The sequence below is a fragment of the Candidatus Omnitrophota bacterium genome (assembly GCA_025453395.1).
Taxonomy (GTDB): Bacteria; Omnitrophota; Gorgyraeia; order Gygaellales; family Profunditerraquicolaceae; genus JAlOQK01.
Genome location: JALOQK010000002.1, coordinates 169482 through 227152, shown reverse-complemented (window position 1 = coordinate 227152; position 57671 = coordinate 169482). Strand labels below are relative to the sequence as shown.

Sequence of the window (57671 nt, the reverse complement as noted above, 5' to 3'; positions counted from 1 at the left end):
TTGATGTATTCGTGCGCCTATATGAAAAAGGGCTTATTTATCGGGGCAGCTACATCATCAACTGGTGTCCGCGCTGTCAAACCGCTCTTGCAGATGAAGAAGCGCCGCACCAAAATATAAATGGGCATCTCTACTACATAAAATATCCTCTTAAGGAAGATAATAAACAGTTTGTAATTGTAGCGACAACCCGCCCTGAAACAATGCTGGGGGATACCGCAGTTGCCGTAAATCCCAAAGATAAACGCTACAAGAAATTAGTCGGAAAAACTTTAATCCTGCCGCTTGTGAATCGGGAAATAAAAGTTATCGCGGATAGCATGGTTGATCCTAAATTCGGTACCGGCGCGGTAAAAGTAACTCCTGCCCATGATCCTAATGATTACGCCACAGGAAAAAAGCACGGTCTTGAATTTATCAATGTTATGCACCCTGATGCCCGAATGAATGAGAACGCCGGAAAATACAGCAATCTCGACCGTTTTCAGGCGCGCAAGATGATAATTGATGACCTGACAAATCTAGAATTAATAGAGAAAATAGATGACTATGAAGTTTCCGCCGGACATTGTTACCGCTGCCATACCATTATTGAACCATATCTTTCCAAACAATGGTTTGTGAAAACAAAGCCCTTGGCAAAGCCGGCGATTGAAGCGGTAAAAAAAGGAAAAATAAAATTTCATCCTCATCGCTGGACAAAAGTTTATTTGAACTGGATGGAAAACATTCAGGACTGGTGTATCTCCAGACAAATATGGTGGGGGCATCGCCTGCCTGTATACTATTGCAAAAATTGTCAGCTATCAGCCGTCAGCTATCAGCCGTCAGCTAAAAACGAAAAGCTGAAAGCTGAAAGCCGAAAGCTGAAAACTGAAAAAGGAATTATTGTATCTAAAATTAAACCTGAAAGATGCCCGGATTGCGCTGGTACAGATATTTATCAAGATGAGGATGTTTTAGACACCTGGTTTTCAAGCTGGCTGTGGCCGTTCGCCACGTTCGGATGGCCGAACCAGCTGAAAGCTGAAAGCCGAAAGCTGAAGACTGATTTAGATTATTTTTATCCTACCTCGGTTTTAGTCACCGCGCCAGAAATAATCTTTTTCTGGGTAGCCAGAATGATCATGGCAGGTTTTGAGTTTATGCAAGATATCCCGTTTAAAGACGTCTATATCCACGGCACAGTAAGGGACATTGAAGGCAAGAAAATGTCCAAATCTCTGGGCAACATCATTGACCCCTTGGAGATAATCGGGGAATACGGCACCGACGCGCTTCGCTTTAGCCTTATTTCTATTACCGCGCAAGGCCAAGACGTATTCTTGTCCAAGGAACGTTTTGAGCAGGGCAGAAATTTTGCCAACAAGATCTGGAATGCCTCGCGTTTTATCCTGATCAATCTTAACGAAGAAAATACCAAACACGACCTCTGCGCATTTTTCAAGAAAGAACACCTGGAACTGATTGACCGCTGGATATTAAGCCGTCTTTACATAACCATTACCGAAACCGAGAAAGCGCTAAATAAATTTAAGTTTAACGAAGCCGCCAATCTTTTATACAGCTTTTTCTGGCATGAATTCTGCGACTGGTATCTGGAAGCAATAAAACCCGAAATCAAAGACCCCCAGCATCAGCTTGTCATGTATAAGGTCTTAGAGAAATTCCTGCGCGCGCTTCATCCTTTTATGCCGTTTATAAGCGAAGAACTCTATAGCATCTTGGGCGAGAAGGAAAGCATTATGAATTCTTCGTATCCGCATATACAAAAAGATATCATTGACCACAAACAAGAAAGAAAAATGCAGCTTGTCTTTGAAATTATTACCCAAATCCGCAACTTAAGAAGCCAGATCAATATCCGGCCGGATCAGAAAGTAAAAGCAGGCGTATTCGCGCATTCACAAAATAACACAAAACTTATCATGGAGAACACAGGATTAATAAAATATTTAAGCCGCTCCGAAGAAATTGAAATATTGGGATCAAAAGAAAAACCCTCCGGCACAATAAGTGCCATTGCCGAAGATGTGGATATATACCTGTATTTTGCCGGGCTTTTAGACGTAGAGAAGGAGAAACTGCGTATCAAAGAAAAGCAGGAGCAGCTTATTAAATCAAAACAAGGAAAAGAATCCCGCCTTGGCAATAAAGACTTCCTTAAGAACGCCCCAGCTGATATAATAGAAAAGGAAACAGAAGGCCTCTCAAAGATCGCAAGCGAACTAGACAGGCTTGACAAAATGTACCGCGACCTCAAATAAAGCTTATGGAATTACAGGATTTCATCACAATCGCCTTAAAAGAGGATATCGGAGAGAAGGATATCACCTCCGAAATATTCTTAAGCGACAGGCAGAATTGCGAGGCAGCAATCATTGCCAAACAGCCTCAAGTTATCTGCGGCATATCAGTGGCCTGTGAAGTCTTCCGCAATTACGACCCGGACATTAACTTTAAAATTATGACTAAAGATTCGCATACTGTAACAAAAGGCGCGGTATTGGCTAAGATACACGGAAAAGCAAGAAACATCTTAGCCGCAGAGCGCGTGGCATTAAATCTATTAAGCCACTTGTCCGGCATAGCCACTAAAACCAGAGAGTTTGTAAAAGCCATAAAACCCTATAAGACGAGGATCATTGACACCCGCAAAACCATTCCGGGGTTACGCATCTTACAAAAATACGCGGTCAGGACCGGCGGCGGCTATAACCACCGCATGCAAATGGATGAGATGATCCTGGTAAAAGATAACCACCTGAAGATAATCGGAGGGTATGATAAATTAAATCTTAAGAATTCCGGGTTAAGGACCAAGGGATATAAGATAGAGATGGAAGTGGAAAGCCTTGAGGACTTCAAAAAAGCGCTAAAGCTTTGGCCTGACATAATCATGCTTGATAATATGAGTATCCCCGATATAAAAAAAGCGGTGCGCTTACGAAAAGGCGATAAGCCTAAATTAGAGGCGTCCGGCGGAATAACTTTAAAGAACGTAAAAGAGTTCGCCGCCACAGGCGTAGATTTCATCTCCATAGGCGAGCTGACCCATTCAGTCAAAGCTACAGATATAAGTTTGGAAATAGTCTGATAAATAACCTTTAGAATAACCAAATACCAAATTTCAATTACCAAATAAATTCCAATAATCAATAACCAATCACCAAAAATATTTGATTATTGGAAAATTGGTCATTGATTATTATTTGGTTATTGAGGACTTGGTTATTGGTAATTAATTATATATAAGAATGTCTAATTTTAAATTAGTTTCTAAATTTAAGCCTGAAGGCGACCAGCCGCGGGCAATAAAACAATTAACCCAGTCCATACTTGCCAAAAATCCGCATCAAACCCTCTTGGGCGTCACCGGCTCAGGAAAAACTTTTACCCTGGCTAATGTAATAGAAAAAATAAAGCTTCCCACGCTTGTTATTTCGCATAATAAAACCCTTGCCGCGCAATTATATTCGGAATTTAAAGAATTTTTCCCGGAAAACGCGGTAGAATACTTCGTAAGTTATTATGATTATTACCAGCCCGAAGCCTATATCCCCTCAACTGATACCTATATAGAAAAGGATTCATCCATAAACGAGCGCTTAGACCGCCTAAGGCTTTCGGCTACTACATCGCTTATGTCGCGAGCTGATGTAATTGTGGTTGCCTCGGTATCCTGCATATACAACTTAGGCTCGCCCAAGCAATACAAAGATTCGCTGGTATTTATTCAAAAAAGCGAGCTTCTTGACCGCGAAGAGCTGCTGAAAAAGCTTATTCATATCCAATATGAAAGAAATGACTACGAGTTCGTGCGCGGCAAGATCCGTGTCAGAGGTGATTGCGTGGAAATATTTCCATCATATAAAGAAACCGCCTTGCGCATCCAGCTTAACGAGAATAAAGTAGAGCTTTTAAGCGAAATAAACCCTGTTTCCGCAGAAACCCTGAACATCTTGGATAAAACCGCTATTTATCCGGCAAAGCATTTCGTGGTTTCTGAAGATGTAATCACCCCGGCATTATCCTCAATCGAAAAAGAGCTGGAAACGCAATTAAATGTTTTACGCAAGAAAAACAAACTGCTTGAAGCACAAAGGCTGGAATCGCGCACCAAATACGATATAGAGATGATAAAAGAGGTCGGCTACTGCCACGGAATTGAAAATTATTCCCGGCATTTCTCAGGAAGAGAAACCGGAGAGAGGCCAGACACTTTGATTGATTATTTTCCAGAAGATTTTCTAACTATTATTGATGAATCCCATGTAACTATCCCACAATTAAACGGCATGTACGAAGCAGACCGCTCAAGGAAAACAACCCTGGTGGAATATGGGTTCCGGCTTCCCTCATGCCTGGACAACCGCCCATTGAAATTCCCGGAATTCAACAAAACCATTAAGCAGGCCATTTATGTGTCTGCCACCCCAGCAGAGTATGAAATCAAGAAAAGCAGCAGCAAAGTCATAGAACAAATCATCCGTCCCACGGGATTATTGGACCCGGTAATAATTATAAAGCCCACCCAGGGACAGGTTGATGACCTGATAAAGCAGGTAAGCTCAAGGGCAAAAAGCAAAGAACGCACCCTGGTTACTACTCTTACCAAACGTATGTCCGAAGATTTAACTAATTATTTACAAGAAGCCGGCTTAAGAGTAAAATACCTACATTCCGATATAGAAACTATTGAACGCTCACAAATCTTAAGGCAGCTGCGGCTGAGGGAATTTGACTGCCTTGTAGGCATTAATCTTTTAAGAGAGGGGCTGGATCTTCCGGAAGTCTCCCTTGTGGCAATTTTAGACGCGGATAAAGAAGGTTTCTTGCGCTCTGCCACGTCTCTTATCCAAACCGCAGGCCGTGCCGCCAGAAACATTAACGGCACGGTGATCATGTACGCGGATACTAAGACCGCCTCCATGAAAAAAGCTATTAGCGAAAGCGACAGGCGGCGCAAGATACAGCTAGAATTTAATCAAAAGAATAAGATCGCGCCGCGTTCAGTAGTAAAAGAAATAAAAGAAGGGATAGACCGGCTTGCCCGATGCGAAGAATTTGTCCGTAACCTAACCGGAGAAGAAAAAGACGCCTACGATATGCGTAAATATATATCCACCCTGGAATACGAAATGGAACTTGCCGCGCGCAACCTTGAATTTGAAAAAGCAGCCGCCATCCGCGATAAAATACGCGAATTTAGGAAAATATGACCAAGGCCCTTGCCATTAATATCGGAAACACTAATACCTCGTTTGGCCTATTTAATGATAAAACACTTATAAAGAATTTCAGCGCCCCAACTTCAGGATACAAAAAAGGCCTAATTGCAGGCCTGTTCAAGAAAAAACCGGATCAGGTAATTATAGCAAGCGTAGTCCCGCGGGCGAAAGCCAAACTGAAAAAGCTTCTAAAAAATCTGTATACGGGAAAAATCTTTATCGTAGGAGAAAACATCTGCGTCCCGATTAAGAATAAATATCAAACCCCTGATAAACTTGGCAGCGACCGCCTAGTAAACGCCTTTGCTGCCTCAAGGCTTTACAAGGCGCCTCTTGTGGTAGTTGATTTCGGTACCGCCATAACCTTTAATGTGGTTTCAAAACAAAAAGAATTCTTAGGTGGAATGATCTTCCCGGGGATTAATGCCTCTTTATCCAGCTTAAAGCAATCTACGGCACTACTTCCACAAATAAAACTATCACACCCAAAGAAGCTTATTGGCAGAAACACAAAAGAATGCATTAAAAGTGGGGTCATTTATGGAATCGCCGGTTTAACCGATAGGCTTATTGAAAAAATAGAGGAAACGCTGAAACAAAAATTAACTGTCATCGCAACCGGAGGGCAAAGCAGACTTATAAAGCCATATTCCAAAAAGGTACAATACCTTGATGCAAACCTTAATCTAAAGGGCTTACGCTTGATCCTAGGAGATAAACTATGAAGAGTTGGCGTTTATTGTTCGCAAGTTTCAGGTTTAAAGTAGCGCTATTTATTATTACATCGCTTTTGCTAGTGACAGCCTTAAGCGATATACTTATCTACAGGTTTGCCATAAACTCCCAATTTCAACAGATCCGCCAGAGGCTAAAGATCATCGCCCAGACTGTATCCCTTCTAATTGATGCTGATGCAGTAACCCAAGTACCTCTCTCAAAAGACGGGATCAATTCACCCGCCTACAAGAGTATCTCGGAAAAATTACAGGCAATTAAGAAAGCAAGCCCTTCCTTGAAATATATATACATAGTCTCCCAAACTGATACGCCAGGAATAGTTCAATTTGTCGTTGACCCAGATATAATCCTTAAAGAAAAGGGCAGGATCACTGCTACTTCTTACCCGGGAGACAAATATGATACATCTGTCTTTCCAGAGATGACCCGCGGTTTCTATGAGCCATCGGCAGATAAAAAATTCGGCAAAGACCAGTGGGGCATCTTCTTATCCGGATACGCACCAATACGAAACAAGGACGGGAAATCTGTCGCTCTCTTAGGAGTTGATATGACAGCGGAAGATATTTATATCACCCAACGCCATATGAAAATGCGGGCGATATTGGTATTTATATTCGGCACGGCAATTTCACTTATTTTCGGGCTTTTTATTACCGGGACAATCGCCAAACGCATTGAAAAGATAGTAACCGGCACAAGGCGCATTGCCAAGAACGATTTCAATTACCGACTAAACACATCCGGAAATGATGAAATCGCGGAATTAGCGCAATCTTTTAATAAGATGAGCGAGGACCTGTCGGAATCGCGCGAAAGAATGCACCATTATTTCTACCGCGTGGTCCAATCGCTGGTAAGGCTTTTGGAGGCGCGCGATCCTTACACTTTGGGGCATTCTGAACGCGTTGCCGGATACGCATACGAGATTGCCGTAACTTTGAAACTACCTAAACCAAAAATCGACCTGGTGCGCAAAGCTGCGGAATTGCATGATATCGGAAAGCTGGCTGTTCCTGAAAGCATATTAAACAAAGTTGGCCCCTTATCTGAAGCCGAGTGGGAAATAATTAAAAAACACCCGTCGCTGGGAGAAGAAATATTAAAACCGGTATTCTTGGAGGATGAATTTATATCTATTATCCGCTCACATCACGAACGTTATGACGGAAAAGGCTACCCCGACAAGCTCAAAAAAGACGACATTAAACTTTTGTCACAAATAATATCGGTTGCCGATGCCTATGACGCAATGACCTCGCAGCGTGCCTATAAGAAAATATTAAGCCAAAAAGAAGCAATATTGGAATTAAAAAAGAACATCGGATCGCAATTTAAGGAAGAAGTGGTTATGGCGCTTGTTAGCTATTTAGAGGAAACAAAATAATTATGGAACAACTGCTTATTAAAGAAATAATGGCAATAAACCCGGTTACTATTAATATAAACCGACATTTTAGCGAAGTAGAGCAAATATTAAGAAACCACCATATCCGCCATTTGCCGGTAGTGGACGATAACAATATCCTGCGCGGGATTATTACTCAAAGAGACCTTTACAAACTCTGCGCGCCCCGTAAGACGATTGACGCAGATTTAGTCTATGACAAGCAAGAGCTGGATAAATTCATTTTAAGATACGTAATGACTCCAAACCCCCTGACATTAACTGCCCAGGATACAATAGAAAAGGCCATCGATTTGATGGTCTCTACTAAATACGGCTGTATCCCGATAGTAGACGAACAAAGAAAGATAATAGGGATACTTACTCAAATTGATATCCTGCGCGCGGTGCATAAGTATTGGGTAAAGGATATCCGCGAAAACAATTGACAACTCAAGGAAAAACAGTATAATTATAGTTTAGTGTAACAAGATATGGTAGGTATATATGGCAAAAGACGGCAATAAAGTCCTGCTGGGCGTTTTAATTCTGGTTGTTCTGGCAAGTATCTTCTTCTGGAAGGATTACCTCGGGTTGAAAACTGCCCTTATCAGCACGCAAAAAGAATTAGCTCAAGAAAAACAGGAAAAAGAAGCCCTCAAGACAACTCTTAACTCGGAAATAGATAAGTTAAGCAAAGACCTTGATGCTAACCGCGTTCAAGTAGATCAGTTGACCGCTAAATTAGGCGATCTTGAATCCCGTCACAAAGAATCAGTCAAGGCGCGCAAACAAATTGAAGATCAATACGCCCAGCTTCAGAATCAAAAGCAGATATTAGAGGCAAGGCTGGGATCATTATCGGAATTGAAAAAGGCGTTCCGGGAAGTAAAACAAGATATGCGCCAGAAAGAAATACAGCAGTATCTGGCAAGGAAACAGAAACAAAAAGAATTAGACCAAAAGCTTCTAGCAAACGGAAACCGTGGTTTTGTTATTCGCGACGGGAAATCTTCGTATAATCCCAAAGTTTACATTGATGTAAAACCCGGGAATTAATAAATTTTCTTGACAAGCTTTTTTTTTGCTTTATAATTAGCACTCTATTGGAAAGAGTGCTAAAGATAAAAATAACAAACCAAAAGGGAGGTGTAGGAAATGGACATAAAACCATTAGGTGACCGCGTAGTCATCAAGCCTTTAGAGGCAGAAGCCAAATCCAAGGGAGGCATCCTTTTGCCGGATACTGCCAAGGAAAAACCCCAAGAGGGCAAAGTCGTTGCTGTAGGCAAAGGAAAGACCATGGATAACGGCAACATCGCCAGCCTTGAGGTCAAGGTCGGAGATAAAGTGTTATACGGAAAATATTCCGGCAACGAAATCACCACCAAAGAAGGCGAAGAGCTTTTGATCATGAGAGAAGAAGACATCTTAGCCATAATCAAATAAGGAGGAAACTAATGGCAAAACAATTATTATACAGCGACGATGCCCGCCGCAAGATCTTAAGCGGTGTTGAGCAGTTGGCAAAAGCTGTAAAGGTAACCCTGGGGCCAAAGGGAAGAAATGTGGTCATTGACAAGAAGTTCGGCTCACCAACCATAACCAAGGACGGTGTAACCGTAGCTAAGGAAATAGACCTGGAAGACGCTTTTGAGAATATGGGCGCGCAGATGGTTAAGGAAGTAGCGGAAAAAACCTCTGATATCGCTGGGGACGGCACTACTACCGCAACAGTGCTTGCTGAATCAATCTACCGCGAAGGCTTAAAGAATGTTACTGCCGGATCAAATCCCATGGCGTTAAAACGCGGGATTGAGAAAGCGGTAGAGAAAATCGTGGAAGAATTAAGCAAGCTTTCCACCCCGATCAAAGACAAGAAAGAAATAGCACAGGTAGCTTCTATTGCCGCTAACTCCGATGCGGCTATTGGCGAATTGATTGCCGAAGCTATGGATAAAGTAGGAAAAGACGGCGTTATCACTGTTGAAGAAGCCAAATCCACTGCCACAACCTTAGAGGTAGTGGAAGGCATGCAGTTTGACCAAGGTTATCTTTCGCCTTATTTTGTTACTGACGCGGAAAGAATGGAAGTGCTTTTAGATGATCCTTATATTTTAATCTATGAGAAGAAAATTTCTTCGATTAAGGATATCCTGCCGCTATTGGAAAAAATCGCGCGCACCGGCAAGCCGCTTTTGATCCTCGCCGAAGAAGTTGAAGGCGAAGCATTAGCGACGCTGGTAGTAAATAAGATCCGCGGGACATTTGTGGCCTGCGCGGTCAAAGCCCCCGGCTATGGCGACAGAAGAAAAGCCATGCTTGAGGATATCGCGGTATTAACCGGCGGAAAAGCCTTAACCGAAGATCTAGGTATCAAACTTGAAAATGTGGACGTGGATGATTTAGGCCGCGCCAAAAAAATCAAGGTTGATAAAGAAAACACTACCATCGTTGAGGGCGCTGGAAAATCTGCCGCCATTAACGCGCGCGTAGCCCAGATCAAAAGACAAATTGACGAAACCGACTCTGACTATGATAAAGAGAAACTTCAGGAAAGATTAGCTAAGCTTTCCGGAGGGGTCGCAGTTATCAATGTCGGGGCAGCAACTGAAACTGAAATGAAAGAAAAGAAAGCCCGTGTGGAAGACGCATTACACGCCACTCGCGCTGCGGCACAAGAAGGTATTGTCCCTGGCGGCGGAGTGGCATTGATCCGCACCATCAATTCTTTGGATAAGATCAAGACCTCGGATGAAGATGAGAAGATCGGTATCAACATCGTCAAAAGAGCCATTGAAGAGCCTTTAAGACAAATTGCTCAAAACGCAGGGCTTGAAGGATCAGTAGTTGTCCAAAGGATCAAACAGGAAAAAACCAACATCGGTTATGACGTGCATCAAGATGAGTATGTGGATATGATCGAAGCCGGGGTCATTGACCCAACCAAAGTTACTCGTTCAGCATTACAGAATGCTTCAAGTATTGCTGCGCTTCTTTTGACCACAGAAACATTGATCGCCGACAAACCGGAAAAGGAAGATAAGATGCCAGCTATGCCACCGGGAGGAATGGGCGGCATGGGTGGAATGGGAGGGTATTAAAAGCGAAAAGCTTAAAGCGAAAAACTAAAAGCTAAAAGCTTAAGAAACCAACAAAAAGGCGTGGGGAGAGAAATCTTCCCGCGCTTTTTTGTTTTTAAAAAAGCATTGACAACGACGGGGTTTTGTTATACAATCACCACATCCATATTTTTTCCTAAACCCGCAATAAATTATGTAACCTATTGAAATACAATAAGTTACAAAAGGAGATTTAATCATGGCAGAATGGATAGGTATTGGAAGGCGCGCCCGCAGATGTTATGGTTTTGACGAAATTGCCCTTGCGCCAGGCAATTTAACCATTAACCCTAATGAAGTAGACACTTCTTTTTATATTGACGGCAAGAAATTCTCGGTTCCCATCATGGCCGCGGCCATGGACGGAGTAGTGGACGTAAAATTCGCCTTGGCCATGTCTAAATTAGGCGGCATCGCGGTCCTGAATTTAGACGGAGTGCAAACGCGTTATGAAAATCCGGCAGAAGTACTGGAAGAAATCTCTAAGGCCTCGCCCGAAGAAGCAACGGGGCTGACCCAAACTGTTTACACAACTCCCATCAAAGAAAAATTAGTTGCCAAGCGCATCAGAGAAATTAAAGCTAAAAAAGGAACAGCAGTAGTAAGCTGTATTCCCGCGCATGCCGAGAAATTCGCAAAAATCGCAGAGACAGCAGGTGTGGATATTTTTGTGCTGCAATCTACGGTTACTTCCACCAAACACGTGGCCAAAGAATATAAGAGCCTTGACCTGTATAAATTCTGCAGTAAAGTAAAAGTCCCGGTTATTATCGGCAATTGCGTTACCTATGGGACAACCTTGGAATTAATGCACACCGGAGCAAAAGGCCTGTTAATAGGAGTCGGCCCCGGAGCCGCCTGCACCACAAGAGGAGTTTTAGGAATTGGCGTGCCGCAGGTTACGGCCACAGTTGACGCGTCAGCCGCGCGCGATTTCTATTACAAGAAAACCGGCAGATACGTGCCTATTATCACCGACGGCGGGATGAACCGCGGAGGAGATATCTGCAAGGCGTTCGCTTCAGGAGCTGACGCGGTAATGATCGGCTCAAGTTTTGCCAGGGCCCTTGAAGCTCCTGGCAGAGGCTATCATTGGGGCATGGCAACATCTCACGTTAATTTACCAAGAGGCACACGCATCCGCGTAGGCACAACCGGCACATTAAAAGAAATTTTGTTTGGCCCGGCGCGCGTGGACGACGGTTCACAAAATTTAATGGGAGCGCTAAAGACTTCCATGGGCTCATTAGGAGCAGCTAACCTAAAAGAAATGCACGATGTGGAAATCATTATCGCGCCTTCCATCCAAACAGAAGGCAAGATCTTCCAAGTCGGACAAAGAGTAGGAATGGGAAAATAATTATGACCAGACAGACTATCTTAATCCTTGATTTTGGCTCTCAATACACCCAGCTTATCGCCCGGCGCGTAAGAGAGAATAAAGTTTTTTCAAAAATTATTCCCTACAACACCCCGGCCAAAGAAATCGCTCTTATGGCGCCTAAGGGCTTAATTTTATCCGGAGGCCCGGCATCAGTAACTAAACTAAAAAGCCCGTATCCTGACAAAGGCATATTTAAATTAGGGGTTCCTGTATTGGGAATCTGTTACGGCATGCAGGTCATTGCTGAAATGTTAGGCGGCAAAGTAAAGCCCGGAAGGCACCGTGAATTCGGCAAAACAGAACTTTTTATTGATGACAACCGCACCATATTCTCACAGCTTCCCGGAAACTTAACCTGCTGGGCAAGCCATGGGGATTTAGTCAGCAAACTTCCTTCGGGTTTTAGCATTAGTGCCCACACTATTAATTCGCCTATCGCAGGGATCTCTCATAACAGCCGCAAGATTTACGGCGTGCAGTTCCATCCAGAAGTAACCCACACCGACAAAGGAAATAAAATCATCGCTAATTTCTTATTCAAATCCTGCGGATGCCTAAGCCGCTGGACCATCCAGGCGTTTATTAAGGAAAGCACAGAAAACATCAAGAAAACCGTAGGTAAAAAAGACAGGGTAATCCTTGGATTAAGCGGAGGAGTAGATTCGTCGGTGGCGGCGGTTCTTATACATAAGGCTATCAACAAGAATTTGCGCTGTATCTATATAGACAATGGCCTGATGAGAAAAGGGGAATCCCAGCAGATTAAAAGCGTATTCCGTGATATGTATCACTTAAACTTAAGCTATCTTGACCGCGGCAAGCGTTTCCTGGAGCGGCTTAAGGGCGTTACTGACCCCGAAGAAAAACGAAAAATTATCGGAGATGAATTTATAAAGGTGTTTGAAGATGAGGCGCGCAAGACCAAAGGAGTAAAATTCCTTGCCCAGGGCACTTTATACCCGGATGTAATTGAATCTGTATCGGCGACCGGATCGCCTACAAGCAAGATCAAAAGCCATCACAATGTAGGGGGTCTGCCTATAAACATGAAACTAAAACTGCTTGAACCCCTGAGAGAACTTTTTAAAGATGAAGTGCGCCAAATCGGCTTGAATTTAGGTATGCCGGAGAATATTATCCATCGCCAGCCGTTCCCGGGCCCGGGCTTAGCCATACGCATCATCGGTGAAATTACGCAGGAAAGGCTTGACTTGCTGCGCGAAGCCGATGAAAGAGTCACTGAAGAAATCCATAAATCCGGCCTCTACCAACAGATCTGGCAGTCTTTTGCGGTGTTATTACCGGTAAAAAGCGTAGGGGTTATGGGAGATGAACGCACCTATGAAAACACAATAGCGGTCCGCTGCGTGACAAGCCTTGACGGCATGACCGCGGACTGGGCAAAGATCCCCTATGAAGTGCTGGACAGAATCTCCAATCGTATCATCAACGAAGTAAAAGGCATAAACCGCGTGGTTTATGACATAAGCTCTAAGCCGCCGGCAACGATTGAATGGGAATAAGAAATTAAAAAATAAAAATGCAAAATTAAAAATTAACCACAAAAACCTAAAATGAATAAGCTAAAGAATAAAAATAGAAGCAAATAGCAGAGAAAAAATACTACCGTACTATAGTTTTAGTTCTATCTTATATTTGATTTACATAATTTATTATTTTCTTAATATTTCTGCATTTAAGTTTTTTTGGGATTTTTAATTGTAATTTTTACTGCCTTGGATTTTGAATTATAATTTTGCATTTTTAATTTTAAATTTTTAATCCTTACCATGCCTCATTCCGAGTTTATTCATTTACACTTACATACCCAATACTCGCTTCTGGACGGTGCCTGCAGAATTCATGATCTTTTGCAAACCGCCAAACTTTATAAAATGGATTCTCTGGCTATTACCGACCACGGTAATATGTTCGGGGCGATTGACTTTTATATTGAAGCGCAAAAAGCAGGAATAAAACCGATCATCGGATGTGAAGTGTATGTGGCCCCCAAAAGCCGCTTTGATAAAACCGCAACCAGCCAGGAAGAGACAAACAACCACCTGATACTTTTGGCCAGAGACGAAAAAGGATACCAAAACCTGATGAAACTTGTTTCATTGGGTTACCTGGAAGGTTTTTATTACCGCCCAAGAATTGATAAAGAATCCCTAAGCCGCCACTCTGAAGGCCTCATAGCTTTAAGCGCCTGCTTAAAAGGAGAAATCCCGTCTTTGATCCTGCAGAGGCGTTTAAATGATGCCATAAAAGCCGCTGATGATTTAAGCTGCATCTTAGGAAAAAATAATTTTTACATAGAGCTGCAGGAAAACATGATCCCCGACCAGAAAAAAGCCAATGAAGGCCTTTTAAAAATCGCTAAAGAACTAAACCTGCCGTTAATCGCCACAAACGATGTGCATTATATCAACAAAGAGCATGCCAAAAGCCACGAGGCCCTTTTATGCATCCAGACCCAGACCACCCTTGATGACCAAAACCGCATGCGCATGCAAACTAATGAGTTTTATTTTAAATCTCCCCAAGAGATGAAAAAACTCTTTAACGATTACCCCGAAGCAATCACTAATAGCCTTGAAATCGCCTCAAGATGCAACTTAGAATTAGATTTTAACCAACTTCATCTACCCAGATACGAACCTCCGGAAAATCAAACTAAAGAAAATTACCTTGAGAAATTGTGCCTTGAGGGGATCAAAAAAAGATTCGAACAAATTACTCCAGAAATAAAAGAACGCCTTGAATATGAATCCCGAATCATAAAAAATATGGGATTCACCAGTTATTTCCTTATCGTCTGGGACTTCATACGCTATGCCAAAGAAAAGAATATCCCGGTAGGCCCCGGAAGAGGAAGCGCCGCCGGCAGCTTAGTCAGCTATCTTTTAGGCATTACTGATATTAATCCTCTTGCCTACGGCTTGATATTTGAAAGATTCTTAAACCCTGACCGCATGAGTATGCCTGATATTGACATTGACTTCTGTTATGAAGGCAGGCAACAGGTTATTGATTACGTCACAGAAAAATACGGCCGGGAAAATGTCGCGCAGATAATCACCTTCGGGACTATGCAGGCCAAAGCGGTTGTGCGTGACGTAGGAAGAGTAATGGGCATGCCTTACGCGGATGTGGATAAAATCGCCAAGATGATCCCTACTGAATTAGGAACGACCTTAAAAGACGCGCTTTCCTCTGAGCCGGAATTAAATAATCTGTATAAAAACGACCCTCAAATCAAAGAACTTATCACCACGGCCCTTGACCTTGAAGGCCTAAACCGCCACGCTTCAGTGCACGCCGCAGGCGTAGTCCTGGCTGATAAGCCGCTCAATAATTACAGCCCGCTTTTTAAGACTAACGACGACCAGGTCACAACCGGATACAGCATGTCCGCCCTTGAGAAAATCGGTTTACTAAAAATGGATTTCCTGGGCCTTCGCACGCTTACGGTAATAGACCAGACTTTGCGCATAATAGAACAGACCAAAGGCAAGAAAGTGGATATTGAAACTCTCCCGCTTAACGACCCGAATACTTATAAATTGTTATGCGACGCGCACACCGTGGGAGTTTTTCAGGTTGAAAGTTCCGGCATGCGCGACCTTTTAAAAAAGCTTGAACCGCAGCGTTTTGAAGACTTAATCGCGCTTCTGGCATTATACCGGCCCGGCCCCATAGGCTCAGGCATGCTTGATGATTTTATTAAACGCAAACACAATATCATCCCCATAAAATACGAGCACCCGAAACTTGAGCCGATACTTAAAGAAACCTACGGGATCATGGTCTATCAGGAACAGATCATGCAAATTGCATCTAGCTTAGCTGGTTTTAGCTTAGCCCAAGCAGATGTCTTGCGCAAGGCCATGGGCAAGAAGATCCCGGAGGTAATGGAAAAACAACGCATTGGCTTTATTCAGGGTTGCATTAAAAATAATATCCGGGAATCTTTGGCCAGCAAAATATTTGACCTGATTGAGTATTTTTCCGGTTACGGTTTCAATAAATCTCATTCTACCGCCTACGCGCTTATTTCCTATCGCACGGCATACTTAAAAGCAAACTACCCGGTTGAATTCATGACCGCGCTTTTAACCTCAGAACGCAACAATACCGATAAGCTGGTGGAATATGTAACCGAAGCAAACCGCATGGGAATAACCATTCTTCCCCCTGACATAAATGAAAGCGACCTGTTGTTCAAGGTAATAGACGATAAAACTATCCGTTACGGTTTGATCGCGGTAAAAAACGTAGGAGAAGGGGCGATTGAGTCCATTATAGCTTCCAGAAATAATAACGGCAGCTTTACTTCGCTGCAGCAATTAACATCATCAGTTGATATGCGCCTGGTAAATAAAAAGGTTTTGGAAAGCCTGATAAAATGCGGAGCGATGAATTCCTTTGGCATGCCCAGGGCTCAAATGGCGGCCAACCTGGAAAAAATACTGGATGCCTCATCCAAGGCGCAAAAAGACCGCTCAAGCGGACAGATGTCATTTTTTGGTTTTGATGCCGGAAACGTCCAGATCACAGAGGTAAAAGAATGGCCGCAGCCGCAGGTTTTGGCCTTTGAAAAAGAAATGCTGGGATTTTACGTCAGCGGCCACCCCTTAGCGCGTTACGCCAATCAGTTAAAACGTTTTGCTTCTACTTCCATAAACCTTTTGCACCAGCACAAAGACGAGGAAGAGGTAAAATTCGTGGGATTGATCGCAAAAATAAAACAAACTGTGACCAGGGCCAAACAGGAAAAAATGGCGATCCTTAAATTAGAAGACCTGCAGGCGCAGGTAGAGGCGCTTGTTTTCCCGCGCTCATTTCAAAAAGTATCGCGTTATCTTATCCCCGGAACAGTAGTCTTAGTCAAAGGCACGCTTAACCTGAAAGAAGAAAACCCCAAAGTCCTGGTCAACGACCTTGTGCCTATGGAAACAGCATATAAGCTAATCTCTTCGATAAATATAAACCTTGCCGGTATGCCGGACAGCCTGTTTTCCTCTTTAAAACTGCTTCTTGCCGCTAACCGCGGCAGCATTCCGGTTTACCTTAATATACATACTCCTGCCAAGACCCGGGTTCAAATGCTTGTAGGAGAAGACCTTTTCGTTTCCCCAAGCGAAAAACTTATTGAAGACACAATTAGCCTGGTGGGGGAAGACAGATTGTCGCTTGTGCTTTAAAAAGCCCTTGACAACGTAAGTTTTTGCTTATATTATAGTTACAAATATTTAAGCCTTAAAAAAGGGGGCTTTTCATGACAAAAAAAGATATTATTTTAAAAGTTTCCGATCAAACTGAATTAAAGCAAATAGACGTCAAGCGCGTAGTGCAAAAAACATTCGAATGCATTACCGAAGCCTTAATTCGCGGAGAAAAGATTGAATTAAGGAATTTTGGCGTGTTTAAAATAAAACAAAGAAAAAGCCGTACCGGACGGAATCCCCGCACGGGAGAAGTAGTTCCTGTCCCGCCCCGCAAAGTGGTAGTCTTCAAGCCCGGCTTAGAAATGAAGCAAGATATAAAATAACCGTATTTAAAGCTCACCTTTCTTTAGAAAAACATGTTTAAAAAAGTTTCAGGCACAAAGGACATCCTGCCAGGTGAATCTTGTTATTGGCAAAGAATAGAAGAAATAAGCCGCGATATTTTCCGCTTATACAATTTTAAGGAAATCCGCACTCCCATAATTGAAGATTTAGCGCTTTTTAACCGCTGTTTAGGGGAATTTACCGAGATCGTCCAGAAACAGATGTTTGTAATAAATAATAAGGATGAATCTTACGTCCTGCGCCCCGAGGGCACCGCTTCAATCGCCCGGGCGTACATTGAGAATAACCTTGATAAGACAGACGGCCTGGCTAAACTCTTTTACATCGGCCCCATGTTTCGCTTGGAGCGGCCGCAAAAAGGAAGACTGCGTCAATTTCACCATATCGGCACAGAAATTATCGGCTGCTCAAGTTACGAAGCTGATGTTGAAACCATCGCGCTTGCCAATCGCCTGCTTAAGGCATACGGCATAGAGGGATATGAAATAATAATTAATAATCTGGGCTGCTCTTCTGACAAACAAAAGTTAATCGCCAACCTTAAAGACAAGCTTCAGGAAAAATTAAACCAGCTTTGCCCGGAATGCAACATTCGCTTTAATTCCAACGCGCTAAGGATCCTTGACTGCAAAGAGGAAAACTGCCAGAAAATCATCCGAAGCATAGACATCGCTAATAAGCACCTCTGTGCTGAATGCGACGGATTTTTCAAGAAAGTCATCGCCGGATTAGAAAATGCCGGGGTTAATTTCAAGATTTCACCGTATTTAGTGCGCGGGCTTGATTATTACACCCGCACCGTCTTTGAAATCAAGCATTCCGGCCTTGGCGCGCAGGATGCTATAGGAGCAGGAGGAAGATACGATAACCTGATCAAGCAACTCGGGGGGCCGGATAAGAACTCGGTAGGTTTTGCCTTTGGAGTAGAAAGGTTAATGCTTGCAGCGCAAAAAACGCCGCCTAAGCTTGCGGAGGATTTAGTTTATGCTATCGGCATGGGAGAAAAGGCGCGATTAGCGCTTCTAAAAATTACTGAAAATTTAAGGGACAACGCCATACCAGTAGTTTCTAATCTGGAAGACAGGTCTCTAAAAGCTGCCATGCGCCAAGCCAATGACCAGGCCGCTAAATATGTTTTGATCTTAGGCGACAATGAATTAGAAAAGAATGTCATTACGGTAAAAAACATGTCGGATAGCACTCAAAAAGAAATCAGCATAAAAGAAATCGCCACATATTTATCAATGTAAAATTAAAAGCGTAGAGCGTAAAACCAGAATTCAAAATTAAAAATTCTAAGTTTTAAATTATAGTTTTACCTTTTTCGATTTGCGTTTTACGCTTAAACGGAGCTTTCAAATGTTAAGAACACATACTTGCGGACAATTAAACGCCTCGCTGGCAGGACAAACTGTTACCGTCTGCGGCTGGGTGCAAACCCGGCGCGACCACGGAAAACTTATTTTTATTGACTTGCGCGACCGTTACGGCTTAACTCAAGTCACATTCCTGCCTAAAGACGCCGGAGAATCTTATAAGAAAGCAGAAAGCATAAGAAGCGAATTTGTTTTAAAGGTAACCGGGTTAGTCAATAAGCGGCCGGCAAACAACATCAATCCGAATCTCGCTACCGGTCAGATAGAGCTTATCGCCAAAGACATGGAAATATTGAATTCAAGCCTTACTCCGCCGTTTGAGATTGATGACAACCTTGAAGTTACCGAAGAGATGCGGCTTAAATACCGGTATCTGGACCTAAGAAGGCCGAAGGCATTTAATAATTTCTATCTGCGCCATAAAGTTTACCAGGTCATAAGGAAGGCCTTGTGCGAAGAAAATTTCATTGAGTCGGAAACCCCGATCCTTACTAAATCCACTCCCGAAGGAGCAAGAGACTATCTGGTGCCTTCAAGGCTTAATCCGGCAGAATTCTACGCGCTTCCGCAATCACCGCAATTATTCAAACAGATACTGATGGTTTCCGGCATTGACCGCTATTTCCAGGTCGCCAAGTGTTTCCGCGATGAGGATTTAAGGGCTGACCGCCAGCCGGAATTCACCCAGCTTGACATGGAGATGTCTTTTGTCGATGAAGAAGACATCTATAATGTCATAGAAAAACTGATGTATCTTATTTTTAAAGAAACAAAAAACATTGAACTGCAGATCCCCTTTAAAAGAATAACCTATCAAGAAGCTCAAAGCAAATATCAGTCTGACAAGCCGGACTTAAGAAAAGAATTTAATGCTGAATACGCTTTTTGCTGGATCACGGATTTTCCGCTTTTTAAATATAATGATGAAGAAAAACGCTGGGAAAGTGAGCATCATCCTTTCACCTGCCCCGATACAAGCGAGCTTGAAGCGCTAAGCAAAAACCCCGATAAAATCAAATCCCGCTGTTATGACCTGGTGCTTAACGGCATAGAACTTGGTTCAGGCTCAATCAGGATTCATGACCCGAAAATGCAAGCAAAAATATTTGAAATCATCGGCATAAATAAAGAGGAGGCCCAAAAACGTTTTGGATTCCTTCTGGAGGCGTTTGAATATGGAGCGCCGCCTCACGGAGGGTTTGCCTTTGGGATTGACCGGCTTTTGGCAATATTAGCTGGCCAGTCAAGCATCCGGGAAGTAATTGCCTTCCCTAAGACCCAAAAGGCATTTTGTCCGTTAACCAGCGCCCCATCCACAGTAGACGATAAACAACTAAAAGAGCTGCATCTATTAACAATAAACCAAGGGAGGAACAAATGAAAAAAGAAAAATTGTTTTTATCTTTTGTAATCGCCGCGGCATTTCTGGCCTCTGGATGCGTGGTAAGAACTTATAAAAACACCCGAGACAGAGTAGACCAGAATCTATCCATGGGTAACCGCGGATATTTAAAAGGAAATGCTCCGGCACCAACTGCGGGCCGCGCAACTACCCGCGACACAAGAGTAGTAGAAGTAGAGCTGCACCCGCTTTTCCGTTTAGAAACCAAGCCTAAGATTCAGGAAAACGCGCCAGAGCCCGTAATCAACATTCCGGAACCTGAAGATGTAACCTACGGCAACAGGGGCTATGTTAATACCAATATTGCCCCGGTAATAACAGAGCCGGTTGTAAAAGAAGAACAATTCCGTACCTATAAAGTTGAAAAAGGTGACACATTGCAGAAAATCTCCGAAAAATTATACGGCACAACCAAAAACTGGTATAAAATATATAAGGCCAATCAGGATGTGCTAAAGTCACCAGACAAGATCCGTCCCGGACAGACCATAAAGATCCCGGACCTACCGGCTGAGAAAGTTAAAAAAGAGCCGGCGATGAAAAAAATCAAGTAATGGAAAAGTCTTTTAAATTGCGTGATCAGGCGCAGGCCCAAGCAATATTTGGGCCCTGCGACCAAAATATCCGAGCCTTAGAAAAAGAATTAAAAATAAAAACCATCCTGCAGGACGGAACCTTAAAAATAAAAGGCACGGCCAAAAGCCTTAAGAAAGCCCAGGAAATAATCGGCTATCTTTTAGAACAAACTGGTGACCATAAAACCCAGGTAGACTCTACACAGATACATCGTTTATTAAGAAACAGCCACCCGGATAAAACAGCTTTAAGCTTTCTTCCTGAAGCCAACATCTTGCGCAACACAAACAGAAAAAACCGGGTCATCGGCCCAAAGACCCAAGGGCAGCGTGAATACTTTGAGGCGATTAAACAGCACGATATCGTATTTGGCTTAGGCCCTGCCGGCACAGGCAAAACTTACCTTGCCATGGCAGCAGCGGTAGAGGCGCTTGACAAACAAGAGGTAAGAAGAATAATCCTGACCCGCCCGGCAATTGAAGCTGGAGAATCATTGGGATTTCTTCCTGGGGATATGTACGAAAAGATTTCTCCATACCTGCGGCCGCTCTACGACGCCATTTACGACATGATGGACGCGGAACGCATTGAAAAATATCTGGAAACCGGCATTGTGGAGGTAGCGCCCTTAGCCTATATGCGCGGGAGGACCTTAAACGACGCGTTTATCGTGCTTGATGAAGCGCAGAACTGCACTATAGAACAAATGAAGATGTTTTTAACCCGCCTTGGCTTTGATTCCAAGGCGGTTATTACCGGAGATATTACCCAAAGCGACCTTCCTAACGGCAAGCCCATGGGGCTGTTGCAGGCAAGAGAAATACTGCAGGGAATAGAAGGGATTAAATTTATAGAACTAAGCGGGTCGGATGTAGTAAGGCATGCTTTAGTGCAAAAGATAATTGAAGCCTACGATAAAACAAAACACATATGATAAACAAGCATACTTCCATATTCATTAAATTCATATCTGCTTCCGGGATACTTTTTGCGCTTAGCTACATCTTAGGGGTAAACAATCTAATTGCGCTTCTGCTTCTTGCGCTAGTATTATACGCGCGCATATATTTTCCTAACCTTAAAAACGAAAATTTCCGGATTTTAAACTTATCGCTTCTTTTTACCCTGTTTTTTTATTTGTCCTATACGATCACCAAGCAGGGATGGCCGGCGTTATTTATCCCTTTTTCTGGCATAGGCATATTATCCATGCTTATCTTTGATAATCTGGTAATTGCGCTATTGCTGGTGGTGGCATCATCCATGGCTATAGCGGCAATAAATGGCAACAACCTATCTTTTGGATTGTTGTCATTGGTAAGCGGATTGCTGGCGGTGCTGCTTGTAAAAGGAGCAAGAAGAAGAGGAGTGATCATCCGCAGCGGAGTGATCTTAGGGCTCTTGCAGGCGCTGATGCTCTTTTTAATTAAAGGCCCGGGATATTACCAGGCCAAGGATTACATATTTATAGCATTAAACCCCGTAGTTTACAGCTTCTTGATATTAGGGACCTTGCCGGTATTTGAATACTTATTTAACGCCTTTACCAACATAAGCCTCCTGGAATTGGCGGACTTTAATCATCCGCTTCTTCAAAGAATGATCATGGAAGCCCCCGGCACTTACCACCACAGCCTTGTGGTGGGAAACTTAGCAGAAACCGCCGCCAAGGCAGTGGGAGCGCACACGCTTCTAGCGCGCATCGGAGCCTATTACCATGACATCGGAAAACTCTCCAAGCCGGATTATTTTAGCGAAAATCAAGCTTTAACCGTGAACAAACACGATGATCTTGCCCCCTCCATAAGCAAGCTGGTGATCATGAACCATGTGAAGGAAGGGGTAGAATTGGCCCAAAAGTATCATCTCAACCCGCGGATAATTGATTTTATCCAACAGCACCACGGCTCCAGCTTAGTATATTATTTCTACCGCAGGGCCATTGAAAATCAGGAGGAAGAAAAAAATATAGAAGAAGACGGATTCCGTTACCCCGGGCCCAAACCCGGCTCCAAGGAAACCGCGATAGTAATGTTGGCGGATTCAGTAGAAGCAGCCAGCCGCTGTCTCAAAGAACCCACCCCCGCAAAAATAGAAGAACTGGTGCACAAGATCATTAATAATAAATTCATCGACGGACAACTTGACGAATGCGAACTTACTCTCAAGGAAATCGAAGTAATCGCTAAAGTATTCGTGCGTATCTTATCCGGAATATACCACGGAAGAGTGAATTACCCAAAAGCTTAAAAAAGCCACGTGCAAAAACCAGAAATAAACATCCTTAACCTACAAAAAAATATCCGTTTAGGCGCCAAAGAAATAAAAAACATCAAGAAGATAGTGTTACTGGCGCTTAAAAGTCAATCTGATGCCTTATTGCGAAAGATAAATATCTGTTTGATGGATAATCAAAAGATAAAAAAGCTTAACAAAAAACACCTGAAGGCTGACCATCCCACTGATGTCTTGGCATTTAACATTGAAGAAACAGGGGAAATCGCCATATCCGCCCAACAGGCAAAAATAAACGCCAAAGCTTACAAAACAGAAGATTTAGATGAGCTGTACCTATACGTGGCCCACGGATGCTTACATCTTTTAGGCTATGATGACAATACCGCAATGAAGCGGGAACTCATGCAAAACAAAGCTTCAAAAATACTACAAAACCTCTAAAATGGCCATACTCAAGAACGAAGCAATCGTATTAAGGAAATTTGATTTTCGCGAGACATCGCTAATCGCGCATTTCTACACCCGCGAATTTGGCAAAGTGCACGGGCTGTTAAAAGGCATCCGCAAGGACCCTAAGAAATTCGCCAGCACGGTGGAGATATTCTCCCTAAACGAGATCATCTTCTATCAAAGCCGGCATTCCACTTTGCATCTTGTGTCACACTGCGACTTAAAGGATAACTTTACCAATATCCGCTCCAACCTTTCTAAGATCTCCATGGCCAGCTCCATAGTAGAGCTTCTGGATGCCCTGACGCAGGAAGAAGATAAAAACGAATCGCTTTTTGATCTGGCGTTTATTTGCTTAAAAGAATTGGAAACCTATCCTAATCCGGAAAAGATCCTGACCATCTTTAAAATAAAGTCGCTTGCCCTGTCAGGATTTAAGCCTAATTTTGACTCCTGCGTTTCCTGCAACAACAAGATCTTTGACCAGTCAAAATTCTCCCTTGTTATGGGCGGGCTTTTATGCGAAAGGTGTTTTAAAAAAGACTTAAAGGCGCGCAGTATATTCCGCGGCACAACTGCGTCGATTGTGCATATTCAGAAAAATGATTTTCGCGCGAATTTAACTTTAGGCATGAACCCGGAAATAAAGAAGGAGCTGGAATCGATATTAAACGCCTTCTTGACTTTTCATCTGGACAAACAGCTTAAGGCGCAGAAAATAACGGAAAAAATAACTGAAGATCCGCAATTAACTGCTCTTGTGGAGGAGGTTTAAAATGAAAATCACTATTGTGGGCGCTGGTGCAATAGGATGCCTCTTGGGTGGGTTACTGGCCAAATCAAAACAGGAAGTTTTCTTCTTAGATAAAAACAGCTCACGCGCTGCCGCTTTAAACAAAGAGGGGATAAATGTTGAGGGGATTTCTGGAAAGTGGCAGGTTAAAGCCCAAGTAAATGAATCGGCCAAAGAAATCGGCGCGTCAGACTTGGTGATAATCTGTGTAAAATCCTATGACACTAAAAGCGCGATTGAAAAAATAGCCCCGTTAGTGGGGGAACGCACAAAAATCTTGACCTTACAGAATGGTTTGGGAAATGTTGAGATAATTTCCGAAGCCTTTGGCGAAGAAAAAGTTATTGCCGGGTCAACCAGTTTAGGGGCAACTTGGCTTAAGCCGGGCTACATCCGCCATGCCGGGCTTGGTGAAACAACTATCGGCCTGATGGACGGCTCAATGCCAGTTGAAATGCGCCATATCCGCGAAGCGTTTAATAAAGCAGGTATAGAAACTAAACTTTGCCGGGACATTAAAGGTCTTCTCTGGTCTAAACTTATCATTAATGTCGGGATCAATCCTTTGGCGGCAATTACTCGTTTACCGAATGGAAAATTAGTGCAGCTTGAGAATACCAAAAGAATAATGCGCGCGGCAGTTATTGAAGCGGTAAAGGTAGCCAAGAGAAAAAGAATTAAGCTTATTTATGATGATCCGCTTGCCAAAGTAGAGGCGGTCTGCGAAACCACAGCTTGCAATATCTGCTCCATGCTTCAAGATATCTTACGTCACAAAAAAACCGAAATTGATTTTATAAATGGCACTATTGTACGCTTAGGACAGGAATTAGGTATACCAGTTCCAGTAAATAGTCTTCTTGTAGATTTGGTCAAAGCTATTGAAGCAAGTTAAAATAAGGGGGACGGTTCTAAATATAAGTGAGCATTGGTGGCTTAAGGGTTTTTGCTGGAGGCGCATTAAGAAATTAAAAAATAGTTTCAGAACTCGAAACTAAGCTGAATTTGACAGTTTTCGAGCGAATGGAAATTTTAGGCAAAGCAGCTCGAGTATTTTTGAGAATCCCAAGGCCGCGACCGACCGGGCGCGGCAATTTGGGACGGCGATGCTGTCCGAGGAGCATTTGCTAGAGCAAATGCGACGAGTTCAGCAGCCGCCAAAAATACGAGAGACCTTTGCCGGCCACGCCGAAGGCGGGGCAAAATCGACCTGAGCGAGAAAATTGGCAAATTCAGCTTATCCTAATAACATGTTAAATTCAGAAATTGCCGAGATATTTCAGCAGATTGCGGAATTATTGGAGATAAAGGGTGAGAATTTTTTTAAGATTCGCGCCTATCAACGCGCCAGCCGCACAGTAGAAAACTTAGAAGAAGAAATTGAAGAAGTCGCAAACAAAGGCGCCTTGCGTGAATTGCCCGGCATTGGAGCGGATCTCTCCGAGAAAATCAAAGAATATATCGCAACCGGAACCATCAAAACCTACGAAGAACTAAGAAAATCTCTTCCTCCGGGAATCTTAGAATTAACCTCTGTGCCGTCCATTGGCCCCAAAACCGCGCAAACCTTATACCAAAAATTAAATATCACAAGTATTTCTTCTTTAGAAGAAGCGCTCAAGCAAAATAAGCTTTCCGAAGTTGCCGGCTTCAAAGAAAAAACTATTCTTAATATAAAAGAGGGAATTCTTTTAGCCAAAGAAAAACAGGCCTTTGATAAACTCACCCTTAAGCAATTAACCGAACTCTACAGCATAAATTATAAGCCTCAAGGCAACTTTCCCAACCTGATCAAGCTTGAAGATATAAAAGGCGACTTGCACATGCATTCTACATTCTCCGACGGAGCAGGCTCCATAGAAGAAATGGCGCTTGCCGCCAAAGAGAGAGGATATAGTTATATTGCCATTACCGACCATTCGCAGGGTTTAAGAATTGCCAATGGCCTTGATGAGGAAGCACTTAAAAAGAAACGCGCGGAAATAGATAAAGTAAACGCAAAGCTTAAAGGCATTCAGGTTCTTTTTGGAACTGAAACCGATATTAAGGGCGATGGAAGCCTTGACTATAGCGATGCGATACTCTCCCAGTTTGATATTGTCATTGCCGCCATACACAGCGGATTTAAGCAGGAACAAGAGAAAATAACCAAGCGCGTTATCTTGGCTTGCAAAAATAAATATGTGCATATTATCGCGCACCCCACCGGAAGATTAGCGGGATCGCGTAATCCTTCGGACATTAATATGAAGGAATTATTAAAAACAGCTAAGGACACCAACACTACCTTAGAACTAAATTCTTTTCCCAACCGTCTTGACTTAAATCCCGAACACTGCCGTCTGGCAAAAGAAAATGGCGTGCGCGTATCAATAGACACTGATTCACACGGCATAGAACATTTAAAATTTATGGAACTTGGTATTGGGGTTGCGCGCAAAGGATGCCTTGAAACAAGCGACGTTCTAAATACGCTACCACTAGAGAAATTACTAAAAACAATCAGAAAATAACCAAAGATCAAATAATGACCGATAATCAAACACCGATAACCAAACATAAAACACCAAATAACCAAACTAAAAAATGGTTTGGAAGATTGGATATTGGGATTTGGAATTTATTTGGGATTTGGATATTGGGATTTGGAATTTTGATGCAGTGCTGTTATGGAGAACCTTTTCATAAAGATACTCAACTACTGATGGGCACCTTCGCGGAAGTAACTTCTGATGATCCGCGCGCTGCAAAGATTGTCTTTGATGAAATAAAGCGCATAGAAAAACTGATGAGTAAATACGACGAACAAAGTGAAATCTACGCGCTTAATAAAAACTCTCAAGCCAAAGTTTCCCAGGAAACATTTGACCTTCTTAAAAAATCAGTCTGGTTTTCTAAAATAACCCGCGGCGCGTTTGATATTACCGTGGGGCCAATCGTTAAGCTTTGGGGTTTTAGCGACAAAAAATACCGCAAGCCCAAAAACGAAGAAATCAAGCAAGCCCTGAAACTTGTGGGCAGCAAAAAATTAATCTTTAACCTTAAGGATAATGTGGTAAAATTAACTGTTCCCGGAGCAAGCGTTGACTTAGGAGGAATCGCCAAAGGATACGCTATAGATTGCGCGGTAGAGAAATTAAAAGAAGCCGGCATAAAAAGCTGCCTAATAAATTTAGGCGGGCAGGTCTATGGCTTAGGGGATAAAGCTGGTATCCCATGGGAAGTAGCCATACAAAAACCGCGCTCAAAGAAATACATCAAGAGGCTGCAATTAAAAGACCGGGGAATTTCTACCTCCGGAGATTACGAGCAGTTTTTTATCTTAGACGGTGTGCGTTATACGCACATATTTGATCCCCGGACAGGACGCCCGGCGCAAAACAATATTTTATCAGTAAGCGTAGTTTCTGAAAACGCCCTTGAGGCAGACGCGCTTTCTACAGCGATTTTTGTTTTAGGAAAAAAACCCGCGGCAGAGCTTTTAAAAGAATTCCCAAACGCGCAGGTTAATATCATCGAGGAAAAAGATGTTCACCATATTGGAAAATAAACCCTTAAATAGCGCGGTAAACAAGCTTATTATTAAGGCAGAGCAAATCGCATCAAGCGCCAAGGCCGGTCAATTCGTAGTTATACTTATAGACGATAAAGGTGAACGCATTCCGCTGACTCTTTCAGACTGGGATAAACAGCAAGGGACAATTACGCTTATTGCCCAAATAGCCGGCGCAACTACCAAAAAACTTTCACAACTTAAAGCAGGCGATTCTATTGCGCATATCTTGGGGCCTTTGGGGCACCCCACCGAAACAGAAAAAATAGGGACTGTTGTTTGCGTAGCTGGAGGAGTAGGAATAGCCGAAATCTACCCTGTGGCAAAGGCTTTTAAAGAAGCGGGAAACCGCGTATTATCTATAATCGGAGCGCGCACCCAGGAACTACTTATTCTCCAGGAAGAAGTAAAAAGATTCTCAGACGAATTATTCATTACTACCGACGATGGGTCTTTAGGGAGAAAATCCCTTGTTACCGAGCCATTAAAAGAATTGTTTTCATCAATAGAAAAATCCACCCACACCAAATACCCGGATTTAGTTTATGTGATCGGGCCGGTAGTGATGATGAAGGCGGTTTCTGATCTGACCAAAGAATACTCCATTAAAACTATCGCCAGCCTTAATCCGATCATGGTAGATGCCACCGGCATGTGCGGCTCTTGCCGTTGCAGTGTGGACGGAAAAACTAAATATGCCTGCGTGGATGGGCCGGATTTTGACGCGCACAAAGTTGATTTTAACGAATTGTCGCAAAGATTAAGATTATTTAACACCCAGGAAAAAACTGTTTTGTAAAAATGAGAAAAAATCCTGCTACTTTAGAAATGCAAAAACGGCTTTCTTCTTTTAGCGAGGTTTCCTTGGGGCTTACCAAAGAACAGGCCAAAGAAGAGGCCGGCCGCTGTTTGCAATGCAAAAACTCACCTTGTATAAGTGGCTGTCCAGTCAACATTCAGATCCCGGATTTCATAAAAATGATTAAAGAAGACAGGCCTGAAGAGGCATTAAAGAAGATTCTGGAAAAAAATAACCTTCCGGCAGTCTGCGGAAGGGTCTGCCCGCAGGAAAATCAATGCGAAAAAGCTTGTGTTTTGCAGAAAAAGAATATGCCGATTAATATCGGGGCCCTTGAGCGCTATGTCTCAGATTATGCAAGCCAGGAACAGGGTATAATCGAAAACAAAGCCAAAAAAGATAAGGTTGCCGTCGTGGGAAGCGGCCCGGCAGGATTAACCTGCGCCGCGGACCTGGCGAAATCCGGATACGCGGTTGTTATCTTTGAATCACTGCATCAAGCTGGCGGAGTATTGCGTTACGGCATACCGGAATTCCGTTTACCGAAAAAAATATTAGACCGGGAATTGGAATACATAAAAAGTTTGGGCGTAAATATAAAACTTAACGCGCTTATCGGCCGCACCCAGACAATAGAGGGCTTGTTTAAAGAAGGCTTTCGGGCTGTGTTTATCGCAACCGGGGCAGGCCTGCCGCAAACATTGGGCATTCCGGGAGAAAATGCTAATTTAGTTTATTCGGCAAATGAATTCTTAACCCGCGTAAACCTGATGAAGGCCTATCAATTCCCTGAATACGCAACTCCGATAAACATAGGAGAAAATGTCGTGGTGGTGGGAGCAGGCAATGTCGCAATTGACTGCGCCCGTATCGCCAAGCGCCTGAATAAAAATGTAACTTTGGTTTACCGAAGAAGCGAAAATGAAATGCCGGCGCGCGCCGAAGAAGTCACTCATGCCAAAGAAGAGCAAATAAATCTTAAACTTCTTACCCAGCCGGTAAAAATAATTACCGATGAAAAAAACTTTATCAAAGAAATAGCTTGTATTAAAATGGAACTAGGCGATGCTGACGCAAGCGGAAGAAAAAGGCCTGTCCCGGTTAAAGGCTCAGAATTTAATATAAAGGCTGACACCTTAATTGTAGCAATAGGGCAAAATCCTAACCCGCTTATACCAGCCTTGACCAAAGACCTAGCCATAAATAAAAATGGAACAATTGTTGTAGATGAAAATTGCATGACTTCTATTAAAGGCGTTTTTGCCGGGGGGGATATCACTACCGGAGCTGACACAGTTATCTCGGCAATGGGCGCGGGAAAGAAAGCCGCAGAGGAAATCGATAAATATATAAAACATAACCTCTGATCTTTTTAGATCCACTTTTGACTTTTTACTTGAACTTTTGACTTTTTACTTTTAACTTTTTACTTATTTATATGAAACTCACTATCCAAGATATTCTTAATCTAAAACACTCTCGCAAAATCACAATGTTGACTGCCTATGATTACCCTACATCCGCGCTTGTAGATAAAGCCGGAATAGATATGATCCTGGTTGGTGATTCCTTGGCCAATGTAGTTTTAGGGCTTGACTCTACGACAAAAGTAGGCATGACAGAAATGCTCTACCACTCTAAAGCAGTAACGCGGGCAGTCAAACACGCGCTTGTGGTGGGGGACATGCCTTTTGATTCTTACCAATTGGACTACCTTAAGGCAAAAGACAATGCCAGGCGTTTTATAGATGAAGCTAATTGCGACGCGGTAAAACTAGAATGGTTTGATAAATGCCTTCAGGCAACCGAAGAAATCGTGAAAGCGAAAATACCGGTTATCGGCCATATTGGGCTGACCCCCCAAACCGTGGATAAAATCGGCGGCTTTAAAGTCCAAGGCAAAGATGCCCAAGCTGCGGAAAACCTGATTAAGCAAGCCGAACAGCTTGAACAGTTAGGCTGTTTCGCGTTAGTTCTTGAATGTGTGCCGGAACAAATCGCCAAAATCATCACCGACAAATTAAAAATCCCGGTAATCGGCATTGGCGCCGGGGTTAATTGCGACGGACAGGTCCTGGTCATCCACGACCTTTTAGGCCTATGCGACAGGTTCAAGCCGAAATTTGTCAAACAATACGTAAATCTCTCCGCGCAAATACAAAAAGCCGTAGAGCTTTATAAAGATGAAGTCATCCAGCAAAAATTCCCCGGAAAAGAGCACACTTTCACCATAAAAGAAGAGGAACTGAAAAAATTACAATCATGAGAATAAAACCTCTTAAAATATTTTCCACACTTATCTTTATCGGCTTGAGCGGCTGGTTTATTGCTATATTCGCCGGGCCAAAGCTATTGCAGATGTATGTGCGCGCCGGCCTTGGCAACGGCAAAGATCAACCGGTTTTTTCTATGTCCATAGAAGGCAAGATCCAAGCGCCAGTCCCCAACCAAAGCTATATAGACCAGCTTAAGCAATTTCAGGTCGAAAATGTAAAAATAAGCGTGCCCAAAGAATTTACCGTAGTAAAGCAAACTTCCACTAAACGCTATTATAAGAAATGGCACAAGCCTGAAAACAAAGCCATCATCTACGTCGTGCATCAACCTAAAGATTTCTTTATCCGGCTTTATCCGGAAGTAAAGAAAGACGCGGTAGTAAACGACTACCAGTTTATCAGGCGCACTATGCAGGCAAAAATAAGCGAGGTTAAAAACCTGCATGACGCCTTTTTTCTGATCATTAAAACAATATTCACCCCTGACGTAGGAGAACAGGAAAACTTGAAGATAATGGAGTTTGCTTCTGCAGGCAAAAAGGGCTTTGTTACCTATAATTTGAGCAAAAAAGGCGGATACTTTAATTTTAATTTTATAGGAGAAAAGGCAGACTATTTCGGTGTTTATATCAAGGACATCCCGCCCACTTTAGACCTGAATAAAGCATTGGATATCATATCCACAATTGAATCAACAAACTAGCATTTGGATGCCTTAAGGTATTTTGAAAAGACTTGACTTTTAAGCTGTTTCGCGCTAAAAATAGAGTTCTATGGATAACAGCGTGATGGACAAGATTGCGTCACTTTGCAAGCGCCGCGGGTTTATTTTTCAGTCTTCTGAAGTATACGGGGGCTTAAGCAATACCTGGGATTACGGGCCGTTTGGGGTAGAATTAAAGAACAACCTGAAGCAAAACTGGTGGAAGACAAACGTCCACCAAAGATACGATATTTACGGGATGGACGCTGCTATTCTGATGAACCCTAAGGTCTGGCAGGCATCAGGCCACGTAGATAATTTCTTTGACCTTAAAAGCGAATGTAAATCCTGCAAGAAACGTTTTAAGACCGAGGACCTGAAAGATAAAAATAAGTGCCCGGAATGCGGCTCGCAATTAACCGATGCCAGGGCGTTTAACTTGATGTTTAAGACCCATCAGGGCCCGGTAGAAGACGACTCTAATCTTATCTATCTTCGCCCGGAAACAGCCCAGGGAATCTTTGTCAATTTTATCAATGTGATGGACTCCAAGCATCCGAAACTGCCTTTTGGCATAGCGCAAATCGGCAAATCTTTCCGCAATGAAATCACTCCGGGAAATTTTACCTTCCGCACCCGTGAATTTGAGCAGATGGAAATTGAGTATTTCGTGCGCCCGGAAGAAGCCGAAAACTCTTACCAAGCATGGGTAGAAGAACGCTTTAATTGGTATCTTGGATTAGGCATCAAACCGGAAAACTTGCGCAAAAGAGAGCACGCCAAGGACGAACTAGCCCACTACGCTAAAGGCTGCACGGATATTGAATACAACTTCCCGTTTGGCTGGTCTGAGCTGGAAGGCATCGCCAATAGAAGTGATTTTGACCTGCGCCAGCACGCGCAGGCAAGCGGCAAGGATTTTTCTTATTTTAACGAAGCTTCTAAGGAAAGGTTTTTGCCTTATATTATCGAACCCTCTGGCGGGGTGGACAGGGCGACCCTGGCTTTTATGGTTGATGCCTACGCTGAAGAAAAAGTAAAAGACGATACCCGCGTAGTCATGAAATTAAACAAGGCGCTCTCTGCGGTAAAGGTAGCGGTTTTGCCGCTTTTAAAAAACCGGCCCGCGATAGTAGAACTGGCCAAAAAGATCTCCGGAGATTTGAAAAAAAGTTTTACTGCCGTTTATGATGATACCGCGGCCATCGGCAAGCTCTACCGCAGGCAGGACGAAGTAGGCACTCTTTATTGCGTAACTATTGATGTGCAATCTTTGGAAGACAACCGAGTTACTGTGCGCGACCGCGACACAATGTTACAGGAAAGAATTCAGGTGGATAGATTAAAACAATACCTAATAGAAAAGTTAAATGACGTTACATGAGGTTGCAAAAAAAGATTTTAAGCAACCTCATTTAACATCATGTAACATTATTTAACCTTATTTAACCTTAACCAGAAAGGCAGGGTTTTAAAGACAATGGCAACAAAAAAGAACGTGTATTCTTTCGGTGGCGGCAAGGCAGACGGCAATGAAAGCATGAAAAATCTCCTGGGCGGCAAAGGAGCCAACTTGGCAGAGATGGCAGGCCACAAAGATCTAAAACTTCCTGTGCCTCCGGGATTCACTATTACAACTGACGTTTGTGTTTATTATTATAAAGCCAAGAAAACCTATCCCAAGGGCCTGCGCCAAGAAGTGGAAAAGGCGCTGGAAAAGGTAGAAAAACTCATGGGCAGGAAATTTGGAGACGCCAACAATCCGCTTCTTGTATCTGTGCGCTCTGGAGCCAGAAAATCCATGCCCGGGATGATGGAAACCGTGCTTAATGTAGGGTTAACCGAGAAGACGATCCCCGGATTAATCAAGCAAAGCGGCGGCAACGCGCGTTTTGTCTATGATGCCTACAGAAGGCTGATTATGATGTACTCCGACGTAGTCATGGAAAAGGCAGCTGGTGTTGAGCCCAAGGATGAAGAAGGCATCCGTAAACAGCTTGAAAAGATCATGGCCCAGATGAAAAAAGAAAAAGGCTGCAATTCCGATACTGACCTTACCCATGAAGACTTAAAACAGCTGTGCATTTTATTCAAAGGAAAGATCAAGGAAGTTTTAAATAAAGAATTCCCTGATGATCCCATTGAGCAGCTTTGGGGCGGGATAAGCGCGGTATTTTCTTCATGGAACGGAAAACGCGCGATAAGCTACCGCAGGATCGAAAGCATTCCAGATGAATGGGGCACAGCGGTAAACGTGCAAACCATGGTCTTTGGGAATATGGGCAATGATTCGGCAACCGGAGTTGCCTTTAGCAGAAATCCCGGAAACGGAGAAAATAATTTCTACGGCGAATTCCTCATCAACGCCCAAGGCGAAGACGTGGTCGCTGGCATCAGGACCCCCGCGCCGATAAATGAATACTCCAAATCCGAACACAACAAGGCATTGTTGACTCTTGAAAAAGCAATGCCCAAACTTTACAAAGAATTAGCTGAATACCGCGCCAGATTAGAAAAACACTACCGCGATATGCAGGATATTGAATTTACTATTGAAAAGGGAAGGCTGTTTATGCTGCAGTGCCGCGTCGGGAAACGTAACGGCCCGGCAGCAGTGCGCATGGCAGTTGACATGACCAAAGAAAAACTTATCACCAAAGAAACAGCGGTGATGCGCGTAACCCCCAGCCAGTTAGACGAATTACTGCATCCGATCATCAACCCCAAAGTAGAGCTTGCCAGCAAACCTTTAGCCAAAGGCCTTCCCGCTGGTCCGGGCGGAGCAACAGGGCAAATCGTCTTTAGCGCCCAAGAAGCTGTGGCATGGGCAAAACTGAATAAAAAAGTCATCCTGGTGCGCGAAGAAACCAATCCCGAAGACGTTGAGGGCATGCGCGCGGCACAGGCGATTTTAACCGCAAGAGGAGGCATGACCTCGCACGCGGCATTAGTTGCCCGCGGTTGGGGAAAATGCTGCATTGTAGGATGTTCTTCTATACACATAGACTACCATAAAAAAGAGCTGCATATTGACAACAAGATCTTAAGGGAAGGCGAATGGATTACCTTAAATGGCACCAAAGGCAATGTCTATGAAGGCGAACTTCCCATGATGGATTCTTCTGAAGAAAACATGCTCTTAACTGAATTCCTGAAAATGTGCAAGGAATCCAAAAAATTAGGCATCCGCACCAACGCTGACACCCCAGAAGATTCCAAGAGGGCGCGTCAGTTTGGCGCTGAAGGTTTAGGGCTTTTCCGCACCGAACATATGTTCTATGGAAAAGGCTCTGACCAGCCGCTATTTTTACTTAGGAAAATGATTGTTTCTAAAACTCTGGATGAGCGCAAAAAAGCCCTGGGAGAGTTGTTCCCGTTTGTGAAAAAAGATATTAAGGCAACCCTTGATGCCATGGACGCGCTCCCAGTTGTCTTTCGCTTATTGGATCCGCCATTGCATGAATTTGTCCCGCGCGAACAAGCTAAACTGGAATCGCTTGCCAAGGAACTTAATATCAGCATGGAAGAACTAACCAGCCGCGCCGAGGCGCTTCATGAGTCAAACCCGATGATGGGCCACCGCGGAGTGCGTTTAGGAGTGACCTATCCGGAAGTAAGCATGATGCAGATCCAGGCGATCTTTGAGGCATCCGCGGAATTGCTCAAAGAAGGCAAAAAGCCTTACCCGGAGATCATGATCCCGGTTGTCTGCGATGTCAAAGAATTAGACGACCAATTGGCGCTTGCCAAAAAGGTTTACGAGGATGTTTTAAAGAAATTCAATCTCTCCAAAATCAAACATATGTTCGGAACCATGATTGAGATTCCGCGCGCGGCATTCGTATCTGGCAAAATTGCGCAGGTCGCGCAATTCTTCTCATTCGGAACCAATGACTTAACCCAAATGGGTTTTGGTTTCTCAAGAGATGATATCGGGGGGTTCCTGCCGGATTACATCAAAAAGGGAATCTTGCCCGAAGACCCGTTCCAGACCATTGACCAGGAAGGCATTGGAGAATTAATTAAAATCAGCATTGAGCGCGGCCGCAAGACACGCAAAGACCTTGAAGTAGGCATCTGCGGCGAGCATGGGGGAGACCCTAGGACCGTAGAGTTCTGCCATAAGGTAGGCATGAACTATGTCAGCTGTTCGCCATTCAGGGTCCCGATAGCAACCTTAGCAGCAGCGCAGGCAGCGTTAAAGGAAAAGAAAGCAAAGAAAAAATAAAACTATGGAATCCCTAAAGGTTTACCTAAAAGAGATCCGCGGCATAGCCTTATTGACCGCGCAGGAAGAAATCCAGCTAAGCAATCGCATCCACGCTGGAGATGAACAGGCGCGCAAGAACATGATCCGCGCCAACCTGCGGTTAGTAATTAACATTGCCAAGAAATATATGTACTTAGGCATTCCCTTTATGGATTTAATTGAAGAGGGGAATTTGGGCCTGATGCGGGCGGTTGATAAATTCAATCCCCGCAAAGGGTACCGTTTCTCCACCTATGCCGCATGGTGGATAAGGCAGAATATTACCCGCTCCATCATTGAGCAGGGCAAACTGATCCGCATTCCGGTGTATATGAATGAACTGATCACTAAATGGAAAAAGGCCAAAGAACAGCTTGCTCACAAATTAAAACGCCAGCCCACAGACCAGGAAATAACCAAGAAACTTCGCCTGACCAAAGCAAAAGCTGAACAGATAAATTTCTGGCTTGCCACAACCACATCATCATTGGAAGCGCCCGTCGGAGAAGAAGGAGAAGGGCAAATTCATGATCTTTTGGAAGATACCGCGTCCGCCAGCCCCGACGCCGGCATAAGGAAACTTTTGGATAAAGAGCGTGTTTCAAATCTAATGGAAAATATGCCCGAACGGGAACGCACAGTTGTAGGGATGCGTTTTGGCCTCACTGACGGCAAAACCTACACCTTAGCAGAAGTTGCCAAGAAACTGAAAGTTTCCCGGGAAAGAGTAAGGCAAATTGAGGAAGACGCGCTTAAGAAAATCCGCAAATATATAATTCAACAGGAGAAAAAGGAGCTTCTCTAAATGAAAAAGTCTAAAATGGACCTTAAGAAATTTATCCGTGATATTCCTGACTTTCCTAAGCCTGGAATCTTATTCCGCGACATTACCACCCTTCTTAACGATAAAAAAACCTTCAGGCAGGCAGTCAACAGCTTGGCGGAAAAGATCAAAGGCAAGAAAATTGATAAAATAATCGCGGTGGAAGCGCGCGGATTTATGTTTGGAGCGGCCTTAGCCTATAAAATAGGAGCTGGCTTTGTGCCGGTCAGAAAAAAAGGGAAGCTGCCCTGGAAGACCGCTTCAGTAACCTATGACCTGGAATACGGCACCGATACCCTTTTTATGCACGAAGATGCTATCTTGCCTAAAGAGCGGGTCCTTATTGTGGACGACCTTCTTGCTACAGGAGGCACAGCCCAGGCAGTTACTAAATTAGTCACCAATGCCCAAGGCACAATTGTAGGCATATTATTTTTAGTAGAATTATTAGGCCTTAACGGCAAAGAAAAACTAAAAGGCTACCCTGTATTTTCAATAATAAAATATTAGGAATGAGCAGTGGGGATGAATAATCCACCCCCACCCCAGACCCACTACCCACAACCCAAAACTCACTCTTATGCTAAATTGCCCCTGTAGCTCATAAGGATAGAGCAACAGTTTCCTAAACTGTGTGCGGCAGGTTCGATTCCTGCCAGGGGCACTTATTAATTCAAAAGTTAAAGCGAAAAATTCAAAACTACAATTCAAAATTCAAAACTAAAGAAATTAAAAATTCCATGGTTAATCTACATTCGCACTCACTTTTAAGCGACGGATGCCTCTTGCCGTCGGAATTAGCCATCCGGCATCAAGCCAAAGGCTATAAACTCTTGGCCATTACCGACCATGTTGACACAAGCAATATTGATTTTGTGGTTGGCTCAATCCTTAAATTTAGCAATAAATGGCCTCATAGTGGAGGGATAACCGTACTTCCGGGCGTAGAATTAACCCATATCCCACCAAGCCAATTTAAACCTTTGGTAAAATACGCGCGCAAAGCCGGCATAAAGGTAATTATTGGACACGGAGAAACTCCCAATGAGCCAGTAGTGAAGGGCACTAACCGCGCGGCAATTGAAGCTGGGGTAGATATCTTAGCACATCCCGGCCTAATCACCGATGAGGATATTCTTTTGGCCATAAAAAGAGGGGTACTTCTTGAGATCACTTCCAGAAGAGGTCATAATCAAGCCAACCCCCATGTCGCAGAACGCGGCCTGGCCCTGGGCGCAAAGTTTGCGCTTAACATGGACTGCCATCATCCGGATGACATCTTGGCCCCAGAAGAACTAAATCAAATTGGATTGAATCTAAAAATCGTAGACGCTTTAGCTAACCCAATCCAGCATAAATAATTACAAAACAAATATGGGTAGTGTAGCACCTCGCGCTTATCTGAATTGCGCCGGTGTGCCCCTAGAGTCTAACACCCTGGCCTATCGGAAGGCCAGGTGTACCTTTTTCTAGGTAAATAACTCTTGACAACAAAGAGGTTATGTGATAAAAATGGATAAAATAGGCTATACCATTGGTAATGGTTTTAATCCCAGACGGGAAAGGGGGTGAAGAAAAAAGCAGCCTGAAGCCATACAAATACCAGTGATATACATATAGATGGAAATCTCTAGGTACATATTTTTTAAAAAAACCTAGTATAATAGAACACAACATTAAGTTTTGCATACTCGAATATTCTCATAAGGAGGATTTAAAAAAATGAATAAACGCTTAATAGTAATTCTGGCGCTGGTGTTTGCCGTAGGATTTTGCTTCGCGGCATACGCAGAAGTACAGAATGTTAAAGTTAGCGGCGACCTTGCAGTTACTGCAATGGCCCGTAATAACTTTAATTTAAATGAAAATGCAAAGGTTTCTGAATCTATGTTTCTTTCCCAGACCCGCGTAAAAGTGGATGCTGATCTAACTGATATGGTATCTGCTACCGTCAGGTTAATTAACGAAAGAAACTGGGACGCAGAAACAGCAAACACCACTGACATCAACCTTGACTTAGCTTCTGTTACCTTAAAGGAGTTTTTATATTCTCCTTTAACCGTCAAAGTCGGACGTCAGGAAATCGCATTTGGCAATAAACTGATTATCGGCGCATCAAACACATATACAAATGGATCCGGCAGCACATTATTGAATGGCGTGCCTTCAGACCTGTCTTTAAGGAAAGCCTTTGATGCTATCCGCGCAACTTTGAATTATGACCCATTGGTAATTGACGCAGTTTATTCCAAGATTGACGAAACTGTTTTAGGAACTAAAAATAACCAAGATACTAATCTTTATGGTATCAACGCTAGCTATGCCTTAGACAAAACCACCAATGTTCAAGGTTATATCTGGGACAGCAAGGCTCACACTTTTACTGCGAATAAACCTACCAACATCTACACCTTAGGCGGCCTTGTAAGTACTTCAAAAATTGAAAATTTACTTGCTTCTTTGGAATATGCCTATCAATTCGGAAATGCGAATGCTGCACAGCATAAAATAAGCGCATGGGCATTACAGGCTATGGCCAATTATGCAATGCCAAAGGTAAAAATGACACCCATGATCGGACTTGCTTATACTTACCTTTCGGGTGACAAGAATTCTGGCGACAACAAATACAAAACATGGACATATATGTATGAAGACCAGAATTCTACAAATATCGCTAACGCGATATTACCTCCTACGGATTGTCAGGTATTCTCGCTCAATGGCGCAATTAAGCCTATGGCTGATTTGAAATTATCAGCTGTTTATGCTTATTATCGTTTAGCGCAAAGAGTTGGTTCATTAACAAGCCAGAAGCTTGATACTAACGGAGATGTATATTTGAGCGCTGTTTCAATGAACATGGAAAGTAAAGATCTGGGTAATGGTTTAGACTTGACTGCAGCTTATGATTACACTGAAGATGTGCAGTTAGGGCTTACCTATGGTTTCTTCAAACCCGGCAAGGCATTTTCTGATGGTTATCGCGAAAACGCCAATCAATTGGTTGGTTCAATGAAAGTAACATTCTAATTACGGAAAATGTAATAAAAAACCCTCGGGGAAGCCACTCCTCGAGGGTTTTTTATTAACCTTAAGGATCCCCCTAATGTTATATCTGGCTTTTATCTTCCACATGCACCAGCCCTATTACAAGGACCTGTTGACACAGGAAACCAACATGCCCTGGGTGCGCTTGCATGGGGTAAAAGACTACGCGGACATGATCCTGATGCTGGAGAAATTCCCGCGCATCCACCAAACCTTTAATTTTGTCCCGTCTTTATTAGAGCAAATTGATGATTATACCAATAGAACCATTAAAGATAAATTCTTAGAACTTTCTTATAAGGCTGTGCCTGAACTAACAAGGGAAGAACGCGATTTTATCCGCGACAACTTCTTTATGATTAACCCGGAGAAGGTGATCTTCTGTTTCCCGCGCTATTACGAGCTTTTCTACAAGCGCAAGCAAGGGCATCAATTCAACGATCAAGAGACCCTAGACCTGCAGGTCTGGTTTAATCTGGCCTGGATTGACCCCTATTACCGGCAAAACCTGCCGCAATTAAGCAGGCTTGTGGCCAAGGCCCGCGATTTTACAGAAGAAGATAAGCACATCTGTCTGGACACTCAAACCCATATCTTAGAAGAGATCATCCCGGTCTGCCGCAAGTTTCAAGCAACCGGCCAAATTGAAATTACTGCCAATCCCTATTATCACCCCATACTGCCATTATTATACAATACCAATGTTGCCAAGGAAGCTAACATCAAAACTATTCTTCCTAAGCCGGCATTCGCCTATCCCCAAGACGCCCAAACCCAAATAGACAGCGCAGTAGCTTTATATAAAAATAAATTTGGCGCTTCTCCGGTTGGCATGTGGCCTTCGGAAGAAGCAGTCAGCGAACATATCTTGCCCTTTATCATGAACGCGGGCATAAAATGGATCGTTACCGACGAGTCTATGCTCTTTAGATCGTTGCGCGCCAAAAAAAGAGACACTAAATTGCTTTATCAGCCGCATCTAATTAAAAGAGAGGCAGGGGAGTTAGCAGTAGTATTTCGCGACCGAAACCTCTCGGACATGATCGGCTTTTCTTACCACCACTGGAACACCAAAGACGCGGTAGAGGATTTTATGAAGCACCTGGAAAATACCGCCGCCGCTTTTAAAAATACAGATATCCTGGTAACTATCGCCATGGACGGAGAAAACGCCTGGGAATATTATAAAAATGACGGCCATGATTTCTTGGAGCTTCTTTACACAAAGCTTTCTGAAAGCGATAATATACAAACCACAACCGTAAAAGAATACCTGAATAAATTCCCGGCTAAAAAACAGATCAAACGGCTTGCCGCAGGAAGCTGGATCTATTCGGAATTTGGCAAATGGATCGGAAACGCTGCCAAGGCGCGCGCCTGGGAATACCTGGCAATAGCCAGAAAAGAATTACAGGACATGCAAGATAGAGGCGAGAAAATTCCAGATTTGGCCTGGAAGCAAATGTACATTGCCGAAGGAAGCGACTGGTTTTGGTGGTACGGAGAGGGCCCGGAGGCCTTTGATGAGCTTTTTAGAAGGCATTTATCTAACTTCTATAAACTCATCGGGAAACAACCCCCCGATTACCTAAAAACACCTATTACCTGTTGACAGGCAGTGACTTTTGTGTTATAAATCCTTGAAATGGAAAAAAAGGATATTTACGAACACCTCGCCAAAATCTACCTTGACGCGTCGCTGAAGAAAAACAAGAAGAAAAAGAATTATTCGTTCTTAAAGAATATATTTTTCTTTAGCATAGCGATAATATTGATTGTGGGGGTGTTTTTCACTTTTGGAAGCCGCAAGGCCAAAAACAACACTCAAATTGCCTTGGTCCTTCAAGAGGGAAGCGCCAAAATAAATTTCCATTTTGACCCGGCGGAAAAAGAAACTTATACTATAAATCTTAACCGGCTTAATGTTACAAAATATAAAAGTATCGCTTTTGCCTTGAAGAAAAACGAATACACCGACACCGTGAACATGAAAGTAGAGATGTCTAATTCTTTCAAGGAGAATTCTTTGGTTTATTTAAAGGACATCCCGCGCAAATGGCAGGAATACAACGTCAACCTTTCGGAATTCAAAAATATAAGCGACTGGACAGAAATGAGCAAATTGAATTTTACCGTGGAAGCATGGAACACAAAATCTAAAACAGGCGTAGTCTTAGTGGATAACGTAAGGTTTATCAAATAAAAAGGGGGAGAGCTTTATGCGCATAATTGCGGTGGCGAATCAAAAAGGAGGATGCGGAAAGACAACTACGGCGATCAACTTGGCGGCAAACCTGGCAGTAAACGGCAAAAAAGTCCTTTTAATAGATCTTGATCCGCAGGCGCACGCGACTTTTGGGTTAAACATAGATACCCAATATAATATTTATAATGTCCTCTCCAAATTAACTAATAAAAAAGTACGCATTGACGATATCATAAGAAGCGTTTCCGCCAATTTTGACATTGCTCCGTCGGGAATTATCCTAAGCACACTGGAACAGGAATTAGCCGGCGAAATAAGCCGCGAATCGCGCCTTTGGGAAGTCCTGAATAATTTTAAATCCAACTATGATTATATGTTAATAGACTGCCCTCCGAATTTAGGTATTTTGACCATTAACGCGCTTCGCGCCAGCCATGAGGTGATTATACCGGTGGAGGCAAGCCGCTTTTCATTAGTAGGCTTAGGGCAGTTAATGGACATTGTAGAGCTTATCCGCGACCGTTTAGGGCATAAGATAACCCATAAAATACTGGTCACCAATTTTGATTCAAGGCTTAGGCATTCCTTTAGGATACTTGAAAAGATAAAAACCGACTTTAAGGGCGGGCTTTTTGACACCATTATCCATGTCAACGTCAAACTTAAGGAAGCCCAATCCCAGGGTATGCACGTGGTTGCCTTTGACAAATACTGCCGCGGCACAAAAGACTATTACAGCTTATCGCGCGAACTTTTATCAGGCGCGACAACTACTAAAGATTCCGCAAAAGAAACCAAGATGGAAAAAATCGCAACTCGCATGCAAAAAACCATTAAAGAAACGCTTCCCAAAATGGCTGAATTTGTATTTGAATTAAGCGCTCCGCAGGCAAAAGAGGTCTATGTGGTCGGGGATTTCAACAATTGGGAATTAAACGACACAAGCATTATGCAGCGCGAAAACGGTGTCTGGCAGAAAAAATTAAACCTTTCTCCGGGAAGATATAATTACCGCTTTGTCATTGACGGCACCTGGACAGACGACCCGGCTAATCCGGAAAAAGCAGAAAATCCTTTTGGCCAAACTAATTCATTGCTTCAGATTAAATAATGCCTCAAGACGAAATTCAGGAAGCTAAAATTCTGGCAATGGCAGGGTATTTACCGTTCTTGTGCATCCTGCCCTTGATCCTGAAAAAAGAAAATAAATTCGCTGTGTTCCACGGCAAACAAGGCCTGGTGCTTCTCATTCTCCTTGTTTCCGGGTTGATCATTAATATTATCCCGCTTTTAGGCTGGATAGTATCAAGGATAGTTGTATTCTTGTATTTGCTGTTCGTCTTTTGGGGCTGTACGCAGGCTTTGCTTGGAAAATACACCCGTATACCGGTAGTTGCCGAAATCGCAGATAAAATAATCCTTTAAAAGGAGGTTTCTTATGCCTCTTAAGAAAAAAAAGAAAACAACCCGCCTCAAGAAAAAACCGGCAAAGAAAATAGCCCAAAAAAAGCCGGCAAAAAAAGCAATCAAGAAAAAGTCTGCCGCCAAAAAGAAAATCGTAAAGAAAAAGCAAGAAGGCACTATCGTGGGGATTGTCACGCATTATTTCCCCAAAGTAAGCGCAGCCGTAATAAAGGTAAAACTGCCGTTATCAACCGGAGATTCAGTGCGCTTTAAAGGGCACACAACCGACTTTACCCAAAACATAAATTCCATGCAGATGGACCATGCGCCTATATCAACCGCTAAAAAGAATCAGGAAATAGGCCTAGAGGTCATCTCGCGGGTAAGGCAGCACGATCTAGTGTATAAAAATAAATAATATGACCCTTGCCATAAGCATTATCGCCGATGACGGGATCGCCTTAGCCGCTGACAGCCGGGTTACAAGCGGCGACCCGCGCGGCCCCACAACCGTAAACGACACGGTAAAAAAAGTCTTTGAGCTGGGCGATTACTGCGGCCTCACCCTTGCCGGTGACGGCGGATTAGGGGCAAGCATTATTGACCTTATATATTATCAACTGCACAAAAACCCCGGCTACCGCAATTTAAGCATAGATGAAATGCTTTCTGTCTGCCGGGAAAGCGCGATACATAAATACAACGAGTGGTTCGGCAAGATGACTTTTGATGAACGGCCAACGCTGCATTTTATCATAAGCGGCTACCGCAAGGATATAAACGGCGCGAATATTATTAACTGCCCGGAAATATTCACTCTTTACAGCGAACGCAATTTCGCGCCGCACCGCTGGACGCTTCTTGGATTTATGTCCATAGGAATTACGCCTTTTGCAACCTATCTATTAAATACCTTATACACCAAGGAAATTACCTTAAAACATGCCTTAGAACTAGCTACTTACGCCATACTTGAAACTGCTTCACAGGACGGAAAGGTAGGAAAAGATATTCAACTGGCTTCCTGCTCGTTAAACCAGAAATTCAAGCTCTACAGCCAAGACGAAACCTACGAATACATCTATCAAGCGCAAAGGCACAAGGATAAATTGAAAAAAGCGTTTTATAGCCCGGAGTAATCAATCGTCAGCTATCAGCTATCAGCCTTCAGCTATCAGCAAAAACAAAAAAAGGGGGGAGAAATGAGATTGACCGAAGTAGAAAAAAAGGCAAAGCAACTGGGATTAAAAGACACCTGGAAACATTCTAAAAAAGATTTGATCAAACAAATACAGGCCAAAGAGGGTTTTTCATCCTGTTTCGGCACAGCCAACCATTCATGCGCTCAGATGAGCTGCTGCTGGAGAGAGGACTGCATCAAATAAGATGAAATACAAATGCCAGATCTGCAACCGTGAAATAGACGATTACGTAAGCATTGCCCATATCAAAGCTGAAGAATATATTTTAGAACTTATTAAGAAGGATCACCCCAAGTGGAAAGTAGATAAAGGGGCTTGCCAGGAATGCATTGATTATTACCGCAAATTGGTCAAAGACGCGGAAATCTAATAAACCATTTATTACCAATAATTTACAGCAATAAAATACCAGAGTCAGTCGCGCGTTTGGGCATCAATAATGAGTAAGTACTCATTATAACCGGCAGGTTAAACTTAGGTAAAAATAGGTAACACTTTAGTTAAGAAATTTCCTTAAAACTTATTTAATATTATTATGGAACCCCGCGGACGCCCTAAAAAATACCGAATAGTAAGATTAGACCCCAAGATCAACCAATTCAGCCCCAGGGGCAGGCCCGGAAGGCCGGATGAAGCAGATTTAAGCATGGATGAGTTTGAGGCCATTAGATTATCAGACTTTATAGGAGAAGGCCAGAAACAAGCTGCCAGGTCTATGCATATATCCCAGCAGACCTTTAGCCGGATACTTAAGAAAGCGCGCAAAAGAATAGCAGATTGTTTAGTAAACGGAAAGACAATCAAGATCCAAGGCGGAGTCTACGTATTAAGCTCAAAGTAAGGAAAACCCGCCCAAAACCCCAAAAAACCAAGGATTAAAACCCACTCAAACAGCGTCGGCCAGGCCTATTTGCCCTATACCTGTACTTCCTATAATATATCTTATGTTAACTACATAATACACGTAATACTGCCTCTAAGACCTTATACTTAAAGCAGTTACAAAAGATATGTTTTTAGGGGATTTTCTATGATTTCAGACTTACTGGGAGTTACTTGGATTAGTTAAACTTAACAGGGATTGCCAGACTAACACAGGTCTATGCCATTAGGACCTACTTTTGGCTTTCTGGCTTGGGTTGGCCATCATAAAGGTCAAAATACTCGCAGTATTTCTGGTCAGCCCTTTGTAAGGCAAATTCAGGCTTCATAATCGGTTTATCATAAGGCGGGATAACAAAAGTTACCGCGTCAAAGGCGCCTGTGACAATCCTGCAAACTGCCAAAACGCAGCCCTGCATAGCCCCTAAAGTCACGCCCAAAACCGGGTTTTTTTCGCTGCCGACTTTAAAGCATTCCGCGGGAATTTCTACCCAAGAAGTGCTTATATTAATAAGCCCGCGGTACATTTTATTAAACGGGGTCTTGTACACATTTCCGGCATCCGGATCAATAGCTTTTTTGGAGTATTCAACCTTAGTTTGCACTTCGGGGTATTCTTTCTGGAATTCATAAGCCATAACTGCTAAAGGAAAAGTTAAAATTGCCGCAAAAATTAAAACGGGCTTTATTTTCATTGTATCCCCTCCTCTTTCTTAAAATGCACTATAACACAAGCGGGTTATTTTGTCAACTTAGAGCCCTTGCGATGCAGGCTAAAAATAATAAATATAATTACATATCCTATAAAAGCGAAAATTAAGGAAATAACAATATAGCCTAAAATCAAAGGCATAATTTTACTAATTATAATGGAATCCAATAAATATCTAAAGTGAAAATCTTTGAGCAAAACTTTTACTTCTCCGTATAGGCTATGCCAATCAAGGCCGAAAATCCAAGATCCTATCTTTAAGGATAAAATAAAAGTAATAAATGTTACCCAAGTATTGGAAATAAGACTGCCCAAAATAGCGCTTATGCGGTTGATTCTTAGAAACGAGGCAATAAACCAAGCTGCCAAAGGCCCCACTGCTGGCATAACCCCGATAAAAATACCTAAAGCAAATCCCAGGGCCACCCTGTGCGGATTATCGCGTATTCTCCGGGATTTTAAATACACAAACTTAAGAAGCCTTAAGGCGCTTAATCTGTTAAGCTTCATATTTTTCTTCCACATGCGCTCCGGCTAAACTTTCTAAGCCATTATCATCCTGTGTCCAGCCATTACCAAGCCCGGCATTGTGCATCATTTCTCGCGCTGCGGTATATTCTTCTAATGTAATTCTTCGCGCGATACCGGGATCCCGCAAAGCCTTGTGATACGGATAATACTGGCTCATTAAACTAATATAAGTATCCGGTCCTATTTCTTTGGCAATAAAACGCATGATTTTTTCTGTGCCGGATAATCCTTGCGGCAAAACCAAATGCCGGATAATAAGCCCGCGGCTTATAAATCCCTTTTTATCAAATTTAGCAATGCCTACCTGCTCATGCATGATTTTTACTGCTTTCTGATTATACAAAGGATAATCTGCGGCATCAGAATATTTAACCGACGCATCTTTATCCGCGTAGCGCATGTCAGGCAGATACACATCAATAATCCCATCTAATAGTTTAATGATCTGCGGCAATTCATAGCCATTGGTATTGTAAACTAACGGTATCTTTAGGCCTTCGGGAATAGCAATCAGTAAACCTTGTAAAATCTGGGGCAGAACATGGGTGGGCGTGACAAAATTTATATTGTGGCAACCCAGTTTCTGCAAGCCCAGCATTATATTAGCCAATTGCCGGAAAGTTATTTCATTTCCTCTATCTAACTGACTGAACTGATAATTCTGGCAGTAGGCACAAGACATATTACAACTTGAAAAAAATATCACCCCTGAACCTTTTACCCCGGAAACAGGCGGCTCTTCGCCATGGTGAGACAAATAACTATACATCTTAGGCAGGATGCCTGTGCGGCAATACCCCCTCTCCCCTTCCAGGCGGTTTACCTGGCAGCGGCGCGGGCAAATTGCGCAGGATTTAAGGCTATTTAGCAGATTATCAGCTATCTTTTTTAAGCTGCCGCTGCTATAGGCTTCTATATAATTACTCTTCTTTAATCTCATTTTCTATGCCTTTTATTCTTGCGTCTGTGGGAGGATGCGACCTTAAGAATTCGGGGTAATTATTTTTTCCGTTAGCCTTAGCTTCTTTCTCAAGTTTCGCAAACATAGTCACCATCCCATAGGGGCTATATCCGGCCCTGCGGGAGTATTTTACCGATAACTTATCCGCGGCAAGCTCGTCTTTGCGGCTATAACCTAAGCTTGATATACTAAAAACCGCGTCCATCGCCTGCATCATATAATCTTTGGCATCAAAGCCAGCAGCAATGCCAACTATTACCTGATAGCCTAAAGCCGCCTGCATTTTTTTGGCGGGGTGTCTTGCTGCCAAATGTCCAAGCTCATGGGCAATAACACAAGCCAACTCATCATCATTGGCGGCATCCATCAAACCGCTATTCACATAAATATATCCGCCGGGAATGGTAAAAGCGTTGAGCTGTTTATCATCAATAACGCGGAAACGGTAAGTTATGTCTTTTCTATCAGAAACGCCAGCTACAGCGTTGCCGATTTTCTCAAGGCGGCTGACCATTAGGGGATTATTGGACAGCTTCATCTCTTTCTTGATTTGCTTATCCATATTTTCCCCAAAGGATACTTCAAGGGGGGTGTCAATAAACATGGCCTCGTTTTTCCCTGTGGCAGGGTTATAAACGGTGACACAGCCGCCCAATAAAACAGAAAGCAGTAATAAGCTACAGATCTTTGATCTTAAGCACATACAATTTTCTCATTTCAAGAAATAGATCAATATACTTTTGGGTGCGGTAATCAGGATATGTCCAGGGCAAATGCTGATAGGTTTTCCCTTTGAACAATAAAGTTACTTCAGCAAAAATTCCCTTATTAAGATAAACCCGATGGGCAAAATCCTTGGTAGTAGCCAAAACCACCTTAGCCAAATCAAGCATGCCGGGGTCAATATTGACCTTTCTTTTGCCTAAAGATGAAAACTTGTCCTCTAATCTATTGGAGAATATTTTGATTTTATAAAGCTTGGCGGGATCGATTAAGTCCTGACAGCTTACAAACCTTCTTTTTAAGTTAAGCCCGAATTCCGGCTGATAGTAATCAGTGTAATCAAAGCCAAACTCTACGCTTTGATAGTCAAATCTGCCAAAATCTCGGTTAATGATTTTTATTGCCTGGGAGTAAAAAGACGCGTCTTGATAGATGAAACCGAAAAATAATTTTGCAGGATAAGGTTTCTTTATTTGCCCCATCAAGCTTTCTTTGAAGAAACTACGGGAGGATTTATGAACTGCCCCACATAACGCGAAAGTGACTTTTTCTGGGCCTGGTTGATACGGTTAAAAAATATGGCGATGTTAAAACCCCCCTTGGCATCGTCCTGGGAACGCACGATTACCCCGTTACATTCCAATTTGGAAGATTTAACTCCCTTTTTGGTGGCGATAGGAAGATTAAGCTTTACCGATATGCGCGTAAAAGGCGGAACGTACTTGCCGATATTGCAATAAGCGCCAAGGCAACTGACATTCTCAGTAGTAGTGGCAAAATCATAGCCGTTTGCCGCTATCTTAAGGGGCAAAGCATGCTCAATACGCGGATGAAGCCGGCGTTCTTGCGCTTTACTAGGCATTATTCTTTCTCTTCCTTCTTGGAGGTTACGGCCTTTTTCCAGCATTTCTTAGTGCAATAATACATCCCGTTACGGTAATAACGGCGTATCTTCTTTATCGGCTTATTGCATGCCGGGCAATTAGTCTGCTTTTCCTGTTTCTTTACTTCATCTGCCATGATTGTTTTTCCTTTCGTGTCTTAAATTTTAGAATTTACCGCCTTGCATATCCACGTAATCGCTTAGATAGCGTTTCTGGGAGGGATCAACTTCTACAAATTGCACTCCGTAGCGGAAACGATCTGAAAACGGGACGTTATTAACCCAGCAAACCCTGCCGATAGGGCTTATCATGCGGGATAAAACATTAATCTGAAACATAAGAAGCGTATCAAGACTGATGAATTTATCGTTGGTAAAAGACAGTCCTGCGCAGCTTAGATCATCAGTAACCGCGCTATCGAAGCTCTGATTACCCCTTATCTGATAGCGTACTGCCTGATGCGCCTTGATACGGTTCAAACACCTCTTGTTGCTTGGATTAAGGTATTTTTCCAGCATATATTTGCCCCTAATATAACATAGAAGATATTTCCTGTCAAGCGGTGAGTCTTCACTTTACAATAATATTTTTTTTGTTATAATATGTTTTATGAGCGGCAGCCAAAACAAAAAAGTAAGCCCATACCTTATTTATATCTCAGCGGCCATCATCACGGTGATTCTGGCTAATTTCGTGTTTAATTTCTTTTCCAATTACGTGCGCAAACAAAAAAACGATCCTGCCCCAATAACAAAACCTGTCTGCCGGAAAACTACAATAAAAACTCCTGCTCCAAAAAAACCTCTGCCCGCGCAAACTGAAAACACCCCAAAACCGCCTGCGGCGCAACAAACACCAGCGCCTGCGCCTATTCCAACACCCGCTGCAGCCCCGGAACCGATAATACCCCCCACTTTTATTTTATCCGGCATATTTATCGCCGATAATGACGCCTATGCAATCATAGATAATAAAGTAGTGCGCAAATTAGATAAAGTGCATGAGGCGACAGTGCAGAAGATTTCTCTTGAAGGGGTAGAATTAGATTACAAAGGCGTGCTGGTCAAAATACGTAAACCTAAATAGAAGCTAACACTTGCTTTACCAAATCCAGAGGGATCTCTTCCTTTACCAAAGGCCTGCCAATCCCCTGAATAAGCACAAAGCGGTTTTTCTTTCCGGAAAATTTCTTGTCTTTATAATAGGCATTGATTATTTTATCTAAGGAAATTCCTTTAATCCTGCGGGGAAGGCCGATATTCTTGATCAGTTTCTCTGCTCTTAAAACAACTTTACCGTCCAGAAATCCCAATCTCTGGCTTATCCGGCAGGCGCAAATCATGCCCAATGCCACTGCCTGCCCGTGGCTGTAAGAAAAATCCGAAGCTGCCTCTATCGCATGCCCAATGGTATGGCCGAAATTAAGTATAATCCGGATGCCTTTTTTGTCAGCTTCGTCTTTTTCTACTATTTTAGATTTTATGCGGCTTGTGACAAAAACCACATGCTCCAAACAAGCGGGGTCTTTATTGATGAGGCGCTTGTAATTTTTCTCCAAATAGGAAAAAAGCATGGAATCGGAAATTAAAGCATATTTAACGATTTCCGCCATCGCGTTTACCATCTGCTTCTTATGCAAAGATTTTAAGAACAAGGGGTCACTTAAAACTAGCCTGGGCTGATAAATCGCCCCGGCTAAATTCTTTGCCCTTGAGACATCTATGCCGGTTTTCCCCCCGATAGAAGAGTCAACTTGCGCCAATAAAGTCGTGGGAACCTGCAGATAAGCGATCCCGCGTTTGTAAACCGAAGCAACAAACCCCGCCAGATCCCCGATAACCCCTCCACCCAAAGCAACAACAAACACTTTCCTGTTTTTATCATAACACGCTAAGTCTTCAAGCAGGCCCTGGAAATAAGAAAACGATTTGCTTCTCTCCCCCTCTGGGATAAGCTTAAAATAAGTATCTATCTTTTTTGCTTTAAGAGTTTTTACTAACAGCGGAGCAAATTTACGTTTAATAACAGGATTGGTCACTATGTAGGCGCTATCACCCAGCTTAAGGCTTTTAACCTTCTGCCCCAATAAACCAACCGCGCCTTTTCCGACAATAATAGAATAAGACCTCTTCCCCAAATTTACTTTTATGGATTTCATATTGATACTCCGCCTAACATAAAATTAAGGATTAATCTTACCAACGGCCAGACAAAATAGTCTGTAATATTAAATAAAATAAGCACTATAAGCAGGATAAATCCATAACGCTCTAAAGAAGAGTATATTATGGCAAGCCTTTGAGGAAGCAACGATATCAATATTCCCGAACCATCCAGAGGCGGTATCGGCAATAGATTAAACACCCCTAAGATAACGTTGATATTAATTAGAGATACCAAGAAATAATTGGACGCCCCGGGAAGATGCAAAAAGCGCACTAAGAGGCTTAGAAGAAAGGCGAATGTTATATTCGACAGCGGCCCAGCCAAAGAAACAAAACCGATGTCCCTCTTGGGGTGCCCTAAAGCCATGGTATTAACCGGCACCGGCTTGGCATAGCCAAAAACAAACCTTCCGCCGGTTGTGAAATACAGAAGAATGGGTAAGATTATTGTGCCAAAGGGATCAATATGAGCTAAAGGATTAAGGCTTAGCCGGCCGGAATATTTAGCGGTATTGTCTCCCAATTTATAGGCAACAAACCCATGGGAAAATTCATGCACAGTTATGGCGATAATAAGAAACCCAAAAGACAGAATCAGATCGCCGATGCTGGTCATCTCTTATTTCTTCTCGGCTGCCTTAGTTGCTGCCGGCTTACCAGCGGCCTTAGCTGCTGGCGCGGCTGCTGCTGCGGTGGCGGCCCCGGGAGCTGCTGCTGCGACTTCAGTTCCGGCGGCAGGCGCGGCTGCGGCTTTTTCTTTTTTGATCTTTAGGGCCACGGTCTTAATCTTGGGAAGGCCGAAGATATCATCGCCCTGTTTCCATGTACCATGATCTATCATGTGCTTAAGCCGTTCAGTGCGCTTTAACACAGACCTTTGTTTTTTGCCTTTATCAGACATGCGTAAAGACGGATGTATAGCCATTTTTATAACCTCCTTATGAAACTGTCATTGTAAACTTTTATTAATTTTGAAAGCACTGCCCGTGCCTTTTCTTCACTCTTGAAATTGCCCACGCATAAAACAAACTTACCCGAAGACGACCAAAGGCTTGCCGGATATCCTTTGCGGGAAAGAAAATCCGCCTCTTTCTTGGCAAAGGTTTTATCCTTGAAAGAAGCTACTTGTATAATGTAAACGCCTGAGGATGCCTGATCAGTTGATGATCTTGCGGCAAGGCTTGCCTGAGTGATGCCTTCTTCAAGCGGTATTCTTTTTTTGCCCTGCTCAATGCCAAAAGAAAAACAAACCACCCCTGTGACTATCAAAGAAATAATAAACACAATGGCCTTTTCATATCCGGCAGCAAAACTTAAGAAACGCATCGCCATTGTGCCGGAATTATCCTGCGGGGGAGAACTTTGAGAAAATAATTCTAATTGCTGGTTGCTTTCTTTCATAGCAAAAGGGCTTTATTATATAACTATTTGGGGATAGATTTCAAGTAATTTTTTGTGTTTATTTTCTTTATGGTCTTAAGGAAGGCATCTACTACTTTAGGATCAAACTGTTGGCCGCTTTTTTTCTTAATCTCCTTGATTGCCGACTGGGTATCCATTCTTTCGCGATAAGGCCTTCCGTAAACCATAGCCTCAAAGGCATCAGCCACCGCCATAATCCTTGCCCCTTGGGGGATCTGCTTCTTCTTAAGCCTTGAGGGATACCCCGTACCGTCGTATCTTTCATGGTGGTGCATAATCATCGGTATTACCGGGCGCAAAATCTGCAGATGCTTTAAGATCTGCGCTCCCTTCATGGGATGGTTCTTGATGATCTTATATTCTTCGGGGGTAAGCTTTGAAGTCTTAGTCAAGATCTCGGGAGGAATATCCACTTTGCCTGTATCATGAAGAAGGCTGGCGTATTTTAAGCTCTGGATCTGCCTTTCATCAAGGTGCATCTGATGGCCTATGGCAGTAACAAGGCGGCTAAAATACGGTGAATGCGTGTATTCCTGCGGCACGCGGATATCCAAAAGCTCCACAAGCGATTTAATGCTTCCAAAGACTATCTTTTGCTGTTCTTCATAAAGCTGAAAGTTCCTTATGCCGATAATCGCCTGTTCCGCCAGGGTAGTAAGAAGCTCATAATCAAATTTATCAAATCCGCCTACCTGCTTATTTCTTCTGATCACGATTAAACCGATAATATCCTCACAGACTAAAGGCATCCCGATGGCGCTATCAGACCTTACCGAAGAAAGGGTCTTAATGATCCTCTTCTCCATCCTGCCGACAATGCGCAGCTTTTTATTATATTTTATCCTCCTGCCATGAGACACTTCGCTTTTAAAGGTTGAATACTTCTTGGAGGGATCCAAAAGTATGATCTGGCAGTAATCAGCGCTGAAAATCTGGCAAAGAAGTTTAGTCAGCCGGCAGATAAGCTCGGTAAGCTCAAAAGTAGAATTAAAAAGCCTGTACACGCTGTGTATCGCGGATACTAAGGTTTTATACCTTTTCGTAGGGGTCAAATAATTTTTTGTATTCATCTAAAGCGTACCTGTCCGTCATCCCGGCGATATAATCGCATATGACTCTTTTTTCCCCTTGGGCTTTTATTTTTGCCTGCAGAGCAGACGGCAATGCCTGGGGATATGCTAAATAAAAATTAAATAATTCCCTAATAAATCTTTTGGCCTTAATGCTCATGCGCGCCACGCGGTAATGCTTATACAACTTAAGCATTAATAGCGCGCGAAGCGGCTTTCTCAAAGAAAGCATCTGAGGGCTCAAAGACACAACTTTTTCTTTTAGCTTTTTTGCCTCCATGGAAGACTTGATCTTCAAATCAGCAAGGCGTTTTTGAGTATAATTGATCAGGTCTGTTACTTCCATGTCAATCAAAGAACGCACCAGCAGGTGTTTACGCAAATCTGATTTTATATTGGGATGCTCTTTGCTGATTTTACTGCAAAGGTTATCCCAGATAGCCACACCCTCAAGGTCACTATCTTTTAAAAGCCCCGAAGTGATACCGTCATCAATATCATGGTTATCATAGGCAATCTCATCGGCGATATCCACTACCTGAGCTTCCAAAGTCGGTGATTCATTAATAGCCAAATCCTTAATCGCGCCGGCCTTATCAAAACAAGAAGAATGCTTGGCAATGCCCTCTCTAACCTCCCAGCTTAAATTAAGCCCCGGGAAATCCGGGTATCTTTCTTCCAAGAAATCGACTACCCTTAGGCCATGGATGTTGTGATTAAACCCTCCCTCTCTTCGCATCAGCTCATCGAGTATTTCCTCTCCGGCATGCCCAAAAGGCGTGTGCCCCAGATCATGGGCCAAAGCAATTGCCTCGGTTAAATCCATGTTCAAACGCAAAGAATACGCTATGGTGCGGGCAATCTGAGCTACCTCTATAGTATGAGTCAGCCGCGTGCGGTAATAATCGCCTTCAATATTGACAAAGACCTGTGTTTTATATTCCAGCCTTCGAAAGGCAGCCGAATGCACGATCCTGTCCCGGTCGCGCTGATAACTAGACCGATACAGATGCTCTTTCTCTTTATGCATCCTGCCACGAGTATTATAACTTTTCATCGCGTAACAGGCAAGAAGATTATCTTCGCAGTCTTTAAATTTTTTTTGCGTAAGCATGTTTAAGCTTTCTGTGTAATTCCCGCAGGGATTGGGAAATAACTTTTGTCTGTCCGGTCACAGGCATAAAATTTGTGTCGCCCGGCCAACGAGGCACAATATGAATATGCAAATGCCCCACAACGCCGGCTCCGGCAACGCGGGAAATGTTTATCCCTATATTATAACCATGCGGCTTTAATATTTTATCCAATAGCGACTTGGCCTTATTCAAAGAGGAAAACAGGTCCAATATTTCTTTCTGCGTTAAACTGGCCATATCTTTGGTATGGCGCAATGGAGAAACCATCAAATGCCCGTTGTTATAAGGAAATATATTAAGCATGCACAAACTGCTTTTTGTTTTAAATACCACATAATCTTTGGTATTTCTTTTGGAGGCTTTACAAAAAATACAACCTTTATGCTTGCCTGCGCAAGACACATATTTACCTCTCCATGGTGCCCAAAGCCTATCCATATTTAAACCTTTATTATACGCGCCGATATGTTTTTATCATCTAATTCTATGATACCATAAGAATTATACGGAGAAAAGATCTGATCAGTGGCGCTTCCGGGATTAAAATAAATCGTCTTTCCTATCTTTTCGTTAAACGGAATATGCGAATGGCCAAAAACCACCACATCCACTTCGCCCGGCTTAAATTGGCTTGAAATATATTTTATCATCTGATTCGGATGCCCCGCGCCATGCAATAAGCCGATAGAATATTTACCGGCCTTAATAACCTCTTTGGCCTTAAGCTGTTCTTGAAGCTTAGCGGAATCCATATTCCCGGCGACCGCGTAAACCTGTTTACAAACAGACCTTAACTGCACCAAGACCTGCTCTTCAACAATATCCCCGGCGTGAATGACCATATCCGCATTTTTGAAATCTTCCATGATTTTAGCGGGAATCTCTTTTGCCCTGTCCGGTATATGCGTATCCGCGATTACTCCTATTTTAATCATATTTTCTCCGAATATAAAGGCACGATCCTGGGCTTATAGAATAAATCAAAGATCTGATTAAGACTGTTTAGATCCCAGGTAATGATCTTCTCCTCCATTGCCCTAAGCCGAGCATTAGTATCAACCTCGTTAAGGCTTACAATTACTTTTTTCTGCGCCTTATGATGGTATCTGCGGCATTCCTTGGCAAATTCAGCGACAAATTCTTCGCTGACCTGGTCTTGTTTTAAAGCCATGATCCATAAGGCGTCGCTTGAGCGGCCTAAAAGCCCATGTTTTAAGTTTCTATTGTTAAATTCAAGCGGCTTGATCTCCCTAAAGGCTGCCAAGCGCAGGCGCTTGCTTGATACCTGTATAATATCATCGCCAAAAAGCTTAAGTATTTCCTGCATCCTCTCGGAAAGCGGGCGGTTATTAATAAGCGTAAACTCATCAAGCATCCCTTCGACATAAGCGCGAAATAAGTTTTTCTGGTTTCTGGCGTCAAAGGTAAAGGAATTCAGTTTCTCCTGATAAACAAATTTCAGCCAAAACCCGAAAACACGGTCATTGATCCTTACAAAATCGCCGTTCTTAGACACCGCGTCCATTTCCATTAAGGTATTCACGCGTGCATTAATTACATTGGCCGGCTTATGCATAAGATGCGCGATATCTTTAACGCGGTTATGTCCGTTGCAGATATGGTACATTATGGTAACAAAATCCTGGCTTGCCGAAGAATCGGTGAACCTCTTTAAATAATTAGAAAACCTCTGGTTAAGCATCCCGGAGGATTCAAATAAAAGTTCCTCTAAAGCGTCTACCACGTTTAAATCCGCGCGCGCGTTTAGGGCCTCGGAGATTACATCCAGATAAAAAGGATACCCTCCGGTAAAATGCACCAAAAAGCTAAGCGCTCCCGAAGAAGCCTGCGGTAAATACTTCTTAAGATAAAAGGCGCTTAAGCGGGTATCAAACGGCTCGATTTCCAAGACTTCAAAATTCCCGAAAAGCAAAGACAAGTCTTTAGCCAATATCTGTTTTGCCCTGAACTTGAAGGAACTGGTGATAATAAACATTGTGCTCTTCTGGGACATCAACGCCTTGGACCACTGAGGATATATTTTATTAACCCCCAGCGATTCAAGGTTATGAAACTCATCAAAAATAACCAAACAGTACTTGCCTGTTTCTTTATGCAGATGCTCGCATAAAGCAATCAATTCGCCGAAAAGATTAATCTTTTTCCTTTTCTGGATAGAGAGGAGAAGTTCGCGGATTTTAACTGTTGTGGCGGGGGCGTACCCGGAAGACTTATTAATCAAGAAATCCAAGTCTTCCTTAAGATTAAGATTCCCGCAGGAAAGAAAATTATATAAAAGCGCTCCGATAAATCTCCGGGCGAAGACGGAAAAGCTCTCGGGCCTTACCTGCATATAAACAGGTATTATATTATTGTCATAATAGCTGGAGAGAAGCCTGCATATAAGCGAAGTCTTGCCTAAAAGCTCATCGCCGATAATTGCCATGTTATGGCGATACCCATTCTTAAGGTCACTTACCCTTTTATGCAAATTAAGCAGGTAACTTTCACGTCCAAAGAATTTAGCGTCTAACATATATTTTATTGTAAATAAACAAACGGGTCTTCGGCGGTGTAACCTTTTCTTATCTGAAAATGCAACAGCTTGCCGCTTTTAGCGATCAAGTCCCCCGCTTTAACTTCGTC

61 protein-coding genes and 1 tRNA gene (2 of these 62 cut by a window edge) are annotated in these 57671 nt (G+C 43.0%); 43 read left to right on the top strand and 19 right to left on the bottom strand.

The window, feature by feature from the left end; all coding sequences use genetic code 11:
* The 43 genes from MUF05_02395 to MUF05_02185 all read left to right on the top strand — a co-directional run.
* Nucleotides 1–2267, top strand: partial view of a valine--tRNA ligase gene (locus MUF05_02395; GenBank protein MCU0665930.1) — the 3' portion only. Its footprint begins 469 nt before the window's first position; only the last 2267 of its 2736 coding nucleotides appear in the window; its start codon lies beyond the left edge, outside the window; it ends in the stop codon at nucleotides 2265–2267.
* Between the two features lie 5 nt (nucleotides 2268–2272).
* A complete protein-coding gene (gene nadC / locus MUF05_02390; protein MCU0665929.1) occupies nucleotides 2273–3097 on the top strand; it encodes a carboxylating nicotinate-nucleotide diphosphorylase in 825 nt (274 codons plus the stop codon).
* 160 nt (nucleotides 3098–3257) lie between these two features.
* Nucleotides 3258–5222, top strand: coding sequence for an excinuclease ABC subunit UvrB (gene uvrB, locus MUF05_02385; GenBank protein ID MCU0665928.1), 1965 nt, complete (start codon nucleotides 3258–3260; stop codon nucleotides 5220–5222).
* Nucleotides 5219–5956, top strand: coding sequence for a type III pantothenate kinase (locus MUF05_02380; protein MCU0665927.1), 738 nt, complete (start codon nucleotides 5219–5221; stop codon nucleotides 5954–5956). Before uvrB ends, MUF05_02380 begins: the two co-directional genes overlap by 4 nt.
* Nucleotides 5953–7356: an HD domain-containing protein gene (locus MUF05_02375; GenBank protein ID MCU0665926.1), complete on the top strand. Its 1404-nt coding sequence runs from the start codon at nucleotides 5953–5955 to the stop codon at nucleotides 7354–7356. Before MUF05_02380 ends, MUF05_02375 begins: the two co-directional genes overlap by 4 nt.
* A 2-nt stretch (nucleotides 7357–7358) precedes the next feature.
* Nucleotides 7359–7805: a CBS domain-containing protein gene (locus MUF05_02370; protein MCU0665925.1), complete on the top strand. Its 447-nt coding sequence runs from the start codon at nucleotides 7359–7361 to the stop codon at nucleotides 7803–7805.
* Between the two features lie 58 nt (nucleotides 7806–7863).
* Nucleotides 7864–8415 (top strand): hypothetical protein, encoded by a 552-nt coding sequence (locus MUF05_02365; protein MCU0665924.1) that lies wholly within the window; start codon nucleotides 7864–7866, stop codon nucleotides 8413–8415.
* A gap of 99 nt (nucleotides 8416–8514) precedes the next feature.
* Entirely contained in the window at nucleotides 8515–8805 is a 291-nt protein-coding gene (groES, locus tag MUF05_02360; protein ID MCU0665923.1) for a co-chaperone GroES, read from the top strand.
* A gap of 11 nt (nucleotides 8806–8816) precedes the next feature.
* Entirely contained in the window at nucleotides 8817–10460 is a 1644-nt protein-coding gene (gene groL, locus MUF05_02355) for a chaperonin GroEL (protein ID MCU0665922.1), read from the top strand.
* A gap of 217 nt (nucleotides 10461–10677) precedes the next feature.
* On the top strand, nucleotides 10678–11838 hold the full coding sequence (locus tag MUF05_02350) for a GuaB3 family IMP dehydrogenase-related protein (protein MCU0665921.1): 1161 nt from the start codon (nucleotides 10678–10680) through the stop codon (nucleotides 11836–11838).
* A gap of 2 nt (nucleotides 11839–11840) precedes the next feature.
* Nucleotides 11841–13385: a glutamine-hydrolyzing GMP synthase gene (gene guaA / locus MUF05_02345; GenBank protein ID MCU0665920.1), complete on the top strand. Its 1545-nt coding sequence runs from the start codon at nucleotides 11841–11843 to the stop codon at nucleotides 13383–13385.
* 267 nt (nucleotides 13386–13652) lie between these two features.
* Nucleotides 13653–17069 (top strand): DNA polymerase III subunit alpha, encoded by a 3417-nt coding sequence (locus MUF05_02340; GenBank protein MCU0665919.1) that lies wholly within the window; start codon nucleotides 13653–13655, stop codon nucleotides 17067–17069.
* 74 nt (nucleotides 17070–17143) lie between these two features.
* Entirely contained in the window at nucleotides 17144–17416 is a 273-nt protein-coding gene (locus MUF05_02335) for an integration host factor subunit beta (GenBank protein ID MCU0665918.1), read from the top strand.
* A gap of 33 nt (nucleotides 17417–17449) precedes the next feature.
* Nucleotides 17450–18688 (top strand): histidine--tRNA ligase, encoded by a 1239-nt coding sequence (hisS, locus tag MUF05_02330; GenBank protein ID MCU0665917.1) that lies wholly within the window; start codon nucleotides 17450–17452, stop codon nucleotides 18686–18688.
* A 109-nt stretch (nucleotides 18689–18797) separates the two neighbouring features.
* The gene (gene aspS / locus MUF05_02325; protein MCU0665916.1) at nucleotides 18798–20195 is read left to right on the top strand and encodes an aspartate--tRNA ligase; all 1398 of its coding nucleotides are present in this window, start codon (nucleotides 18798–18800) and stop codon (nucleotides 20193–20195) included.
* Nucleotides 20192–20770: a LysM peptidoglycan-binding domain-containing protein gene (locus MUF05_02320; GenBank protein MCU0665915.1), complete on the top strand. Its 579-nt coding sequence runs from the start codon at nucleotides 20192–20194 to the stop codon at nucleotides 20768–20770. The genes aspS and MUF05_02320 overlap by 4 nt, the downstream gene beginning before the upstream one ends.
* On the top strand, nucleotides 20770–21726 hold the full coding sequence (locus MUF05_02315; GenBank protein ID MCU0665914.1) for a PhoH family protein: 957 nt from the start codon (nucleotides 20770–20772) through the stop codon (nucleotides 21724–21726). Before MUF05_02320 ends, MUF05_02315 begins: the two co-directional genes overlap by 1 nt.
* A complete protein-coding gene (locus tag MUF05_02310; GenBank protein ID MCU0665913.1) occupies nucleotides 21723–23042 on the top strand; it encodes an HDIG domain-containing protein in 1320 nt (439 codons plus the stop codon). Before MUF05_02315 ends, MUF05_02310 begins: the two co-directional genes overlap by 4 nt.
* Nucleotides 23043–23051: 9 nt before the next feature.
* Entirely contained in the window at nucleotides 23052–23471 is a 420-nt protein-coding gene (gene ybeY, locus MUF05_02305; protein ID MCU0665912.1) for an rRNA maturation RNase YbeY, read from the top strand.
* Between the two features lies 1 nt (nucleotide 23472).
* Complete coding sequence (recO, locus tag MUF05_02300; GenBank protein ID MCU0665911.1) at nucleotides 23473–24255, top strand: DNA repair protein RecO; 783 nt, start codon at nucleotides 23473–23475, stop codon at nucleotides 24253–24255.
* Between the two features lies 1 nt (nucleotide 24256).
* The gene (locus tag MUF05_02295) at nucleotides 24257–25168 is read left to right on the top strand and encodes a 2-dehydropantoate 2-reductase (GenBank protein MCU0665910.1); all 912 of its coding nucleotides are present in this window, start codon (nucleotides 24257–24259) and stop codon (nucleotides 25166–25168) included.
* 355 nt (nucleotides 25169–25523) lie between these two features.
* Entirely contained in the window at nucleotides 25524–26786 is a 1263-nt protein-coding gene (locus tag MUF05_02290) for a PHP domain-containing protein (GenBank protein MCU0665909.1), read from the top strand.
* A gap of 14 nt (nucleotides 26787–26800) precedes the next feature.
* Nucleotides 26801–27823 carry an FAD:protein FMN transferase gene (locus tag MUF05_02285; GenBank protein ID MCU0665908.1) on the top strand — a complete coding sequence of 341 codons (1023 nt, stop codon included), beginning with the start codon at nucleotides 26801–26803 and terminating at the stop codon, nucleotides 27821–27823.
* Nucleotides 27801–28625 carry a sulfide/dihydroorotate dehydrogenase-like FAD/NAD-binding protein gene (locus MUF05_02280; protein MCU0665907.1) on the top strand — a complete coding sequence of 275 codons (825 nt, stop codon included), beginning with the start codon at nucleotides 27801–27803 and terminating at the stop codon, nucleotides 28623–28625. Before MUF05_02285 ends, MUF05_02280 begins: the two co-directional genes overlap by 23 nt.
* Nucleotides 28626–28627: 2 nt before the next feature.
* The gene (gene gltA, locus MUF05_02275; GenBank protein ID MCU0665906.1) at nucleotides 28628–29992 is read left to right on the top strand and encodes an NADPH-dependent glutamate synthase; all 1365 of its coding nucleotides are present in this window, start codon (nucleotides 28628–28630) and stop codon (nucleotides 29990–29992) included.
* 71 nt (nucleotides 29993–30063) lie between these two features.
* Nucleotides 30064–30891 (top strand): 3-methyl-2-oxobutanoate hydroxymethyltransferase, encoded by an 828-nt coding sequence (panB, locus tag MUF05_02270; protein ID MCU0665905.1) that lies wholly within the window; start codon nucleotides 30064–30066, stop codon nucleotides 30889–30891.
* Nucleotides 30888–31604 (top strand): hypothetical protein, encoded by a 717-nt coding sequence (locus tag MUF05_02265; GenBank protein MCU0665904.1) that lies wholly within the window; start codon nucleotides 30888–30890, stop codon nucleotides 31602–31604. Before panB ends, MUF05_02265 begins: the two co-directional genes overlap by 4 nt.
* A gap of 70 nt (nucleotides 31605–31674) precedes the next feature.
* Nucleotides 31675–32988 carry a glycine--tRNA ligase gene (locus tag MUF05_02260; GenBank protein MCU0665903.1) on the top strand — a complete coding sequence of 438 codons (1314 nt, stop codon included), beginning with the start codon at nucleotides 31675–31677 and terminating at the stop codon, nucleotides 32986–32988.
* 96 nt (nucleotides 32989–33084) lie between these two features.
* The gene (ppdK, locus tag MUF05_02255; protein MCU0665902.1) at nucleotides 33085–35832 is read left to right on the top strand and encodes a pyruvate, phosphate dikinase; all 2748 of its coding nucleotides are present in this window, start codon (nucleotides 33085–33087) and stop codon (nucleotides 35830–35832) included.
* A 4-nt stretch (nucleotides 35833–35836) separates the two neighbouring features.
* Nucleotides 35837–36658 carry a sigma-70 family RNA polymerase sigma factor gene (locus MUF05_02250; GenBank protein ID MCU0665901.1) on the top strand — a complete coding sequence of 274 codons (822 nt, stop codon included), beginning with the start codon at nucleotides 35837–35839 and terminating at the stop codon, nucleotides 36656–36658.
* A 15-nt stretch (nucleotides 36659–36673) separates the two neighbouring features.
* Nucleotides 36674–37186 (top strand): adenine phosphoribosyltransferase, encoded by a 513-nt coding sequence (locus MUF05_02245; GenBank protein MCU0665900.1) that lies wholly within the window; start codon nucleotides 36674–36676, stop codon nucleotides 37184–37186.
* 80 nt (nucleotides 37187–37266) lie between these two features.
* Nucleotides 37267–37340 (top strand) — tRNA-Arg (locus MUF05_02240).
* Between the two features lie 76 nt (nucleotides 37341–37416).
* Complete coding sequence (locus MUF05_02235) at nucleotides 37417–38037, top strand: histidinol phosphate phosphatase domain-containing protein (GenBank protein MCU0665899.1); 621 nt, start codon at nucleotides 37417–37419, stop codon at nucleotides 38035–38037.
* A gap of 361 nt (nucleotides 38038–38398) precedes the next feature.
* Nucleotides 38399–39709: an alginate export family protein gene (locus tag MUF05_02230; GenBank protein ID MCU0665898.1), complete on the top strand. Its 1311-nt coding sequence runs from the start codon at nucleotides 38399–38401 to the stop codon at nucleotides 39707–39709.
* A 76-nt stretch (nucleotides 39710–39785) separates the two neighbouring features.
* Nucleotides 39786–41339 (top strand): glycoside hydrolase family 57 protein, encoded by a 1554-nt coding sequence (locus MUF05_02225; protein ID MCU0665897.1) that lies wholly within the window; start codon nucleotides 39786–39788, stop codon nucleotides 41337–41339.
* Nucleotides 41340–41372: 33 nt separating this feature from the next.
* Nucleotides 41373–41930, top strand: a complete 558-nt coding sequence (locus MUF05_02220; GenBank protein ID MCU0665896.1) for a hypothetical protein — start codon at nucleotides 41373–41375, stop codon at nucleotides 41928–41930.
* Between the two features lie 16 nt (nucleotides 41931–41946).
* Nucleotides 41947–43044 carry an AAA family ATPase gene (locus tag MUF05_02215; protein MCU0665895.1) on the top strand — a complete coding sequence of 366 codons (1098 nt, stop codon included), beginning with the start codon at nucleotides 41947–41949 and terminating at the stop codon, nucleotides 43042–43044.
* A complete protein-coding gene (locus tag MUF05_02210; protein ID MCU0665894.1) occupies nucleotides 43044–43358 on the top strand; it encodes a hypothetical protein in 315 nt (104 codons plus the stop codon). Before MUF05_02215 ends, MUF05_02210 begins: the two co-directional genes overlap by 1 nt.
* Nucleotides 43359–43371: 13 nt before the next feature.
* A complete protein-coding gene (locus MUF05_02205) occupies nucleotides 43372–43755 on the top strand; it encodes a hypothetical protein (GenBank protein ID MCU0665893.1) in 384 nt (127 codons plus the stop codon).
* Nucleotide 43756: 1 nt separating this feature from the next.
* A complete protein-coding gene (locus MUF05_02200; GenBank protein ID MCU0665892.1) occupies nucleotides 43757–44476 on the top strand; it encodes a hypothetical protein in 720 nt (239 codons plus the stop codon).
* A gap of 63 nt (nucleotides 44477–44539) precedes the next feature.
* On the top strand, nucleotides 44540–44722 hold the full coding sequence (locus tag MUF05_02195) for an SAP domain-containing protein (GenBank protein MCU0665891.1): 183 nt from the start codon (nucleotides 44540–44542) through the stop codon (nucleotides 44720–44722).
* A 1-nt stretch (nucleotide 44723) separates the two neighbouring features.
* Nucleotides 44724–44909, top strand: coding sequence for a hypothetical protein (locus MUF05_02190; GenBank protein ID MCU0665890.1), 186 nt, complete (start codon nucleotides 44724–44726; stop codon nucleotides 44907–44909).
* Nucleotides 44910–45074: 165 nt separating this feature from the next.
* Nucleotides 45075–45380, top strand: a complete 306-nt coding sequence (locus MUF05_02185) for a DUF134 domain-containing protein (GenBank protein MCU0665889.1) — start codon at nucleotides 45075–45077, stop codon at nucleotides 45378–45380.
* Between the two features lie 274 nt (nucleotides 45381–45654).
* Here MUF05_02185 and MUF05_02180 read toward each other — a convergent pair whose 3' ends face one another.
* The 19 genes from MUF05_02180 to MUF05_02090 all read right to left on the bottom strand — a co-directional run.
* Nucleotides 45655–46116, bottom strand: coding sequence for an exosortase system-associated protein, TIGR04073 family (locus tag MUF05_02180; protein ID MCU0665888.1), 462 nt, complete (start codon nucleotides 46114–46116; stop codon nucleotides 45655–45657).
* Nucleotides 46117–46160: 44 nt separating this feature from the next.
* Nucleotides 46161–46643, bottom strand: coding sequence for a DUF2062 domain-containing protein (locus tag MUF05_02175; GenBank protein MCU0665887.1), 483 nt, complete (start codon nucleotides 46641–46643; stop codon nucleotides 46161–46163).
* Nucleotides 46633–47604, bottom strand: a complete 972-nt coding sequence (locus tag MUF05_02170; GenBank protein ID MCU0665886.1) for a 4Fe-4S cluster-binding domain-containing protein — start codon at nucleotides 47602–47604, stop codon at nucleotides 46633–46635. The genes MUF05_02175 and MUF05_02170 overlap by 11 nt, the downstream gene beginning before the upstream one ends.
* Nucleotides 47585–48328 carry a M48 family metallopeptidase gene (locus MUF05_02165; protein ID MCU0665885.1) on the bottom strand — a complete coding sequence of 248 codons (744 nt, stop codon included), beginning with the start codon at nucleotides 48326–48328 and terminating at the stop codon, nucleotides 47585–47587. Before MUF05_02165 ends, MUF05_02170 begins: the two co-directional genes overlap by 20 nt.
* Nucleotides 48303–48830 carry a DUF4416 family protein gene (locus MUF05_02160; protein ID MCU0665884.1) on the bottom strand — a complete coding sequence of 176 codons (528 nt, stop codon included), beginning with the start codon at nucleotides 48828–48830 and terminating at the stop codon, nucleotides 48303–48305. The genes MUF05_02165 and MUF05_02160 overlap by 26 nt, the downstream gene beginning before the upstream one ends.
* Nucleotides 48830–49210, bottom strand: a complete 381-nt coding sequence (locus MUF05_02155; protein MCU0665883.1) for a PilZ domain-containing protein — start codon at nucleotides 49208–49210, stop codon at nucleotides 48830–48832. Before MUF05_02155 ends, MUF05_02160 begins: the two co-directional genes overlap by 1 nt.
* The gene (locus tag MUF05_02150; protein ID MCU0665882.1) at nucleotides 49210–49368 is read right to left on the bottom strand and encodes a hypothetical protein; all 159 of its coding nucleotides are present in this window, start codon (nucleotides 49366–49368) and stop codon (nucleotides 49210–49212) included. The genes MUF05_02155 and MUF05_02150 overlap by 1 nt, the downstream gene beginning before the upstream one ends.
* Nucleotides 49369–49396: 28 nt before the next feature.
* A complete protein-coding gene (locus MUF05_02145; GenBank protein MCU0665881.1) occupies nucleotides 49397–49750 on the bottom strand; it encodes a PilZ domain-containing protein in 354 nt (117 codons plus the stop codon).
* Between the two features lie 195 nt (nucleotides 49751–49945).
* Nucleotides 49946–50164 carry a hypothetical protein gene (locus MUF05_02140; GenBank protein ID MCU0665880.1) on the bottom strand — a complete coding sequence of 73 codons (219 nt, stop codon included), beginning with the start codon at nucleotides 50162–50164 and terminating at the stop codon, nucleotides 49946–49948.
* A 146-nt stretch (nucleotides 50165–50310) separates the two neighbouring features.
* Nucleotides 50311–51390 (bottom strand): 3-dehydroquinate synthase, encoded by a 1080-nt coding sequence (gene aroB, locus MUF05_02135; GenBank protein MCU0665879.1) that lies wholly within the window; start codon nucleotides 51388–51390, stop codon nucleotides 50311–50313.
* Nucleotides 51387–52013 (bottom strand): site-2 protease family protein, encoded by a 627-nt coding sequence (locus tag MUF05_02130; protein MCU0665878.1) that lies wholly within the window; start codon nucleotides 52011–52013, stop codon nucleotides 51387–51389. Before MUF05_02130 ends, aroB begins: the two co-directional genes overlap by 4 nt.
* A gap of 3 nt (nucleotides 52014–52016) precedes the next feature.
* Nucleotides 52017–52322 (bottom strand): small basic protein, encoded by a 306-nt coding sequence (locus MUF05_02125; protein MCU0665877.1) that lies wholly within the window; start codon nucleotides 52320–52322, stop codon nucleotides 52017–52019.
* Between the two features lie 2 nt (nucleotides 52323–52324).
* Nucleotides 52325–52798, bottom strand: a complete 474-nt coding sequence (locus MUF05_02120; protein MCU0665876.1) for an SPOR domain-containing protein — start codon at nucleotides 52796–52798, stop codon at nucleotides 52325–52327.
* Nucleotides 52799–52821: 23 nt separating this feature from the next.
* On the bottom strand, nucleotides 52822–53889 hold the full coding sequence (locus tag MUF05_02115; protein MCU0665875.1) for an HD domain-containing protein: 1068 nt from the start codon (nucleotides 53887–53889) through the stop codon (nucleotides 52822–52824).
* On the bottom strand, nucleotides 53849–55003 hold the full coding sequence (locus MUF05_02110; GenBank protein MCU0665874.1) for a deoxyguanosinetriphosphate triphosphohydrolase: 1155 nt from the start codon (nucleotides 55001–55003) through the stop codon (nucleotides 53849–53851). The genes MUF05_02115 and MUF05_02110 overlap by 41 nt, the downstream gene beginning before the upstream one ends.
* A complete protein-coding gene (locus MUF05_02105; GenBank protein ID MCU0665873.1) occupies nucleotides 54981–55463 on the bottom strand; it encodes an HIT domain-containing protein in 483 nt (160 codons plus the stop codon). Before MUF05_02105 ends, MUF05_02110 begins: the two co-directional genes overlap by 23 nt.
* 2 nt (nucleotides 55464–55465) lie before the next feature.
* Nucleotides 55466–55960, bottom strand: a complete 495-nt coding sequence (locus MUF05_02100; GenBank protein ID MCU0665872.1) for a metallophosphoesterase — start codon at nucleotides 55958–55960, stop codon at nucleotides 55466–55468.
* Nucleotides 55957–57561, bottom strand: coding sequence for a hypothetical protein (locus tag MUF05_02095; protein MCU0665871.1), 1605 nt, complete (start codon nucleotides 57559–57561; stop codon nucleotides 55957–55959). The genes MUF05_02100 and MUF05_02095 overlap by 4 nt, the downstream gene beginning before the upstream one ends.
* 5 nt (nucleotides 57562–57566) lie before the next feature.
* Nucleotides 57567–57671, bottom strand: the 3' portion of a protein-coding gene (locus MUF05_02090) for a M23 family metallopeptidase (protein MCU0665870.1). The gene runs 306 nt beyond the window's last position; the window shows 105 of its 411 coding nt (coding positions 307–411); its start codon lies beyond the right edge, outside the window — the gene reads right to left on this strand; the stop codon is at nucleotides 57567–57569.

Coding starts and splice junctions, on each gene's coding strand:
- MUF05_02235 (MCU0665899.1), top strand. CDS start 37,417: ATGGTTAATCTACATTCGCACTCACTTTTAAGCGACGGATGCCTCTTG.
- MUF05_02365 (MCU0665924.1), top strand. CDS start 7,864: ATGGCAAAAGACGGCAATAAAGTCCTGCTGGGCGTTTTAATTCTGGTT.
- MUF05_02200 (MCU0665892.1), top strand. CDS start 43,757: ATGACCCTTGCCATAAGCATTATCGCCGATGACGGGATCGCCTTAGCC.
- MUF05_02190 (MCU0665890.1), top strand. CDS start 44,724: ATGAAATACAAATGCCAGATCTGCAACCGTGAAATAGACGATTACGTA.
- MUF05_02335 (MCU0665918.1), top strand. CDS start 17,144: ATGACAAAAAAAGATATTATTTTAAAAGTTTCCGATCAAACTGAATTA.
- aspS (MCU0665916.1), top strand. CDS start 18,798: ATGTTAAGAACACATACTTGCGGACAATTAAACGCCTCGCTGGCAGGA.
- groES (MCU0665923.1), top strand. CDS start 8,515: ATGGACATAAAACCATTAGGTGACCGCGTAGTCATCAAGCCTTTAGAG.
- MUF05_02215 (MCU0665895.1), top strand. CDS start 41,947: ATGCGCATAATTGCGGTGGCGAATCAAAAAGGAGGATGCGGAAAGACA.
- MUF05_02265 (MCU0665904.1), top strand. CDS start 30,888: ATGAGAATAAAACCTCTTAAAATATTTTCCACACTTATCTTTATCGGC.
- MUF05_02290 (MCU0665909.1), top strand. CDS start 25,524: ATGTTAAATTCAGAAATTGCCGAGATATTTCAGCAGATTGCGGAATTA.
- aroB (MCU0665879.1), bottom strand. CDS start 51,390: ATGAAATCCATAAAAGTAAATTTGGGGAAGAGGTCTTATTCTATTATT.
- MUF05_02155 (MCU0665883.1), bottom strand. CDS start 49,210: ATGCCTAGTAAAGCGCAAGAACGCCGGCTTCATCCGCGTATTGAGCAT.
- MUF05_02225 (MCU0665897.1), top strand. CDS start 39,786: ATGTTATATCTGGCTTTTATCTTCCACATGCACCAGCCCTATTACAAG.
- MUF05_02315 (MCU0665914.1), top strand. CDS start 20,770: ATGGAAAAGTCTTTTAAATTGCGTGATCAGGCGCAGGCCCAAGCAATA.
- MUF05_02115 (MCU0665875.1), bottom strand. CDS start 53,889: ATGAATACAAAAAATTATTTGACCCCTACGAAAAGGTATAAAACCTTA.
- guaA (MCU0665920.1), top strand. CDS start 11,841: ATGACCAGACAGACTATCTTAATCCTTGATTTTGGCTCTCAATACACC.
- MUF05_02150 (MCU0665882.1), bottom strand. CDS start 49,368: ATGGCAGATGAAGTAAAGAAACAGGAAAAGCAGACTAATTGCCCGGCA.
- MUF05_02180 (MCU0665888.1), bottom strand. CDS start 46,116: ATGAAAATAAAGCCCGTTTTAATTTTTGCGGCAATTTTAACTTTTCCT.
- nadC (MCU0665929.1), top strand. CDS start 2,273: ATGGAATTACAGGATTTCATCACAATCGCCTTAAAAGAGGATATCGGA.
- MUF05_02250 (MCU0665901.1), top strand. CDS start 35,837: ATGGAATCCCTAAAGGTTTACCTAAAAGAGATCCGCGGCATAGCCTTA.
- MUF05_02230 (MCU0665898.1), top strand. CDS start 38,399: ATGAATAAACGCTTAATAGTAATTCTGGCGCTGGTGTTTGCCGTAGGA.
- MUF05_02195 (MCU0665891.1), top strand. CDS start 44,540: ATGAGATTGACCGAAGTAGAAAAAAAGGCAAAGCAACTGGGATTAAAA.
- MUF05_02100 (MCU0665872.1), bottom strand. CDS start 55,960: ATGATTAAAATAGGAGTAATCGCGGATACGCATATACCGGACAGGGCA.
- MUF05_02210 (MCU0665894.1), top strand. CDS start 43,044: ATGCCTCAAGACGAAATTCAGGAAGCTAAAATTCTGGCAATGGCAGGG.
- recO (MCU0665911.1), top strand. CDS start 23,473: ATGGCCATACTCAAGAACGAAGCAATCGTATTAAGGAAATTTGATTTT.
- MUF05_02285 (MCU0665908.1), top strand. CDS start 26,801: ATGACCGATAATCAAACACCGATAACCAAACATAAAACACCAAATAAC.
- MUF05_02350 (MCU0665921.1), top strand. CDS start 10,678: ATGGCAGAATGGATAGGTATTGGAAGGCGCGCCCGCAGATGTTATGGT.
- MUF05_02145 (MCU0665881.1), bottom strand. CDS start 49,750: ATGCTGGAAAAATACCTTAATCCAAGCAACAAGAGGTGTTTGAACCGT.
- MUF05_02220 (MCU0665896.1), top strand. CDS start 41,373: ATGGAAAAAAAGGATATTTACGAACACCTCGCCAAAATCTACCTTGAC.
- MUF05_02370 (MCU0665925.1), top strand. CDS start 7,359: ATGGAACAACTGCTTATTAAAGAAATAATGGCAATAAACCCGGTTACT.
- gltA (MCU0665906.1), top strand. CDS start 28,628: ATGAGAAAAAATCCTGCTACTTTAGAAATGCAAAAACGGCTTTCTTCT.
- hisS (MCU0665917.1), top strand. CDS start 17,450: ATGTTTAAAAAAGTTTCAGGCACAAAGGACATCCTGCCAGGTGAATCT.
- MUF05_02160 (MCU0665884.1), bottom strand. CDS start 48,830: ATGGGGCAAATAAAGAAACCTTATCCTGCAAAATTATTTTTCGGTTTC.
- groL (MCU0665922.1), top strand. CDS start 8,817: ATGGCAAAACAATTATTATACAGCGACGATGCCCGCCGCAAGATCTTA.
- MUF05_02245 (MCU0665900.1), top strand. CDS start 36,674: ATGGACCTTAAGAAATTTATCCGTGATATTCCTGACTTTCCTAAGCCT.
- ppdK (MCU0665902.1), top strand. CDS start 33,085: ATGGCAACAAAAAAGAACGTGTATTCTTTCGGTGGCGGCAAGGCAGAC.
- MUF05_02170 (MCU0665886.1), bottom strand. CDS start 47,604: ATGAGATTAAAGAAGAGTAATTATATAGAAGCCTATAGCAGCGGCAGC.
- MUF05_02310 (MCU0665913.1), top strand. CDS start 21,723: ATGATAAACAAGCATACTTCCATATTCATTAAATTCATATCTGCTTCC.
- MUF05_02295 (MCU0665910.1), top strand. CDS start 24,257: ATGAAAATCACTATTGTGGGCGCTGGTGCAATAGGATGCCTCTTGGGT.
- panB (MCU0665905.1), top strand. CDS start 30,064: ATGAAACTCACTATCCAAGATATTCTTAATCTAAAACACTCTCGCAAA.
- uvrB (MCU0665928.1), top strand. CDS start 3,258: ATGTCTAATTTTAAATTAGTTTCTAAATTTAAGCCTGAAGGCGACCAG.
- MUF05_02280 (MCU0665907.1), top strand. CDS start 27,801: ATGTTCACCATATTGGAAAATAAACCCTTAAATAGCGCGGTAAACAAG.
- MUF05_02105 (MCU0665873.1), bottom strand. CDS start 55,463: ATGGATAGGCTTTGGGCACCATGGAGAGGTAAATATGTGTCTTGCGCA.
- MUF05_02165 (MCU0665885.1), bottom strand. CDS start 48,328: ATGTGCTTAAGATCAAAGATCTGTAGCTTATTACTGCTTTCTGTTTTA.
- MUF05_02185 (MCU0665889.1), top strand. CDS start 45,075: ATGGAACCCCGCGGACGCCCTAAAAAATACCGAATAGTAAGATTAGAC.
- MUF05_02120 (MCU0665876.1), bottom strand. CDS start 52,798: ATGAAAGAAAGCAACCAGCAATTAGAATTATTTTCTCAAAGTTCTCCC.
- MUF05_02130 (MCU0665878.1), bottom strand. CDS start 52,013: ATGACCAGCATCGGCGATCTGATTCTGTCTTTTGGGTTTCTTATTATC.
- MUF05_02260 (MCU0665903.1), top strand. CDS start 31,675: ATGGATAACAGCGTGATGGACAAGATTGCGTCACTTTGCAAGCGCCGC.
- MUF05_02320 (MCU0665915.1), top strand. CDS start 20,192: ATGAAAAAAGAAAAATTGTTTTTATCTTTTGTAATCGCCGCGGCATTT.
- MUF05_02175 (MCU0665887.1), bottom strand. CDS start 46,643: ATGAAGCTTAACAGATTAAGCGCCTTAAGGCTTCTTAAGTTTGTGTAT.
- MUF05_02380 (MCU0665927.1), top strand. CDS start 5,219: ATGACCAAGGCCCTTGCCATTAATATCGGAAACACTAATACCTCGTTT.
- MUF05_02375 (MCU0665926.1), top strand. CDS start 5,953: ATGAAGAGTTGGCGTTTATTGTTCGCAAGTTTCAGGTTTAAAGTAGCG.
- MUF05_02110 (MCU0665874.1), bottom strand. CDS start 55,003: ATGCTTACGCAAAAAAAATTTAAAGACTGCGAAGATAATCTTCTTGCC.
- MUF05_02205 (MCU0665893.1), top strand. CDS start 43,372: ATGCCTCTTAAGAAAAAAAAGAAAACAACCCGCCTCAAGAAAAAACCG.
- MUF05_02095 (MCU0665871.1), bottom strand. CDS start 57,561: ATGTTAGACGCTAAATTCTTTGGACGTGAAAGTTACCTGCTTAATTTG.
- MUF05_02340 (MCU0665919.1), top strand. CDS start 13,653: ATGCCTCATTCCGAGTTTATTCATTTACACTTACATACCCAATACTCG.
- MUF05_02125 (MCU0665877.1), bottom strand. CDS start 52,322: ATGGCTATACATCCGTCTTTACGCATGTCTGATAAAGGCAAAAAACAA.
- MUF05_02140 (MCU0665880.1), bottom strand. CDS start 50,164: ATGCCGGATAAAATAAAAGTGGGGGGTATTATCGGTTCCGGGGCTGCA.